Origin of the sequence: Exiguobacterium sp. RIT452, from assembly GCF_003598705.1 — a bacterium.
GTDB classification, from domain to species: Bacteria; Bacillota; Bacilli; order Exiguobacteriales; family Exiguobacteriaceae; genus Exiguobacterium_A; species Exiguobacterium_A undae.
Genome location: NZ_QXJB01000006.1, coordinates 114,771 through 164,468, shown reverse-complemented (window position 1 = coordinate 164,468; position 49,698 = coordinate 114,771). Strand labels below are relative to the sequence as shown.

Genomic DNA, 49,698 nt, shown 5'->3' with positions numbered 1-49,698 from the left:
ATTTATTTTTATTTATTCCGCAATAGCTCAGTGGTAGAGCAACCGGCTGTTAACCGGTAGGTCGTAGGTTCAAATCCTACTTGCGGAGCCAATGGCCCGTTGGTCAAGCGGTTAAGACACCGCCCTTTCACGGCGGTATCACGGGTTCGATTCCCGTACGGGTCACCATTTTTTATTTTTTGCCGGTGTAGCTCAGCTGGTAGAGCAACTGACTTGTAATCAGTAGGTCGCGGGTTCGACTCCTGTTGCCGGCACTGTTTTTTTCAATTGTATAGTTCCTAGACAAACTGGGGGGGTAGCGAAGTGGCTAAACGCGGCGGACTGTAAATCCGCTCCCTCGGGTTCGGCGGTTCGAATCCGCCCCCCCCCACCATGTCGAGCCATTAGCTCAGTTGGTAGAGCATCTGACTTTTAATCAGAGGGTCGCAGGTTCGAATCCTGCATGGCTCATATTTTGCGGAAGTAGTTCAGTGGTAGAATACGACCTTGCCAAGGTCGGGGTCGCGGGTTCGAATCCCGTCTTCCGCTTTTTATTTTTATGTTTTGGGGCCTTAGCTCAGCTGGGAGAGCGCCTGCCTTGCACGCAGGAGGTCAGCGGTTCGATCCCGCTAGGCTCCACCAATTTTGCTTAAAGATCTTAAGCGAGTTTCGTTCGACTTAAGTTTTTTTATACTTGAAATGCCTGCAATTAAAGTACGTACGCGAAAGCACTGTGAGAGCACTCACGGTGCTTTTTTGTCGTCTGTTCCTGTATAATCATGCGTCTTTATGTCGAGTTGAACCACTCTGTTGTTACCGCTTACAATTAAAGTAACTTACTGAGTAAAGGGGAACAGGTCGATGAACATTGCATATATCAGCGTACCGTATCGTTATGGTCAAGGAAAACCGGGGACAGAACAGGGACCGGCTGCTGTTGAAGAAGCAGGCTTGCTGGAAACACTTGCAGTACACGGACAAGAAGCAGCACGCTATGGGGAAGCGGCTGTCTTGTCAGAAGATGCTGTCCGGGAAGAAGATCCAAAGCTCAAACGGTTGGAAGGTGTCGTCCATACGACAAACGATTTACAATTAATCGTACGCGATGCGCTGACCGAGCAACGTTTCCCGTTACTCGTCGGAGGCGATCACAGCATGGCGATCGGAACGATTGCCGGTCTGCGTCAAGCTGTTCCGCGTCTCGGCGTCATCTGGTTTGATGCGCACGGTGATTTGAACACACCAGAAACATCACCGTCCGGCAACATTCACGGCATGCCGCTTGCTGTCGCGTTAGGGGAAGGGCATCAACGGTTGACCGAGATCGGCGGCAGTGCGGTCAAACTGCAGCCGGAGCACCTCGTCTTTATCGGTTTACGGGACGTGGACGCCGGGGAACAGGAACTGATCGATCGTCTCGGAATCCGGGTGTATGACATGGACGCGATTCGGACACGCGGCATGGACGCGATCATGGAAGAAGCAATTGCGTATTTAAAAGAGACGACCGACGCGTTTTATCTCAGCTTTGATATGGACGGTCTTGATCCAAGTCTTGTCCAAGGAACCGGGACACGCGTCGCGGACGGTATTCTATTGGAGGATGCGCAAACGGTCTTACGTCATTGTGCGGAGCAGGATGACTTCATCGCAGCCGAATTCGTTGAAGTCAATCCGCTGTTGGAAGAAGGAAACGGGACAGCAATCCTTGCGAATGACTTGATTGGAAACTTGCTCCAGTATATGCGGAACCATCGTTTAGTAAAATAATGGATGGAACTTGAACTCTTTTCGTCAGAGTTCAAGTTTTTTTTGTTACAATTCAAATTGAGATGAAACATTTGTTGGTCGACTCCGTATAAGAGATTGACCGCATAGAGCGGGGGGTATTCAAAGTGGAAGAAACAACACTACGCTTGATAGAGCGGGTGAAGCAGGGCGACCGTGATGCATTTGCGGCACTTGTTGATCTATATAAAGAAGGTGCCTTTTTAGTCGCCTTCCGTGTTTTACGTGATCGAATGGAAGCAGAGGATGCCACGCAAGAAGCCTTTATCCGTGTATTCACGAAAATTGAATCGTATAATGCCCAGTGGAAGTTCCGAACGTGGTTATACCGGATCGTGACGAACGTGTCGATTGACCGACTCCGTAAGAAACGTCCCGATTATTCCCTTGATGCTGAGATGTCAGGGACTGAAGGACTGACACTGTATTCCCAGCTCGAAAGCAAGGACCAGTTGCCGGAAGATCAAGTGATCGATTCCGAGCAACGACAAGATGTGGGGGAAGCCATTGCCGGTTTACCTGAAAAGTATCGGATTCCACTTGTCTTGAAATATATCGAAGATCTGTCGCTCAAAGAAATCAGTGAGCTGATTGATTTACCTGTCGCTACTGTCAAAACTAGAATTCATCGTGGACGCGAAGCCTTGAAAAAGCATTTTGCGAAGCGATGAGAAGGAGGCACTCATCATGACACGAGAGAAAGTGTATGAACGGATACAGGATTATTTAGATCAAAATCAACCTCCGGAAGACTTCAAACGACTTGAAGCGGAGTTACGGGAAGCAAATGCGATGGACGAGTTCGAAGAGTATCGGCTCCTCGATGCTGAGTTACGCACGCTTCCAGCACCCAAGCTTTCGGCGGATTTTACATCCCGCGTGCTGGCACAATTGCCCGAACAGGTGGACCAACCGAATGTAACTCCGCTCAGGAAATCCTCCCGTTTCGGCGGGAAGATGAAGCAGTATCCGTTACTTGCAGCCGCTTCGATCTTTATGTTGTTGTCCGTCGGCAGCCTTGGAGGATACTTGACACAGGAAGAACATGACTTGTCCTATACGAACGTACCCGGCATCGTGGCAGAAAACGGCGAAGTCGTCGTACCGGAAGGGGTCACGGTCGATCAAGACCTCTACGTTGAAGGTGGAAACGTCCGCATTGAAGGCAACGTCAACGGTGACGTGACGACAGTGGACGGAAAAGCGTATACAGCGAGTGCCGGAAACGTCACGGGCGAGATCAAACAGATCGATCAACTGTTTGAACGTGTCTGGTATGGAATTAAACGAATCTTCGAATGAGTCAGGTGGGACGAGTCTAACTCGTCCCTTTGTGCTATAATGAAAGCTGTTTAAATCAGATGAGATAGGGGGCACGGTTGGTGAATTACTTCAACTGGCAACCACTTCAATTTCAATTGTTGAAACTGGGAGAAAACGTACATTGGTACGATTATATTAATGATGTGATTGATATCGCGGTCGTGACATTCGTCATTTACCGTCTGATGATCATTGTCAAAGGTACAAAAGCAGTCCAATTGATCAAAGGGATTTCGGTCATTTTGATTAGCTGGTTCTTAAGCGGATTCTTCGGACTGAAGACGTTACAATTTCTGCTGAACCAAATCATTACGTACGGTCTGCTCGGGATTATCATCATTTTCCAGCCGGAATTACGCCGGGGACTGGAACACCTCGGACGGACAAGTAAATTTTTCTCACGGAGCGCGATCAGTGACGAGGACGAACAAGTCCGGATTGTCGATGCATTGGTCACGTCTGCACAGTACATGTCCAAACGCCGGATCGGGGCACTGGTCACGATCGAGCGGGAAACGGGACTCAGCGAATATGTCGAAACCGGCATTCCGCTTGGTTCTCAAATCACGAGTCAGTTATTGATCAACCTGTTTATTCCGAACACGCCCCTCCATGATGGAGCCGTCATCGTCCAACAAGGTAAACTTGCGGCAGCCGCTTGTTACTTACCGCTTTCTGAGAGTGCACATATCTCAAAAGATCTTGGAACACGTCACCGGGCAGCCATCGGTGTCAGCGAAGTGACGGATAGCGTGACGTTGGTCGTATCAGAAGAAACCGGTGGTGTTTCCCTTGCCATCAATGGTCGTCTGTACCGGGAGCTGGATGAAGCATCGCTCCGGACGAAGTTACTTGAAACGATTGTCAAAGCCGAACCGACGAATACTTCCTTCTTGAACTGGATGGGGGCGAAAAAATAATGTTCGAAAAATGGTTCAATGAACGCTGGTTTCTTCGCATCGTTGCCGTCTTGCTTGCCGTCATGTTGTATCTGATGGTGGCAGGAACCAATTCGACCGTCAAAAGTGATGCGGCGAGCCTGTTGCCGATCGCCGGTCAAGGCTCAGCAAAGTTTGACGTACCGGTATCCGTCAATTATGATGAAACGCAGTGGGTCGCCTATAATATTCCAGAAACCATCGAAACGACGGTTAAAGGACCATCCAGCAGTTTGACGATGCTCCGGCTCGTTAAAGACTTTGGTCTGTCGATTGACTTGACGGGTCTGGATCCCGGGTATCACCGGGTGCGACTGTCTGCCGACGGGTTCGGCAAAGATGTTGAAGTGACACCGAAACAAGAAACGATTGAAGTATTCCTGGATAAAAAGGTCACAAAAGAAGTGCCTGTTCAAGTGGCACTGTTGAATAAAAACAAAATCGCCGAAGGGTATGTCGTCGGCGAAGCACAGCCGACCCAACAAACGGTCTCTGTGACCGGCGGTGCGGAGAAGCTTCAAGCCATCACCGCAATCCAAGTCCCGATCGATGTAACCGGACGAGCGGAGACGTTTACGGAATCGTTTAATGTCAAAGCAACCGATGCGAACGGAAATGCGATCAGCGCGACCTATGACCCCGAGCAACTTGAGGTGACGGTGCCTGTCTACAAAGAAAGCAAAACCGTCCCGATTAATGTCGAAACAAAAGATGCCGTCAAAAAAGGGTATAAAGTCGTTAAAATCGTTCCGGTCATCACGGAAGCCCGGTTATACGGAACAAAAGAAGAATTGTCGCGCATCGGTTCCGTTTCGACGGAAGCGGTCTCCTTAAAAGGATTAACGAAGACGGTGGATCGAACCGTCAAGCTGATCGAACCGGATAATGTCACGGCGATGGAACCGACTTCGATTACGGTCAGTATCGTCGTCGAGAAGGAAAACGCCGAAGCAACGACAGAAACGGTGGAAGATCGGGCCGAAAAAACGATTTCCGGTATTCCGGTGACGTTGAACGGTTTTGATGAATCGAAGTATACGGTCGATTACGAACAAACGATTGATCTTGTTGTTCGCGGCAGTGAGGCGGATCTTGCCTCGATTGATGCAACGGATATCAAAGCGGTCATTGATGTGACCGGCTTAAAAGAAGGTACACACGGCTTACCGATTTCGTACCAGACGTCAAAAGCCTTTGACGTTCTCCGTCCGGATCATATGGACATCACGCTCAAAGCGGTGCCCCGGACCTCGGTTCAAGCCAATTAAATCAACTTTGTGAAATGAGGAAATAGTATATGGGTAAGTATTTTGGAACTGACGGCGTTCGCGGCGTCGCAAACGTAGAATTGACGCCTGAATTGGCATATCGTCTTGGTCGTACAGGCGGGTATGTCTTGACGAAACACGAAAGCACACGTCCAAAAGTCTTGATCGGCCGTGATACACGTGTTTCCGGACAAATGCTGGAGAACGCCCTGATTGCCGGACTCCTGTCAATCGGAGCGGAAGTCATGCGTCTTGGTGTCATTTCGACACCAGGTGTCGCGTACTTGACGAAAACAATGGATGCGACAGCGGGCGTCATGATTTCCGCGTCACACAATCCGGTCGAAGACAACGGAATCAAGTTCTTCGGTTCAGACGGCTTTAAGCTTGATGATGTGACAGAACTTGAAATCGAAGACCTGCTGGATCAGGTGGAAGATACATTACCACGTCCGTCCGGTAAAGAACTCGGCTTTGTCCACGATTATTATGAAGGCGCACAAAAATACCTGCATATGTTACGTCAGACTTCGGATGAAGATTTCTCAGGCATCCACGTCGCAATCGACGGCGCACACGGAGCAACATCAAGTCTTGCACCACGTCTGTTCGGTGACCTGGAAGCGGAAGTCTCGACGATCGGAACAACACCAAACGGTCTCAACATCAACGAAGGTGTCGGATCAACACACCCGGAACACCTCGCGGCATTCGTCCTTGAAAAGGGTGCACACGTCGGTCTGTCATTTGACGGTGACGGCGACCGCTTGATTGCGATCGATGAGAACGGTGAAATCGTCGACGGCGATAAAATCATGTTCATTTGCGGGAAGTACCTCAACGAAATCGGTCGCTTGAAGGACAACACGATCGTCGCGACGGTCATGAGTAACCTCGGTTTCCACAAGACGGTCGAAGAACACGGTATGACAGCGTTACAGACAGCGGTCGGTGACCGGTATGTCGTCGAAGAAATGCGCAAAAACAACTACACACTCGGCGGCGAACAGTCGGGTCACATCATCTTCATGGATTATTCAACGACAGGAGACGGGATGCTTTCCGGCGTTCAGCTCTTACAAATCATGAAGGCGACAGGCAAGAAGTTGTCGGAACTCGCAGCAGAAATGCCGGTTTTCCCGCAACGTCTCGTCAACATTCGCGTATCGGATAAAAATGGTGCGATGAACGGTCCGGCTGTTCAAGCCATCATTGCGGAAGTCGAAGCGGAAATGGCCGGCAACGGTCGGATCCTCGTCCGCGCGTCAGGGACAGAACCACTTGTCCGTGTCATGGCGGAAGCGCCGACGCAAGAAGCGTGTGACATGTACGTTGAGCGGATCGCGAACGTTGTCCGTGAAAACTACGCGTTACAAGAAAACTGAGTAAATCGGAGGGGCGGATGAATATCCGCTCCTTTTTTTGTTGGACGGATTGTCAGGGGGATTATGACAGCGTTCAAGCTGACTCTGTCGAAATGCTTGTTTTCACGTGCTTTTCTCAGGCGGAACGTAAGCTAGCTGTCGTCTCTCGACAACCGATCTTGCCTGTTCCTGGCGGAAGCGGAGCTTCCTTTTCCTGTAGAAGTCGCATGAAAAATGCATTTCTGTTTTACATGATAAAAAAGCATCATCAAACGAACACAAGACAAAAAGCAAAAACAGAGTAAAAATAAAAAAAGAGTTTTTTACAAAATCTAGGTATTAGAGGTATCGTTTAGAAAAATATCGGGAATAGTTACAAATACGTTACCTTTCTTGCTTTTTCTAAATAAAGTTCGTATGATTGTAAAGTCGGACAGAAACGGGGTCGGACAGAAATGAAAGCGCCAGGGCTGACTAGGTGATAGGCAGCTGACGAGGTGGAGGTTTATCGAATCATTCGGCGGATGCCTCCCGGTACCATGTCAGTACCGAAAACACATCTGAAATCGTTTAAGTGATTAGACGGACAAACAGATGCGTCATGACAACTCTCGACAAGAGCCGTTTCCTCTTCAGGGAAATACTTGTAAATGGGAGAGAATGTATTATGTGCGGTATCGTAGGTATGATCGGACAGGTTAACACAAAGGAAATTTTATTAAAGGGACTCGAAAAACTCGAGTACCGCGGTTATGATTCGGCCGGTCTTGCGTTCGTCAACGACGGCGTTCAAGTCCATAAAGAAGTCGGCCGGATTGCTGCGCTACGCGAAGTTGTTCCTGCAGAAGCAGACGGTCTTGTTGGAATCGGTCACACACGTTGGGCGACACACGGTGTCCCAAGTGTACCGAATGCCCACCCGCACCAAAGTGCTTCCTCACGTTTCACACTCGTGCATAACGGTGTCATCGAAAACGATGAGCAGTTAAAAGCAGAACTCAATGTTGATTTACTCAGCGACACGGATACAGAAGTCATCGTGCAAATGATTGAAAAGAACTTTGCTGCAACAAACGACGTCGTCGAAGCATTTCGTCAAACACTTCGTGTGCTTCACGGTTCGTATGCACTCGCTTTAATCGATGCCGAGAACCCGGATGTCTTGTACGTCGCAAAAAACAAATCACCACTTCTTGTTGGTCTCGGTGACGGTACGTTCAACGTTGTTGCGTCTGACGCAATGGCTATGCTTCAAGTAACGGATCAATTCGTTGAGTTGCATGACGGCGAAATGATCATCTTGACGCGTGACAGTGTCACAATCCAAGATTTAGACGGAAACGTCAAAGAGCGTGAGGCGTATACAGCAGAAATCGATGCATCAGATATCGAAAAAGGCACGTACGCGCACTATATGCTTAAAGAAATGGACGAGCAGCCGGCAGTTATCCGGAACATCGTTCAGAAATACCAAAACGAGTCAGGCGAAATCACACTCGATCAGTCAGTCCGTGATTTAGTCCTCGGACGTGACCGTGTCTACATCATCGGTTGCGGAACAAGCTACCATGCAGGATTGATCGGAAAACAATTGATCGAACAAATCGCGGGTATCCCGACAGAAGTCCACATCTCGTCTGAGTTCGGCTACAACATGCCGCTCTTGACTGAGAAACCATTGTTCCTCTTCCTTTCACAATCAGGTGAAACAGCAGACAGCCGTGCAGTTCTCGTCGAAGCGAAAAAACTCGGTCACCCGGCACTGACAATCACGAACGTTGCAGGATCAACGTTATCACGTGAAGCAAACGCAACGCTCTTGTTGCATGCAGGTCCTGAAATCGCCGTAGCGTCAACAAAAGCGTATACAGCACAAATCGCTGTTCTCGCAGTCCTTGCGTTTGACCTTGCTCAAGCAAAAGGTGTCGACGTGAACTTCGATCTCATGAAAGAACTCGGAAAAATCTCAAGCGCAATGGAGTCCGTCATGTCACAAAAAGAACGGTTCCAAGAGATCGCTTCAGAATACTTGTCTGAATCACGTAATGCGTTCTTCATCGGTCGTGGTCAAGATGCGTATGTCGGAATGGAAGGGGCTCTCAAGCTCAAAGAAATTTCGTATATCCAAGCAGAAGGTTACGCCGGCGGCGAATTGAAACACGGTCCAATCGCTTTGATCGAAGACAACACACCGGTCATCGCCCTCGTGACACAACCACACGTTCACCTCAACAACCGAGGCAACGTCAAGGAAGTCGTCGCACGTGGCGCGAACGCGTGTGTCATCGCAGCAGAAGGTCTCGAATTGCCGACGGATGCATTCGTCATCCCAGCAGTCGAGCCGCTCTTGTCACCACTCTTGTCTGTTTTACCGCTTCAGTTGATCTCGTACTATGCGGCACTCGGCCGTGATTGCGACGTCGACAAGCCACGTAACTTGGCGAAATCGGTAACAGTCGAATAATTGACTCATCTTATACCCTTTCAGGTGCAACCATCTGAAAGGGTATTTTTAATAGGTCAAAATATGTTAGAAAAGGGGGGGACGTCTCGTAATGATCAGTGTCGGATTGGTATATGATGAAACAAACCAAATCGAGAAGGAATTAAGCCGACTCCTTCACCATCTTGAACAGCAAGGGGCACGAATCCTGCACTCCCACGTTTCTTTAGACGAAGACGGGGAAAAGTGGGTGGAAAGTCATCAAAAAGAGGTGGATTGTGCCCTACTCACTCGTTATTACTACGGTGAAGTAGCAATCTGTCTAACGGCTTGCCATGAAATGAAAGAAATTCCGATTATGATCAGTATTCAAAAAGAACAGCAGTTTTTTGGTTTTGTTCTTTCCTTTAATGAAATGCGATTTGAAGAAGTCGGGATCGATCGACTAGAAGACATCGCGATTCAGTTCATGCAGCAACTGACCGATGTGACCCGCTTTCAATACGCTTTTTGTGATTACGATAGTGAAATCGAAATCCATCCAAAAGAAAAGAAACAAATAGATGCAGGATACGCCATCCTCTATTGGCATGGAGAAAAAGTGATGAAAAACAGTTGGAAAATTGATGGACTGACGACACGATAGAACAAAAGGAGTGAAGCAGATGAGTATCAAGGAAAACTGGGTTCAAGCCTTTCCGCAATCCTGTGCGGAAGATGTACAAGTCGTGACACGTCTCTTACCGCGCCGATGGTTCAGACCCACGATTTCGGGGACAATTGAAATTGCGTATTGGCAAGAAACGTTGATTTTACCGTCCCGCATGTACTTTGATGAAGTAACAGAAGAAAAAATCCACACCTTATCCCAATCCCAACGCTGGTTGCTGTACTGTATGTATACACGTCACCATGACGGCTATGTCCGGGAAAAATACGTCCGTCTGCTGGAAGACGAACAGGCAACTGCAGACTGGGTGTTGCTTTATCTGTTGGAACTGACCGGAGAATACGTCAAAGAAATTCTCCAACGAATCGAACCGATCGTACATAACTGGCCAGAGGTACGATTACGTTCCTTTGTTGAAGGAGAAGGACACGAAGTCTATCTTGAACGGATTGAGCAGCGAATCATCAGTTACTGGAATGCCTATTACCGCGAAACAAATGAGCAGCGTAAGGATTCGACCTATGTCGGTTTTCGGATTCTGTATTTCTTGCGAACGGGCATGTCATTGACTCTTTAAATAGCGTATGAATGACTTTTTACATAAGGAGGGCAGGTAGATGATCACAAAGTCAAAAAATCTTTATCTGAAAGGTCCCAAACCGGCAGTTTTGCTGCTGCACAGCTTCACTGGCAGTGCAAACGAGATGCGTGGACTCGCCCGATTTTTACATACAGCCGGTTATACGTGTTACGCCCCCAATTATGCCGGGCACGGGGAGTCGCCGGAACATTTATTTGCTTCAACAATTGATGAAATCTGGGACTCCGTCGAGGAAGCCGTATCTTTCTTACGACAGGAAGGACATGACAGCATTTATGTAATTGGTCAATCACTGGGTGGTGTAATGGCGCTCCGTCTTTCAAATAATCCGATTTGCCAGGGTTTAATTCTGCTGTCGACACCGGTTCTCGAACGAACGATTGAAGGACTCGAACACCGGTTGCTTCGGTATACGGAACGCTATTTTCAATTCGAAAATCGGACAAAAAAATGGATTACTGATTTCATTGCGGTACATTTTCCGCGACCGGAAAAAAAACTTGATCGCCCTGCAACAATTTATTCTGCAGACACAAATGTATCTTCCGGACGTCACACAACCTGTTGCTTTGTTTAAAGGGGCAATGGATGATGCAGTGTATCATGCCAGTATCGATTTGATCGAGGCACGGATTGCGAGTCGTGATCAAAAAAAAGTTTTATTATCGAACAGCAGACATTTGCTGACACTTGATCGGGATAAAAATCGTCTGTTCGAAGAGATTCTCGTATTCTTGAACACCCATCCGCTGCAGGAGAGGGCTTCCTTGAAACTGTCACCTGCTGTGCAGTAGGCTAGATAGGTAAGTTACATGAGAAAGGGGAATACATCATGAGAATTTTAGTAGTTGGGGCAAGTGGAACGATCGGGCAAGCCGTCATCGCACAATTAGGGGAGCGGCATGAAATCATCCAGGCCGGGCGGATGGGTGTGGATGTCCAAGTCGACATCACGTCGGAAGACAGTATCCGAGCGATGTATGAAACAGTCGGTCCGGTCGATGCCGTCGTCAGTGCGACCGGCGGGGCACATTTTGGACCGTTGACGGATTTGACACCGGCGTTAAACCAGATCGGAATCGACAGCAAACTAAAGGGTCAGGTCAATCTCGTCCTGCTTGGTTTGGAGACGGTTCGGGACGGGGGCAGCTTTACATTGACGACCGGTATCATGATGGACGATCCGATTCGGCAAGGCGCGTCCGCTGCTCTTGCGAACGGCGGGGTCAAAGCGTTTGTTCATGCCGCGGCGATTGAGATGCCACGGGGGATTCGGATCAACAGTGTCAGTCCAAACGTGTTGATTGAGTCACTCGAGAAGTATGGACCATTTTTCCGTGGTTTCGAAGCTGTTCCGGCATCGCGTGTCGCGACAGCATTTGAGAAAAGCGTCGAAGGGGCACAAACAGGACAAAACTACGAAGTTTATTGAATCCAACAAGACCGCTCACTCGGATCAAGTGGGCGGTCTTGTTGTCAGCTCATTAAGGATTGTAAATAAAAGATATTTGTCAGAACCAGCGAAATCAAGAAGCAGATAAAGAGATTATTAAAAAAAACATATCGTGTCATCTCACGGTTCATGATCATCTTGTCGAGAAATAGATTCACAGCCAAGACGATGGTGAAAGTTACAAAAAAGAGCGGTACTAATTCCATACATAACATCCTTTCTGTCGTCTTATTCAACGCATCCAGCCGATCAAAAGTTTCGTAAAGACTTGAAATTTCTTGTGAAAAACAGGATTTTCCAGTAGGGAAGGGAAAGAAGAAAAGTAAAGAAACCAAAAGGAGGGACATTCAGATGCGACAAGCGGTACTCGTCATCGATTTTCAACAGGATCTTGTCGAAGGGACACCCGAAGAATCCGGTGTGTATGCGAAGGAATCTGTCATCGGAGTCATCAATCAAGTGGTGCAAGAAGCACGTGATCATGATCATACGATTGTCTTCATCCGGGATCTTGATGTCGCGAACGGACAAGGGGAAGGGTTTGCGGTGCACTCCTCGATTCAGATTCCGGATCAGGCAGTCACGTTCGACAAAGCCGCCACTAATTCGTTTCACGGCACGCCGTTGCTCAGCCATCTGAAAGAGCAACAGGTCGGACATATCGTCATCCTCGGCTGTAAGACGGAACACTGTATCGATACGGCTGTCCGCAGTGCAACCGTCAACGGATTTGATGTGACACTCGTTGCTGACGGACATACGACGAACGGTTCCGATGTTTTATCAGCGGAGCAGATGATTGCCCATCACAATCAAGTCTTGCACGGACACTACAATGTCGAACATTTTGCGGTGGTCCGTCCCTCAACGGAGAAGTTGTTTGAACCCATCCACAATCACTATAGAACGTAAAAGGAGCGACCTCATGATTGAACTACGAAAAATGGAAGAAGCGGATTATCCCGCCTACGCGACGCTCGTCACGGATGAGCGGGTGATGCGCTATATCACAGAACATCCCTTAACCGAAACAGAAGCCAAACGGCGGTTCGCGTCGATCATCGAGCAACAGCGGCATGACCGTCTCGGATCATACCTCGTCTATCAGGACGCGACATGGATTGGCATCGGTCATGTCACGCGGGATACACGGCAACCGTTTGAAGCGGAACTCGGCTACATGTTATTGCCGGAACAGTGGGGTCACGGTTACGGATCATTGCTCGCCACACGGTTGCTCGAACTGGCAACGGAGCACGAATTGACCGTCGTCACGGCAACGATTGATCCGAATCATCTCGCGTCGCGAAAGATTTTGACGAATCTTGGATTCCACTCGACGTACGTTGGACCGATTAGCGGGCTGCCTGGTGAAATTCTTGAAAAACGATTGGGGGAATCTTCATGACGCGGGAAGAGTGGATTCAATCGTTTGATCTCGATGTAGCAGAGATTTTTCCCGTCACCGATTCATACAGTTCAGATGTCGACCGGTTAGTACTGCGTGACGGACGGACCGTCTTTTTAAAGCGTCCGTATACAGCAGATAAATGGTACCGGGAACACGGTTGGTTAACGTATTTAGCCAGTCGTGTTGCTGTGCCGAAGATTTTAATGGAGGCGCGACCAACCAAACAGACGACGGGTGCGTTTGTACTCGAAGCACTTGCCGGTTCCACGATTGAGAAAGTGACACCGGAATTGGTCTCGCAAATCGGCCGCCTTCACGCAACACTCCATACGTGTACGAGTGAGGCGTACGGCGATTTTGAGGAGAACGGCTTCACCGCCTTTACCTCCCAGGACTGGCGTGTCTTCCGGAATGCGAAGATGACCTCATTTGAGCCGGCGATTCAACAGGTGTTGTCACCTGCACTCTATCAAGCCGCCTTTACAGAATTGAAGCGGCGTGAACGTGAGTTACCGGAGCCCTCTCGACCTGTCGCCGTCCATTTGGACTTCCGGCTGGGTAACTTGCTCGCAGACGAGGGGAACCTCACTGGATTGATTGACTTTGAAACCTCACGTTTTGGAGCGACGGAAATTGATTTTACGAAACTTGACCGCGATGTTTTCCAGAGCGAATCCGGGTTACTTGACGCCTATCAAAAAGGGTATGGGCAAGTCAGGACACCGGAACCGATTGAAGTCTATTTGCCGTACTACCGTCTGTTTGAAGCACTGACGGGAATCGGCTGGTGTGTCCAGCGCGGACTGGACCGTCATCAGCTGTTTTTCGATAAAAATCTTGCCCGTGTACTAATCGAGTTGGAACGGACGAGCATATTCGAAGAACGTTAAAAGGCGTCGTTTGACGAGCGAACCGCTATACTTGTGGAAATGAAGCAAGTAGAGGGGGAAATTGGATGGAACAACAGAAACGGATTGGGATTATTGGTGGCGGGCTCGCCGGAATTTTCGCGGCACGTCAATTAGTGACGGAAGGATATGCGGTCGAGGTCATTGAAAAAAGCCAAAGTGTCGGGGGACGGATGGCGACGAGACGGATCGACCAGGGAACAGCGGATCATGGGGCTGTCTTCTTTACGGTAAGGACGGACGAGTTGGCGCAAGAAGTGGACGAATGGTTGGAACAGGGACTGATCCGGAAATGGTTCGGGGATGACTTTCCCCGCTACATTGCGGTCAACGGGATGAATCAGCTGGTTCAATCGATTGCCCATGGAATCCCGGTGCATCTAAATGAACAGGTCGAACGGATTGTGTCGGATGCACCCGGACTTCAAACCATCGCCTCTGAAGAAACACGGACGTATGATGCCATCCTGCTGACGGCACCGGTGCCGCAAGCTTATGACTTACTGGAAGCATCCCCGTTGACGTTAGTTGAATCCGATCACGCCCGTCTCGGGAAAGTGACGTTTGAGCCGACGTTCGTCGGTTTGTTCGAGATTCAGGAAACGCTCGAAATTGGTGAGGTCGGTCTACTTGATGAAGGTCTCGCAACCGGAATGTTGAAAATCGTCAACAATGCGCAAAAAGAAGTGTCGGCGACCCCGCTTCTGAGTGTCTATATGGCAGGAGACTGGAGTGAATCCTGGTATGACAAAGGGGAAGACGCGACGCTTGCGGAAATCGAACGGTTACTGCAGGAGCAACTCGGACCGGTCACGATCATCTCCCGCCAACTCAAACGTTGGCGGTATGCGCAGGCGCGCGACGTCTTCCGCACGCCTTACCTGAAGCTCGATCAACATCCGCTCTGGCTTGCGGGAGATGCCTTCCTCGATCCGAAAGATACGTCCGGACGGACACGGGTCGAGAGTGCCGTCATTTCCGGACTGCGTGTTGCAGCGGCAATGGATGCGCACTTCAAAGCGGTCGTAACAGAACAATAAGCCGTAAAAAAGGGTGATTTCCAACAATGGAAGTCGCCCTTTTAAGTATCACGATTTGGATTCGGGTGGAAAATGGCGCTTGCTCCAAGCAGCCATCTGATCGAGGATCGGAAGAAAGCTGTGTCCGGTGTCGGTTAAGGAGTATTCGACTTTCGGCGGGACTTCCCGGTAGACTTTCCGGTCGATCATTTCGTCCGCTTCCAGTTCCCGTAATTGTCGTGTCAAAATGCCTTTTGAAATCCCCGGCAACAGGTGTTCGAGTTCGTGAAATCGTTTTGTTCCGGTACTGAGATGCCAAAGCAACACGATTTTCCACTTGCCGGCGATGATGTTCTGGGCTCGGGTAACAGGGCACGCCGTCCGCTGGGAAAGAGGGGAGTCAGTTGTCGAAGCTTGATTCATCGGGAATTCCTCCTATAGTTCGGTTTGTATGACCTGGTATCGAAAAAGTGCCTACTCCTCATAGTGTATCACCTGTAATACAATTGGATACAGGTAGAAACTTATTAATAAAGGAGCTTACGTCTATGAAATTACTTGTAACCGGAGCAACCGGAAAATTAGGAACCAAAATTGTCGAGCATCTCTTAACGAAAATCGCAGCAGAAGATCTGATTGTCAGCGTCCGTGATCCGAAAAAAGCATCGGATTTAGCATCGCGCGGTGTTGAAGTGCGTCATGGTGATTTTGATAAACCGGGTACGCTGCAAGAAACGTTTGCGGGCGTCGACCGGCTCTTGCTCATCTCGACCGACGGCGAAGAAGCGACGCGGATCCGTCAACATACGGCAGCAGTTGAGGCAGCTAAAGCAGCCGGAGTCGGCTTGATTGCCTATACGAGTATCGCCAACGCGGAAGCGAGTCAAAATTTCCTAGCCCGGACGCATCAGGTGACGGAACAGTTAATCCGCGATACGGGAATTCCGTTTTTGTTCTTCCGGAATAACTGGTACCTGGAGAACGAACAGTCGACGATCGAGGCGGTCCAAGCCGGACAAGACTGGTTGACGAATGCCGGGAACGGCACAGTCGGTTGGGCATTACAGGAGGATTATGCGGAAGCGATTGCGACGGTCTTGGTTGATCCGAAGCCGACAAAATCAATTTATGAACTGTCAGGTCCTCTCCATACGCAACAAGAGATTGCAGAAGCACTCGGACAAGTCCTCGGTCGCCCGGTACAGGTGAAGCAAGTCGACAGCGCGACCTATACGGCAATTATGAAACAAGCGGGAGTCCCGGAATTTTTACTGCCGATGTTACAGGCGATTCAAGAAGGGATTGCGGCTGGAACGCTGGCGGTTGAGAGTCAGGATTTTGAACACATTCTCGGTCGACCACCGGTTTCTCTCGAAGACGGCTTACGACAACTTGTTCAAAGATAAGTTCACCTGAACGTTTCCTTCTGAAGGGCTTTGGGTAAATATCCCTTACGTACATAAAAACGAGGGGGATTATCATGAACATTAAAAAATACCGTGTGACACCAGGGGAATCAATCCGATTATCCGATTATCCGACGTCGGATGAAAACCGGATTGCAGAAGACGAGTTACTGGATCAGCACATTCCGAAAAGTGTCGAGGAATTAAAAGAATTGCATTGGCGTCTGCATGCCGAAGAAAAAAACGGAGTCCTCGTGATTTTACAGGCGATTGATGCCGGCGGAAAAGATGAAGCCATCAGCTATATCTTCTCGAATCTCAACGCCCAAGGGTTACGGACGCTTTCTGTCAAAAAACCGTCCGATACGGAGCAAAAGCATGACTATCTCTGGCGGATTCACGAAGGCTTGCCGGAAAAAGGCGAAGTCGGTATTTTAAACCGGTCGTATTACGAAGAGGTCATCGCACCACGGATTCATGATCTGCTCGAAGAAGAGGAAGTACCGGACGATCAAGATGTCTGGAAGATGCGTTACCGCCAAATCAATGACTTTGAGCGTTATCTCGTCGAGAACGGCTTCCGCGTCGTTAAGTTTCTGTTTAACGTCTCAAAAGACGAGCAGAAAAAACGATTGCTCGAAAGGATCAAAGATCCGAAGAAAAACTTTGAGTTTTCGTTCAGTGATGTGGAAGAACGGGAGCATTGGGATGAGTATCAAGACATCTTTGCCGAGCTCGTTTCGCACACGTCAACGGAACACGCGCCTTGGCATGTACTGCCGGCCGATGACGAATGGTTCACCCGTTACATCGTGACGGAAGTCATGAATGACGTCCTGCGTGAAATCGATCCGCAGTATCCGAAGCTGACGGACGAGGATCAGGAAAAACTCGATGAAGCGATTAAAAAATTAGAAAATGAATAAGTGTGCGAACTGACGCAGCAGTCAGTTTTCAGATGACAACGGGAGACAGACTTTAACATCTGTCTCCTTTGTTGTGCGGAAAAACGGCTTTCTTTTGCAGGATCGCTGTTATAATCAAAGGGAAGAATCGATCAAGTACTGGAGGAATCAGCATGAATGAATACCCGAACTGTCCGAACTGTGGCTCAGCGTATACATACGAAGACGGCAATGTATTGGTGTGTCCGGAATGTGCCCATGAATGGACGGCCGCCGATACAGCAGCGGCAGAAGAAGCCAACGTCATCCGGGATGCGAACGGTAATGTACTGAGCGACGGTGATACGATCACGGTCATCAAGGACTTAAAAGTGAAGGGCACGTCGCTTGTCGTCAAACAAGGGACACGCGTCAAAGGAATCCGTCTCGTCGACGGGGATCATGACATCGATTGCAAGATTGATGGACTTGGTGCGATGAAGTTGAAGTCGGAGTTCGTGAAGAAAATTTAAATCAAAAGACCACCGTCGAATTTTAAACGGTGGTCTTTTGATTTAGAGTCCCGGTAAAATTCCGGTGAAGAGACTCAGGATAAATACAGTTGCGAGTGCGGTCAGTCCTGCGATGAAACCTCCACCTGTCCATGCCAGCAAGGTTTGTGTGATCGTCAGCTTACCAAACCGGTTGACGACCCAAAAGCCCGAGTCATTTGGCAAGGAAAGTCCGATTCCGCCGGCACAAATCGCAAGACCAAGAAGAATCGGCGATACCCCAAGCTCCCCGACCATTGGCCCAAGGATACTTGACGTTGTAACGAGGGCGACGGTGGCGGACCCGAGTGACGCCCGTAAGATTTGTGAAAAGATGAAGGCAAGCAGGAGGACCGGAATGCTCCAGTCTTGCATGGTCGTAATCAAGTGATCACCGATGCCACTGTTGTTAATGACAGCTCCGAATGCGCCACCTGCTCCGGTAATCAAGATGATGATCCCGGCTGAACTGATGGCTTCTGAATACAAGCGGGTATTGGGAATCGAGATGTAAGGACGCAATAGGATGACAGCAGTAAATACACTGATTAACAAGGCAACATTTTTTTCACCGATGAATCCAAAGAAGCTGGCGATGGACGTGCCCGGAAAAAGTAACTGTGAGACCGTATTCAGTAAAATCAAGACAATCGGTAAAGCCAACATGAAGAAGCTCAGCCCTGTACCGATTTCTTTTTTCGGCAAATCGGCCGGATCAACGGAAAGCTCTTCGATGTCACCGGAATGTTTGATCCTTTTGCCGATGAACATGCCGTATAAGTAACCTCCGACTAATGTAGCCGGAATCGCAACGATGATACCGTACAAAATAAAGAAGCCGAGTTCGGATCCTGTATTTTCTGCGACGACCAGTGGTCCCGGTGTTGGGGCAATCATGTTGTGGGAGACAATCAAGCCAACACCAAGCGCAGTGACGAAACTGACGACGGAGATCCCTGTTTTTGAAGAGAGAGACCGGATCAAACCACTTAAAATAACGAAGGCTGCATCAAAAAAGACCGGAATCGAAACAGCGGTACCCGTTAAAGCGAGACCAGCGGACGATTTTTTAGTCCCGAAGACATTCAAGACAGCTTGAGCAATTTTTTCGACGGCTCCGGAAGCACCAAGAAACTGACCGAAGATGACGCCGAGTCCGATCAGGATGCCGACACCAGCCAAGGTATTCCCGAAGCCGGTCGTGACGACAGAAGCCACTTCTTTGACCGGCATGCCGATTGCTAAAGCCGTCAAGATGGAAATGGCAACAAGGGCAAGGAATGGCTCAATCTTAAGTTTCAGGATGGAAAAGAACAGTAAAGCGAGTGACAGAATAAAAATGACGACCAATAGATTACCCGTAACCATGAAAATCTCTCCTTCATGTCATGAATTCATATCAGGTGATCCAATCAGAAGATTGACCACCACGGATGTATCCGCTTACAAAATTATCAGGTGTGAAGTGTTTCAGCTACTTCCCTCAAGGTCGTCTTTGAACCGACGTTTCCCGGGAAGATGACATACGTCAGATTCGGGAATTTACTTTCTTCCCCTGTAATCCAGACAGGAATTCCTGGTTTGATTTGACCCGCAACGGTGGCACGTTTGACTTGAAGTCCGGTCGTGCCGATATCACTTGAGGTAATGCCGCCTTTGGCGATGATGTAACTGGGACGTACGTGTAATCGGCTAACGATACTGGTTACGGCATCAGAAATCTGAATCGAAAGCTTCAGTTCATTTTCCTGTTGGTTGTCCCCTAAATCGAGGCGTTCCCGTTTTGTATAGACGGCTACCGTCTGACCCGATTGAATCAATCGTTCCGTTGTTGTGATGATCCGCTTGATTTCTTCACGAAACTTATCGGGGAACAGAACAAGATGGACATTAAATTCAATGAAGTGGATAAAGGGACATGTCTTTAATTCCTCTAATTGTTCCGTCGTCTTTTTGACGTGAGAACCAATCATGATTAAACCACCGTGACCGTTGCCGGAAATCAATTCTTTTTTTGTCAGCAACGGACGATTGGTTACCCCGCCGATGACCTTTGTAAAAGCAGCAGCTGTTCGGAACATAAACCGTTTTCCGGCATTCATGGCGCGAATCAGTGCAATCGTCGCGACTTTGACATCCACATAATCCGTCGCGTTGATGATAATTTTATTAAAATCATGGACGTTCATGAGTTGATCGACCAACTGATCAAGATTCAGCTGTCGCAAATCCGCAAGAGATAAGGAAACGACATCGTCTGCCTGGAACACACCATTTGATTTTTCTTCGGCCCATTCGCCCAGATGTGACGCAGCGTAGCCGAACGTTCGATCCTTGGCGAACTCGGTTTGACCAGCGGGGACCAATGTCTCTTCTTCAAGAACATAATGGACATCTTCGATCGTGTAACGACCGCCTTCTTGGAAAAACGGCATGATGATTTCTCCATCATGGTAGCGATTTGACTGTTGTTCAAGCGTTTGTCGCAGAACCTCGGTTTCAAGAGGATAATGACCACGGAGTGTGGAATCGCCGCGACTGATTAAAATGAACGGCTGATGAAGTTGATCGGAAACCTGTTGAATGGTTGCCGCAATGTCTTCATGAACCTGTCGCGTTTCTTCACTTGTGAATCCCCGTGAATTCGTCAAAATGAAGAACATCGGCTGTTCTTCCTTAAAACCGGCTTCAATGCTTTCGGCTGTCCAATCCGTGTAGACGGAAACACCGTGGACGGTCTGAACACCTGTCGGATCATCGTCGAGAACGATAATCTTGTGTTTAAACTGTCGCAACTCTTCGAAAAGTAGGCCATCCACTACTTGTGCATCCGGGAGTGCCGGAAGATTGGCCAACGTTTCAGCGGCCGGTAATGTTCGAAATGTTGAAATCATCTGTTACACCTTCCTTACTTCAACATGTGCTAATTTTTCATAATATTGAATGATGCCGCCATGGTCATCCGCCGCTTTACCATCAATCTTCAAAGCATGAAAAATTTCGACAAGCTGACTGGAGAGCGGGAGCGGGACACCGATTTCATGAGCGGTTTCCATGACATTTGTCATATCTTTTAAATTGATGTCGATGCGTCCGCCGGCGACGAAGTTTCGTTCAAGAATCAAAGGGACTTTCGCATCGAGGACAGCACTGCCGGCAAGACCACCGCGGATGGCATGATACATTTTCTCAACATCGATTCCGGCTTTCGCGGCAAGCGTCAGAGCTTCTGACATGGCAGCGATGTTCAAATTAACGATGATTTGATTGGCGAGTTTGGCGGTTACACCGCTTCCGTTTTTCCCGACGAGTGTGACACTGGCACCGATGACATCAAGCAATGGCTTGACGGAATTGAAGATGTCTTCTTTTCCACCGACCATGATGGAGAGTGTTCCGTCGATTGCTTTTGGTTCACCGCCACTGACCGGGGCATCCAACATTTCAACACCACGCAGAGCGGCTTGATTCGCGATTTCAACAGAGGCAACGGGAGAGATGGAACTCATATCAATCAGGATGGTGCCGGGTGTAGCAGTGTGCAAAATACCGTTTTCTCCGAGTACAACCTGCTCGACGTGATGCGAAGCCGGCAACATCGTAATGATGACATCACATGTCGCCCCCATGTCAGCAGGTGTTCCTGAAGTTGCGCCTGCCTCGATTAATGCCTGTACACTGTCCGCGTTCAAATCATTGACGGTCACATTATAGCCTGCCTGCAATATATTCAATGCCATAGGTTTCCCCATGATGCCTAAGCCGATAAATCCAATACGAGTTGTCATATCATCAAAACTCCTTTTTAGATAAAAGATAGCGCTTTCATAAGCCTTTAATCGAAGTGTACACACTTTGTTCAATTTTGTATACAATTTATTTTAAAATGTATACAAAATAAGTTCCTTTTCTATTTCCAGTATTAAACTTATACTTTGATATAAGAGGAAAAACGAATGTAGGAGACGATTCTAGTGGGGAAAAAAACAACGCAATTGGCATATGTACAAGCATATGAATATATACGCGACCGCATATTAAGCGGAGAGCTGGAGCGTGGGACAAAATTAGTGGAAGAACGATTGGCGGAAGAAATGGGCATCAGTCGGACGCCGGTTCGGGACTCGATTCGAAAGTTAGAGCAGGAAGGTTTGATTAAACAAAAACGGGTGGTAAATCCAACAGATATGGATTTACGTGATCTTTTTCAAGTTCGGATGCTACTTGAAGGATTTGCCGCGAGCCATTGCGCGACATACATGAAGGACGAGGATTTGCAAAAACTAAAACGTTGTGTCGAAATTGGACGAACCGGAGAACTCGAAGAGGTGATGGCAGCGAACAAAGAATTCCATGATCTTATCGTCGGTGCGACAAATAATCCCGTCATGATTGACATCATCGACCGTATGCAGTCGATCATCTACTTGTTCCGCAAAACGGTGGTCCTTCATAAAAGACCGTTGTTGATTGAAGAACACGATGATATTTATCAAGCCATTTTGCAACATCAGCCGGAAGAAGCGGAACGATTGATGAAGGCGCATTTACAACTGGATTTAGAATTTTGTTTGAACTGGATGAAAGGATAAACGACGGGAAACGTCGTTTATCCTTTTTTTATAGAGTGGATTCTTCTCTTCAGGACAAATGTCCTTTATCATTCAGGGAGGCTTCGTTTAAATGGAAGTATGAAAATCAAGAAGAGGAGGGACAACGATGCGTGGCATTCTTTTTGCAATCAGCGGCGGTTTTTTTCTGACACTCCAAAGTGTCGCCAATGCCCGAATCAGCAACAGCATCGGGACGTGGCAAGCAGCGACCTTGACCCAGATGACCGGTTTTGTCGTCGCTTTATTGATTACGTTGATCCTGCGTGACCGGACGTTCCGGCAGATGAAAGAGGTTAAGCTGCTTTATTTATCCGGAGGAGCATTGGCCGCTGCCGTCTTATTCAGTAACATGACAGCCGTTCATTTGATGGGTGTGACGTTGACGATCTCTTTATTCCTGATTGCCCAGCTCGGCTTGGCACTGGTGATTGATTGGAACGGATGGTTCGGAATGATCAAGCGGCGGTTGCAGCTGCCGCAAGTAATCGGCATTTTAATGATGATCGGCGGCGTGCTGATCTTGAAATGGTAAGGGGGAAAGAACGTGGAACAAGCACAACTGGATGAGTATTTGGCGCGGTTTCAATTGACGGAAGTGTTTGCCGGCGGGTTGCGGGAGCATTTACAACCGGTCGCTTTTCAAGCGGGGGACTGGCTGTGTCGTCAAGGCGACGCGGCGGACCGGATGTACTTGTTGCTCGAGGGGAAGCTGAAGATTACCCATATGTCAGCGACCGGAAAACGGCTCGTCTTATCGTTTAAACATCCGTTTGATCTGGTCGGCGATATCGAATACGTCCGCCGGACCCCGTTGATGAATACGGTCGAAGCGGTCACGCCGGTCGAAGCGGTCAGCATTTCCTATGCGGCACTAGAACAAAATGGAGCCGATAATCCGGCACTGCTCCGCTTTTTACTCGAGACGATTACGATGAAGTTTGAGCTGAAGTCGCATTCGATGAGCTTTAATCTGCTGTATCCGGTTGAGGTCCGGCTCGCCAGTTATCTCTTGTCGATGACACCGGAAACACCGACCTTACCGGTCAGTGATCTGGTTGATGCGGCGGATCTGATCGGAACAAGTTACCGTCACCTGAATCGTGTCCTGCGGCAGTTCAGTCAGGACGGCTTGATTGAGCGGACGAACCGGACGATTACGATCGTGGACCGGGACGGCTTGACGGAACGGGTCGGCGAAAGTATCTATGAGTGAGGAGGAAAGAAGATGACACTTGGAATAGTTCTGGCTTTATTCGGCGGAATGATGGTCTGTATTCAGAACACCTTTAATGCCAAGGTCAAGGAACGGGTCGGCGCATGGGCGACGACGACGCTTGTCCTCGGACTCGGATTTCTGGCCTCGCTGACGATCGGACTGCTTGTTGAAGGCGGCGGTCTTTTCTCAATGAGTGGAATGGAACCATGGTTTTGGTTCAGCGGCATCATCGGAGTCGGCGTCGTTTTGTGCGTAACGCAAGGGGTACAACAGCTCGGACCGAGTTATGCGATTTCAATCGTCATGGTCTCACAAATCCTGTTTGCCTTGCTGTGGGATACGCTCGGGTGGTTTGGTCTCGATCAAGTGGCATTTACGTGGACGAAGGCCGTGGGCGTTGTCCTGATTGGCGGCGGTGTTTTATTATTCCAACTCGGCGGCAAGTTAACCGAACGACGGATGTTACGAAAAGGAGCCTGACAGATGAACTACACGACATTGTTATTTGATATCGATCATACATTACTCGATTTTGATGCGACGGAACGCGCGGCCTTGCGACAACTGTTTGAAGAGGAACAGCTCGAATGGACGGCCGAACGGGAAGCCCGTTACCGGACAATCAACCGTTCCTTATGGCAGGCACTTGAACGGGGAGAGGTAACACGGCAGGAAGTGATTACGTCACGTTTTGTGGCGTTTTTTGCCGAGCAGGGCCGGACGGTCGACGGCAGTCGGATGGATACGCGTTACCGTGCGTACTTGAGTCAAGGGACGGAATTGATTGCAGGAGCGATCGAGTTGCTCGACGCGCTCAAAGGGAAGTATCAGCTGTATGTCGTGACGAACGGTGTCGCGGCGACACAACATGCACGACTCAAGGGATCTGGTCTGGCGCCTTATTTTGACGGGATTTTTGTCTCGGAAGAAACCGGCTATCAAAAACCGATGCCCGCCTTTTTTGATTACGTATTTGACCGGATCCCGGATGTGACGCGCAATCAGACGTTGATCATCGGCGACTCGTTGACGGCAGACATACAGGGCGGCATCTCGGCAGGAATTGCGACATGTTGGTTTAATCCCGGTCATGCCGCGGCTTCGGCGGAACTGACGCCGACTTATACGATTGAGCGACTCGACCAGCTTGTGACGCTGCTCGGGACAAAAGAGGTAGATTGGACAACTTCAAAATAAAATCGAAGTAATGAGATTGATTTAACATCTTTGTGATACCATCCGATAGTAATTAAAAGATCACGAAAGGGGGCGATCATGGTGAACATGACGCAAACAAAACAGGAAACGGGGCACGACGTGTAACCCGCTTTTCTTAAAAAAACGGGGGAATGGATATGCAGATTGTATTACGCCCAGTCACGAACGAGAACTGGGAAGCCTGCTGTGCGCTTGAATTAACGGCGGAACAACAGGAATTTTTAGAACCGAACGTCTACTCGATTGCGCAGGCTGGTTTCGAACCGACGCTCGTCATGCGGGCGATTTATGCAGGGGATGAGTTGGTCGGGTTTTTAATGTACAATTCGGAACGGGAAGAACTGGACGGCTACTGGATTTACCGACTGATGGTCGACCAACGCCACCAAGGGTCAGGAATCGGCCGGAAAGCGATGCGGTTGTTGCTCGGGGAGATGCAACAGCTTCCGGAAGCGACGTGCATCGCCGTCGGTTACCGTCCGGACAATCAAGCAGCGCATCGTCTGTATGAACGACTCGGATTTATCGATCACGGGGACCGGTTCGGAAAAGAGATGGCAGTCCGGTACACGTTTTAAGGAGTAAGACCTTAGCCTCGCTAAGGTCTTTTTTGATGGAATGGATATTTTTTGAAACTTTTTGAACGACCGAGTGCTCTAATCAGTAAAAGGAGGGGACGGAATTGGACTTACGAACGGAGCACACGGAGCTTGTCCGGCGTGCCATTAAGCAAGACGAGGCAGCATTTGAACAATTGATTCTTCTACATAGTGAACAGCTCTACCGGACGGCCTACGTCTATGTCAAAAACGAGCAGGATGCGCTCGACGTCGTTCAGGAAACGGTCTACAAAGCCTTCATTTCCATCGGACAGGTCAAAGAACCCAAATATTTCGTAACCTGGTTGACGAAAATTCTGATTCGGAACTGTTACCGTGTCCTGAACCAACAGACTACGGTAGCGGATCTCATTGAACAGATTCCGGTGAAGGAATCTTCGCGGGAAGAACATCTGGACTTGATTGACGCGTTGTCGCACCTGCGAAAAGAATACCGGGATGTTTTGGTACTCTTTTATTTTCACGATGTCCCGATGAAGGAGATTGCTTCTTTTATCGGCATCACCCTGAATACGGTCAAGACATATCTCAAACGGGGACGGGCCGAATTGAAGAAACAGTTGGGAGGACTTGATTATGTCGAAGCACGATCTTCAAAATGACTATAACCAGATTCCTGTGCCGCAGGCCGCCTTACAGGAGCGGATTCGTCAAGGAATGGAGCAGGGAAAGCGGGAGCAACAAATCAAACGGCCGAAACGCCTGCGACGCCTGGTTGTTTCGACGGGACTGGCGGCGTCACTGTTGATCACATCGACATTCGTCATCCCGTCCTTTGCGACGGCAATGGCAAAAGTTCCATTACTCGGTCAGATGTACCGACCGTTCCTCGAACAGGAAAACACCGGCACCGCCATTAGTCAGAAACAACTCGCAACGAAAATCGATCAAGTCGCAAGTGACAACGGGATCGACATCCAAGTCATCGATGCCTACTACGACGGCGTGACAATCGGCATGAATTTGACAGCGACCGGCGTCCCGGATGTGAAAGCGGAAGCGCGGTCAGGATTATATGAACTGTTCAAAGGGGATAAACGGTTTGAAGGGACGGAGACCATGGAACTGGTTCAGTTCAAACAGGTCAAAGGTGTCTGGCAAGGACGAATTGAATATATGTTCGGTGAAACCAAATTAAAAGATACAATCCAGATTCCGGTCGTGTTGACAGATGTATTCGGCGTCAAAGGAAATTGGTCGTTTAACGTCCCGGTCAAACGGCTTCCGGCCGTCGAACAAGTCTACGGGACAACGGTCAAAAATTCAATCTATCAAACGGAAGTCACATTGGATAAGTTGATTCAGGGCAAAGGGAGCACGTCGTTCGACTACACAACACGTTCACCGGAAAAAGAATGGGCCCGTGTCGAGATGACATTGCTCGATTCATCCGGTAAGGAAATCATTCACAACTGGACAAAGTCGACTCAGTCCGTCAAACGGACGAAATCTGGAACGGCAGCCATCGAGCAGTCGCGGTTAATCCTCGGGAACTATGTGATTCCAAAAGGGAGCTATCTGTTGCAACCGTCCCTATCCATCGATATCAACACACAACCGATTCCGTTAACCGAGCCGTTGCCGTACCGTCAACAGTCGGAAACGCATCCGCTCGAAATGACCATCACGTCAATTGAGACAACACCCGAGCATGTCGTAATCGAATTTTCGAGAAATTCCCGCTCATTACAAGTCTATGTGAAACCAGAAATCCGAGATTCCATGTATTTGTTGAAAGGAACAGAACCGCCGGACGGTCGGGAAATCAAGCCGAAAGTCACGGTTCTCGATGCGGGTAAACAAACATTCCGAGCGACGTTCCGCTTGCCGGAACCATCTGAACACACGCGGGAAGAATATTATCTCGAAACCGGCTACAGCAATACCGTCATCAATACACCACTTGAATTACAACCAATCCCGTTTACGGTTAACTAACAGGAAAACCGGACCGGACGTCGAACTCCAAACGGATGACGATTGAACAAGGAGTTGGAGATGATGAATTTACGAGCAATGACCGCAGCCGATTATCCGGAAGTCGGCCGGATTTACAAACAGGGGATACAGACGCAGAATGCGACGTTTCGAACGGAAGTACCGCCGTTTGACTACTGGGATGCCCATCATCACATACACAGCCGGATTGTAGCGGAAGAAGACGGGAAGGTGCTCGGATGGGTCGCCATCAGTCCATTTTCGTCGATTCCCGCCTATCAGGGGGTGGCGGAAGTCAGTCTTTATATTGACGAAGACGCACGTGGTAAAGGCATCGGTACCGCATTGATGCATGCTGTCATTGAAGCGAGTGAAGCGGCGGGCATCTGGACGTTGCACTCACAAATCTTCCCGGAAAACACTGCGAGTTTAAAGCTGCACCAACGGTTTGGTTTCCGGGAAGTCGGCCGGCGGGAACGGATTGGACAATTGGCCGGCGTCTGGCGGGATACGATTTTACTGGAGCGGAGAAGTCAGATGTAAAAGCAGATGAGAGGAAAAAGGGAAGACGGATGTCACATCCGTCTTCCCTTTTTGTGTGGTGAGGGCTGTTTTAACATCATCAGTTCTTTTTGGTCAGAACAAAGGCAAAAATCTGTTCACCTTTTTTCATCGTGATGTTCTCAGGACCATGAATATCGTTAAATGGATTCGACGAGAGGTTTCCGCTTGCGGACAACTGACGGAGGAACAGGACATTGTAATCTTCCAGCGTGAACTCACTTGACGGATTTTGTGTGTTGACGGCATCCGGTTTTATTTTTAAAGCTTCGTGTGAACGCAGGCTCACACCATTCAAATTAGCACCAAACCGAGTATATTTGGCCGAAGAAGATTGTACGATCCGCAACGTCGAGTCATATGTCTTAGCGGGGATTTCCATTGAAAAGAGTGTCCGCTCTTTATGATTTAGTAAGTATTCGACACCTTTCAGGAGATACGGTTTCTTGAGTTTGCCTTTTAAATGAAATGCAGCGATGTCCTGATCGTTGATTTGCGCAAAGGCTTGTTCACCGGCTTTTAACTTGAGCGGTGTGACCGTTAGTGTTTCATTTTTGGGAGCAAGGCAGCCACTGAGGGAAAAAGCGGATAATAAACAGACGATCCAAAATTTTCTCATGGAAAAAACATCCTTTCTTAAAGGATTACGGTAACAAACAAAAAACGTCTTGTCGAGAAAGACAAGACGCGGATGTCATTACTTGTGATTCGATAAGACGATCCCGAAAATCCGTTCACCCTTTTTAAGCGGTACGTCAGCTGGACGCATGATTTCGTTTAAATTAAAGCCGCGAATCCCGTTCTTTTTCGTCATGTGATAGACCATCAGCAAATTATACGGAGTAGAGGCAGAGGTGCTTGAACGGAAATCAGCTCCCCGAATCATGTAATCATCAAGCTGTTTAAAGGTATGGTCTCCTTGGACTGTCGTGTCATCAACGTCGATGCCGAGGTGGATCTTATCGTCGGAGAAAGATTGGGCAAAGCGGACTTGCGTGTCATAGCTTTTGGGTTCAAGCTCGAGTGTAAAGAGAGACCGCTCTTTTTTGTTCGGAAGATATTCGACCCCTTTGAGCCAATGGGTGGATGTTAATGTACCCTGTAATTTGACGCTGCCGATCTGTTGATTGCCAAGCGCCGCAAATTTTTCTTCGCCCTCGGTGATGGAGACGGGAGAAATCGTCAGACTCGATGTGTAGTCAGCCGATGCTGCTTTTTTTGGAACGGATTCTTGTGCCTGTTCTTGATTACATCCGGTCAAGACAAGCGCCGCAAGTGGTATGTAAAGCCATTTCTTCATGAAAAACGCCTCATTTCATCTTATTTTGGTAACATTATCCATAATTAATCGTATCGCTTTTGGGGGATGATTTCAATGGAGAACGGGAAAAGACCGACAGCAGGTATTTTCAGGAGGGATAAAGATGGATGATTTTTTTGGAGAAGGTCTTGAGACCAATGAGCAGAAACGAAAACGAAAACTCGAAGAAGTGTTTGACCAATCGTTTGAGTCGGAACGCCGCGACTTTAACCAGTCACTTGAACAGGAAGTGACCGTCGCCTTGATCGGGGACGTCAATGCGGGCAAATCCTCGACGCTGAATGCGATCCTTGGTCGGGAAGTGGCGACCGTTGGAGCAAAGCCGGGGGAGACGACGCGGATTGATCAAATCCGGCAACATCCGGAAGATAAGGTCGTCTTCGTCGATACGCCGGGACTGAACGATGCGAACAGCTTAAACTCGGACACGACATGGAAGTTTTACCAAAGTGCAGATGTCATCCTCTACTTCTTAAACGCCGCCGGAACCGTCTTATCGGAAACGGAAACAAAAAACTTCAAGAAGATTTATGCCCACAATAAAAATATCGTCATCGTCGTCACGAAAATCGATGCGACGAATGACCTCGCGACGATTCTGTCGCATATCGAATCGAAATTACCGGGCCCCAAAGTCGTGCCGGTCTCCGCGATGGATGGGACGAACATTGACCGTTTGCGGCGTGAGGTGCTCGACATCCTAAAAAAGTTCAACAAGGATAATCTGTTTGTTCGCGAGATCGATCCGGCGTTGCGGGGGAAAATCGCGAACAACTGGATCGTCGGAGCAGGGACCGCGGCAGGAGCGATTGGAGCCGTTCCGTTTCCGGGAGCCGACATCATTCCGTTGACGTCGATTCAAATCGGGCTGATGCTGAAACTGTCGAACTTGTACGAGCGGAATCTTTCGAAGGAAAGTGCAAAGGAGTTGCTGGTCGTGACGATTGTCGGCAACTCCGGAAAAACGGCGTTCCGGCAACTGGCGAAGATGGTCCCGGGATACGGTGCCGTCATCGGAGCCGGCGTCGCCTCGACGGCGACACTTGCACTCGGATACGGGACGAAGTATGCTTACGAAAATAAATTGGAACTGACGCCGGAAAGCTTGATGGGCTTCATCAAAAAGTTCCGCAAGAAATCAGACGGAGCAAAATAACGGACAGATTTTCACCTCCCTGCTATGCTAGGACGAAAGCAGGGAGGGGAAGTCATGTCAACACTATTAGAAGAAATCCGCGCGTATCAAGAACAGTTTCGTCAAAAAGCGCCGCAGGAAAAACAACGGTTGATGGCACAAGCGACAAATGAGTTAGCCGCATCAGACGGCGCCAAAGGATTGACTGTCGGAGATGAGGCACCCCGCTTCACATTGCCGAATGCATCCGGTCAGTCGGTGTCGTTAGAGGAGTTGCTGCAAGACGGTCCCGTCATCGTGACGTTTTATCGCGGCGGCTGGTGCCCGTATTGTAATCTGGAGCTCCGGGCCTACCAACGGGAATTAGAAAAAATTGAGGCAAAAGGAGCAACGCTTGTGGCGATCAGTCCGGAAACACCGGATCATTCGCTCTCGACGCAGGAAAAAAACGACCTGGCCTTTCAAGTGTTGAGTGATGTCGATAACGTCGTCGCCCGTCAGTTCGACCTTGTGTTCGATATGCCCGACTATTTAATTGACGTGTACAAGGCATCCGGTCTTGACGTTGCCGGTCATAATGGCAATGAGGACTGGCAGTTGCCAAAACCAGCAACGTTCATCATTCAGCCGACCGGTAAAGTTTCATTTGCGGACGTCCCGGCTGATTATACAAAACGGACAGATCCGCTGACGATCATCGAAGCGTTGTAAAAATCGCATGAAACAAGAACGAAATCCCGTCTATCATCGAGGCGGGATTTTTTGTCGTAGTGTGCCATTCTTTTGTTGATAAATGTATATAAATGGGTATAGAAAGGTAACGAATTGAAGAAATGGAGGTGGGCGTTACTCCTTTTTCAATCAAGGAGTTCGCTGTGTCTATGTATAAAATCGAGCCAGTATTCAAAGAACGGATTTGGGGTGGTCGTCGTCTTGAAGAGTTGTTTCATTTCGATTTACCGGCAGGATCAATCGGAGAATGCTGGACGGTTTCGGCACATCCGAGCGGACGAACTCCTTTAGCGGACGGTCCTTATCAAGGACAGACGCTCGATCAATTGTGGCAGACCCACCGGACAAGTTTATTTGGTCCATACGCATTGGAGGCTTTTCCTTTACACGTTAAGCTGCTCGATTCTTCCTCGTATTTGTCCGTCCAAGTCCATCCGAATGATGAGGATGCGAAACGGTTGGAAGGCGAACCGTACGGAAAAAATGAATGTTGGTATATCCTCGAGGCCGAGGAAGGAGCGGAAGTCATTGTTGGTCACCATCTGTCTTGTCGCGAAGAACTCGTGACGTGTGCAGAGCGGAAGGAGTGGGATGCCTGCCTTCGTCATCAATCTGTCCAAAAAGGGGATTTCATTTACATTCCGAGTGGAACGATTCATGCCCTTGGACCGGGAATCGTGTTGCTCGAAATTCAACAAATGAGTGACCGGACGTATCGACTGTATGATTATGACCGTCTCGACGCCGATGGAAACCACCGTGAGTTGCACCTCGAAAAAGCAATCGCCGTTACGACGATTCCGGATGAACCGTTGACCATCCGACCGATTCGAGAGACGACGGCTTCCGGAACAAAAACGACCTTGTTGGAAGTCCCTTTCTTCACGGTCATCCATCATGACATCAAGGGGACGGAGTACTGCTTATCCGACAGCCCGACGTTTCGATTGCTGACCGTCGTGTCAGGTCAAGGTGAAGTATGTGCAGCTGACGGTTCCGAACAACGCCAGTTACAAAAAGGCGATCAGTATTTCATTCCCTGTTCGGCAGGGGAATACCGGATCTCCGGACAGCTGGCGTGCGTGACCAGTGAGGTGTTTCCAAGTTAAAAGCACGTATCGCCTTTGCGATACGTGCCACCGTTAATTCGAACCGAGTGAAATCGGAAGCGGATAGTTGTCTTCCTCCGTCCAGTCGATGGAGTATTTGATTTCGATCATGATCAAGTCACTCAATGTCTTTAATGTATGCGGCACCTCGCGTGGAATGTGGACGACGGAAGTCGGACCGAGCAATTGATGTTTCCCATCGATGATTGCTTCGGCTTGTCCTTGAAGAATGCTCCACGTCGAGTCTGTCTGAGCATGGTAATGATGGCTGATCTGATGGTTGGCTTGGATATGCAGCCGGCGTGTCACGGCATACCGCCCGTCGTCCAATTGTTGTTGATGAAGAATCGTCGCATACCCCCAGCGTTTCCATTCAAATTGCGGAGGCAGTTCTTGATCAACAAGATAATCTTTAAGATGGGGCGTTTCCTCTTTTGACGAAACGAGGACACCATCGGGACTGACCGAAACGATTAAGTCAGTCAAGCCGATTCCGAGGACAGGGACTTGTAATTCATTGACGATATGCGTATTGGTGGAATGGATCAACCGCGCATTTCCATGAATGGAACTTGGCATTTCTTCCGTCAGGGTATTCCACGTCCCGAGATCTTTCCAGTATCCATCATACCGATGAACGAACAGGTGGGTTGTTTTCTCGACGACGGCATAATCAAACGATGTTTTCTCAAGCGAATCATACGCCGTTCGTAATGCCTGATACGTCACAGGCACCTGTTGCTCGTTCAGGCGTTCCGTCAAGAAGTCGAGCCGGCAGGCGAAGACCCCGCAATTCCACAACGCCCCTTGATCAATCAACTCGACTGCAGTCTCCAAGGAGGGTTTTTCACGAAATTGTTGGACCGGAGACATCGTGCTTGTCGATTCAGGAATGATATAGCCGTATTTAGAAGTTGGATGAAGCGGTTCGACTCCCATTAAATGAAGCGCGTCAGGGTGGGCCTGGACGGCCGCATCGAGCGCAGAAAACCGCTGGAAAAAGGAAGCGTCGACGTAAGGATCAACCGGCATGACGATGATCGTTTCCGTTGGATCAATCCGTTCTGCCAGATAACTCGTTGCGAGCATGATGGCCGGGAACGTATCCCGCCGAGACGGTTCATGGATGACGGACACCTTGGTGCCGAGTTGATGTTCAATCGCATCGAGTTGGGCTTCCGTCGTCGTGATGACGGTCCGGTCCGCTAAACCGCTCGCTTCTAGCTGTTGAAACACCCGTTCCATCATTGATTGTTTGTGTCCATCGGCATCTTCAAGAATGCGCAGGAACTGTTTGGAATTCAAATCGTTCGACAGCGGCCAAAGTCGTTTTCCGGATCCACCTGATAATAAGAGAATATACATCATCCAACACCCTTTCTGAACTGGAGGTTTTAAAGATGGCACTGTACTTATTAGTTGATGCGCACGAGCCGACAAGAAAGATTTTGCAACGGAAGTTACTGGAACAGAATCAAGAAGTAGCAGAAGCCGCATCGGCAGAAGAAGCTTTATCGGTCCTCGAAGTACAAGACGTGGATGTCATCGTGACCGAATTACGCTTGCCGCAACTCGATGGTGTTGAACTGCTGAAAAAGGTCACGCGCTTGTACCCGTTGACCAAACAAATTGTTCTGACGGATTACATGCAATTGCATACGTTGCTAGCTGCCGTCAATTCGGGCAACATCAGCCGCTTGATGACGAAACCGTTGAAAGTTGATGAAACGATTCTTCGGATCATGAAAAAAATCGGAGCAGAAGTGGTGGAGACGAAACACCGGAAAAACAATATCGGTGTCATGTTTAACGGGATTTTAACCAATGCGAATCGTCCCTATTGTTTATTTTTTGAGGATGGAACAATCGTTGGTCGCCGTGCACTGGAAATTCCGAATCAAGAAGCGCCGGATGATGAAATGAACGGCTTGCATCGTTTTGAGTTTCCGACGCAATTCGGAACCTATATCTTGTACCAATCAATGAATGGAACGGTCATGAAACACGTTTGAAGACAAGCGACTCGACTCCGATAAAGCTGAGGCGGATGTACATGTAGATCACGCCGGCAGCGAGAAGCGGATGACGCACGTATTTTTTGAGATTCGTTTTATGATACAAAACAGGTCGGAAAAAGTACCAGCGTTGCAACGCCTTTGCCAGTCCGCCGTCTTCGTTTTGAAGCGTCGTCGGCATGACGTCAAAGTAATAGCGTTTCTTTTGGAGCAGGTCGGTCAGTTCGACCTGTTTTTCATTGTGCCGGACGAAGGTGAAGGTCGCCCGCCGGATTTGTCCTCCTTGTTCCAGGTAACGGATGGTGGGTTGGGTTTCCTCAAAACTGATTTGTGTCGGATCAATTTCACCCGAAGTCACATAGGCGTCGAGCCGCCAAAAACGGGCGGCTTCGATCGAATTGGCATCAAGCTGATCGGTCGGAATGTTAAACAGGTTCCGTTCGAACACTTTGACCTGGCTGAAAAAATTCGAATGGTCGCTGTATGCCTGTTCCGGGATGACAAGTGCTCCGATATCCGGATGGGCTTCGAGGTACAACAGACAACTCTTCAAGAGGTCATCCGACAGCACCATATCCGAATCGATGATGTACAGATACTCGACGTCGAGTGCTTTTAGACGATCGATGGCTGTTTTTCGCGCAATCCCGCGTTCGCCATGCGGCAACGCGATGACCTCAAAGCGTTCATCGTGTTGTGTTAACCGTCTGATCGTCTCGACCGTTTGATCAGTCGATCCATCGTCGGCAATGATACAACGAAAAGGTGAAGCTTGGGCTTGGAGAGAACGAATTGTTTCTTCGATAATGGCTTCATTTTGATACGTCGACATCGCGATTCCAATCATACATACTCCTCCTTCACATCAGGTAGTGGAAGTTCGTTCTGGAGCCAATTTCGAAAATGTTGACCGGTGTTATCCCAGTGCAGTGTCTGGGCGAAGCGATAGGCAGCATAACGAATCGTGTCGTATTGTTCGGTGTCTTGAATGCAGGAACGCATTTCGGAAGCGAGCGCACCGGGCGACTGGGCGACGGTCATATAACCCGCCATCCCGTATTGGACGGCATCTCGTAAACCGGGAGCGTCATAGACGATCGTCGGTGTGCCGACAGCGGCCGCTTCGCTGACCGTTAATCCCCAGCCTTCACGTTTGGAAGGGAAGAGGAGGGCGGTCGCCCGACTCATCCGTTCAAGCTTTTCCTCTGCGCTGACAAAACCGAAGTACGTAATGTCTCCCCGAATTTCTTCCGGGACAAGCGGGTCCAGCTGCTGTTGGATATAGCGCTCATCTTTTTTGCCGATGACCCAAAACTTCGCTGTCGGAAATTCTTGTTTTAGGATGACGAAGGCCTGAATGGCATCGTCGATTCCTTTATAAGCAGACATCCGTCCGACGTATAAAAAGGTCGGGACCGGCTCTTTCGGCTGCCAGGCGTCTTCTTTCCAAGGAACAAAATCGAGTCCTTCGGGCAGAATCGTGATCTGTTGTTTGGAAAAGCCGATGGAGCGTAAGTCATCCGCCGTCGACTGACTGACCGTCAAGGCGCGTCCGTGACGATACAACTGGAGCCGGGGCGTCTCGGTCTGTTCGCCGAGCCAGGCATACGGACGCTTGACGTTGATCTGCCAGATTTCACGCGTGAACTGATGAATGAACAAAGCACGCTTGGCGCGCGGGACGTAAAACGGCGTGAAGAACTGATGGGTGTTGACCTGATCGACGACGAGATCGATCGATGAAGCATGTTTGTAATAGTAAGAAGCCGCGTAGGGAATGACGGTTGCGAGTGTACCGTGGCGGACATACGTGATGCCGTCCAAAAATTCGACGTCATGTCCCCCTTCAAAGGCGGGGGAAATGTGCGTGATCGCATAATCATCCGCGACACGGCGAAGCATTTCGTGTGTAAAGACCTCGGCACCGCCGGCCTTCGGGTGTTTGATGTCACGCCACGATAAAAATAAGAGATGGGGTTTCATAAATGCTCCTCCTTTTTCGCAATCAATCGCTGTTTCGGCAAAATGAATCTCAGGACAAAGGCACTTCCTAACAAGACGACCGCTTGTCCGGTCAACCAAATTTCAACCGTTTGGCGGACGAACATAAGTGAGAGGACCAATAAGATGAGAATCCCCCAGAACCACTTCAGATAGCTTGTCCGGTGCAGCGAAAATTGGACAAGTGCTTCGTACTGGATCAGCGTGATGCCGGCGTAGACGAGCACCATGTATTTGACATACTGTCCGGCTAAGTCATAACCGGATCCGAATAACCAGGGAATGAGATACGGGACCACCGTGACGTAAAAGAGGACGGCACAGGCAAGACCACTCAATAGAAACAGGTACAACTTACGTTCCCAAATGTGAAAGGACTGTTGGTGATTAAGGCTGCTGAGGCGCGGTAAAAGAAGCTGCGATAAGGAAAGGGCGACAAACAACAACAACTGACCGAACCGTAAGGCGACGGAATAGTCGCCGGCAAATGTCGGGAAAAACCGTGTCACGAGCAGGCTGTCGAGTGTAAAGAAGAGGGTCATGACGACTTGCGTGTGAATCATATGCGTCAAACCGTGCCACCGGGTTGGACCGGTACTCTCTGGGAATGATGTCTGAAGCAGGCTGACAAGGTAAGCCATTAGCATCCCGATCAAGATAAAGGCTAAGGAAAGCGTCACGTTCGTGTACTGAAGCAAGAGCCAGGTGGCCATCACTTTTGTTAACGATTCAACATAATACGAAAGGTTCAGGGCGTAAAAACGTTCTTGCGCTTGAATGACACCACGCCTGAAAGATAATAAGATATGGAAGAAGACTGTAAGCACAACAAGAAGAAGGTTTATTCTGGTAAAAGGTAGAAGGATAGGTAAGACATACAGTAAGATAAGTAAAATGACTCCGACGACAGCCAACAACCGGTTTCGTAAAACACGATAATGATTCGTTAAATGTTGACTGAGATCGCGTGTGACCGTCCACTGCAAGGCACTTCCGATGATCAGGAGCAGACCCAGTAAAGCGAGATAACCGTTTAAAAATCCATAGTCGACACTCGATAATTGACGGGCTAACAACAAGTGATAGGCATAGTTGACGATGTTCAATAAAATATCGAGAACCGGAAAAATCAAAATTACCGCATGACGGTTCAGAAAACCAGTCATCGGAACACCTCCCATCAATCAGTTTGAATGATACGGAAAGGATGAATCAGTATGAATCAAGGTCATATCGCAGTCTTTACGGACCACGGACGGAACATTCCTTACGAAACCCTGATTTCCTATTATCCTGTACTCTTTTATACACAACCTGGTAAATGTCCTGCTTCATTTGAACAAATTGCCATTACAGAAGTGCAGAGTGCGGAAGGTAAACATGATATCAAGTTGTATGTCGTCGACTATCAGACGCGTGAAGACGAGTTGAAAATCGTGAATCAAATCCGCAGTATCCGCTCGCGCGCCAAAATTCTGCTGATCAAAGATGTCGTGCGGATGAAAGGTGATTTCCCCTACGAAGCAGTAAAAGGGGACGGCATTTTACGCACCTTTTCCTACCGGGCGGGCTACCCGAATGAACTGTTTGCGGAAATCCAACATATCATCCATCCTGAATATCCCATTTTAAAAGACACTATAGCCTTTATATTACCAATATTTAACGAAGAGAAACGTTTTATGCATGTAAAACAATTTTTAGAAGCCTTGGCAGAGCTGATCAGTGAAGATTACATTCATGCCTCGATCAACTTCTTTGATGACGCCTCTTCCGACCGTTCAAAGGCGCTGTTACATGACTATCGGTCCATCGTCATGGAAGCGACGGATACATTGTTTACAGTCGGATATCTGGAAGTCCATCAGGTGGAACGGAATACTCGGAAAGCGGGACTTTTCATCGAAGGGATGAAAAATATCTCGAGTGATTATTACGTGTTCGTCGATGCTGACAATTCGTTTAAGACAGAAGACATCGCCCGTCTGCTGACGATTGCCCAAAACGATTATTATGATATCGTCATCGGAACGAAGGACCTGACGATCGAAGACCGCGGTCTTGTCCGGCGTCTGCTCAGTTTTGCCAAACGGAATCTGACACGGACCTTTTTACCAAAAGGGGTGACGGATTCACAAACCGGTCTAAAAATCATCAATCGTCGTGTCGTCCCACGGATTCTGCCGTATTTAAACGTCGAGAGTGGTCTGGCGATTGATTTGGAATTGATGTATGCCGCGAAAAAAGAACGGTTGCGTGTGTTCCAACAGCCTGTGACCTGTATCGAGCGGGAAGGATCACACGTCAATCTGGTCAAGGACTCGATTGCTTTTTTAAAGACGATGGTTGCTTTGTATCGACGCCATCGTTAAATACCCTGTACCGGCTCGTTATGCAACGGGTCGGTACAGGGTATTTGTCATGTCTTCGATTTTTTAGGGCGACGAATCGCTGACAACAGTTTCGCACGGAACCGTTGACGAACCGCCACGAACCGGTGACCCGTCATCCACCAGATCAGCAGTCCGCTCAAGGGGAATGCGAGCAGCAGGACCGTCAGTCCGACGTAATAGACAGGACGTAAGACGACGGTGACATCGGCCGTTGATTGAGTCGAGCGGTACAGTTGGCTGACGCCGTTCAGCGCGATGTTGCCCCGCATCGGTTCGACGCCGTCCCGTAACTCAAAGAGCGGTGTCGGCGAATCATTGACTGTAAAACGACCAAGGGGCGCATCACTTGTGATGTGTCGATTCATCAAGGATGGAGTGATGCCGAGTTTCTCGGCCGGTGTTTTGGCAAACAGCGGTTTTCCGGTCTGCTCTGCCATCACGAACTGATCAACGAGGATCAGTTGATCGTAAGGGAGAAACTCCAGATTTTTAAGCTGTAAGCTGCCTGCCTTTTTTTCATTGCCGCGTGTCCAGATATGGAGCTGCATCCGGACCGTTTTTTTCGGAGGAATGATCATCTGTTCGTAATGATTCCAGCGGCTCTTTTTGTCTTCCTCGACTTCATTGATGAAATCAGTCCCGATGACACGGTCTTTTTCATCCAGATAAAAAACTTTCAAGTGGCGTTGCCGGACATTTTTACTGACCGCATCAAACTGCAGCAAGTATTCATGATTCGGACGTGCCTTAATTTTTTGAGAGGCGAAGATATACCAGTCACACGAACAAGTTGCTTCATATTCCATGCGATACGTACCGTCTTTTTCGCTCCCGCTGAACATATCGTCCGTGATCGAGACACATGTCGCACAATTGGCGGCTGCTTCCGGTTCCGTAAGCGGCTTGTCGGTGACGATTTCATTCGGATCAAATTGATGCAGATCGTCCATCGTAACGAGTGACGGAACGGCACTCGCATACACCAGTTCAATCTCATAACGACCGCCCGTCAACGGGATGTCTTCCAGCGTAATCTGATGAAGTGCCGAGTAGACATCCGGCAAGGATTCGAGTTGATACGGAAAATCCCGGTGCAACGGATCGAAGGTCACGGTTTCTTGACCAATCGCTTGTTTTCGGATGTCTGCCGTCTTAAAATCCTGCGCCGTCAAGACACGCCGATAGATCGTCTCTTTTCCATCCCGCAGCAAGACGGTCAGACGGCCTCTTGGATTCGTTGGTCGTGTCGCCTTCAGTTGGATGTCGTAAGTGCCGTCTTCACGTACATCAATCGTTCGACGCAACGCACCGTTTTGAGCAGCCACACCCTTTCCGAAACTGAATCCGGGATAGTTGCGTTCGGATTGAAGATGTCCCTCGTAATCAAAGGCGGTTTCTGCTTCGAGCACCATCAACGTTTTGGTGATGGCGAGCTTCTCATCCAGTCGTTCCTGAACTTTCGTCCATTCTTCTTTCGGAATCAAGACGATATTTTGAACGGCATTAAAGCCGGCCGTATTCGTGATGCGGAGTGTCGAACTGCTGTTTTCTGCGATGAGGTTTCCAAGAGGCACCCAAACGAGTTTTGCCCCTGCCGCTTGCTTCGTCTTGACCGAGAATGTTTGGTCGTTGAATTCAAAGTCAAGCTGGCCGCCGTTTTGGTTCAATAAGACACGTGCGTAACCGGCATAACGACCGCGGGCAGTCTCTTTTGTCATCTCAATCGTGTTCGGTACCATGTAGTCCTCGAAACTGAAAATCTTGATGTCGTGGACCCACCAATACGTTTTCCGCTCCGGACGCTGAAAACTCAGCAAATCAATCCGCATCGTCTTGGCGTCTTTCGGGGTGACATATTCGCCTTGCAGATGGATCGCGTCAAGGTCACCGGAATCGCGTGGGGCGACGACATACGTCTGATTCAGCTCACGCTCCTGTGCATCATAAAACCGGACTTTGACATGCAACCGGTCGACGCCACGACCGGACGCCGTGATATCAAACCGGTACGCATTGTTCGGTAAGGCGTCCAGCTTGCCGGATTTTGCGACTTGCCAAATATATTTCGGATCGCCTTCTGCGACTTCTGCGTGCAGGACAGGCAGATTGTTTTCTTTTGATAAGGGATTCGGCGACAAGTCGACGATGTCCGGATTATCCGCTTTGAAAAACGTCTCGTCCTCAAGCATCGAGTTGAACGACGCGACTTGTTTTGTCTTCAACTGATCAAGTTGATAGACGGGAGCATCTATCTTGGCCGAGGCGAAAGACAAACCGATCCCATCCCCGAAGTCGAGATCAAACGACGGATTTGCGATGCCCTGTGTCCGTAAATACCAGCGCCAATCACTGTTTGCCAAAAAGGTTTTGCCCCAGTTCAGGAATGAGTTGGCGGAGTCGATTGCCTCAAACGGTTTCCAATAGTACTGTTCCGGAACCTGGCTCAGCAAAACATCGTTTTCTTCCGCCATTTCGATGATGTCATCTTGTTTCAACCAGGATAACCCGTCCTGATGAGCTTGCGTCGCATATAAAATCGACTGGGGACCGAGGGCGTAGTCGTCCAATGTGGAGAATGTAACCGACCGTTCAAGTCCGTACGGTGTCAAAATCAGTTGCGGAACGGTCCGAGTGTCGAGTGGTTCGATTAAATCGAATAACGTAAACAGACCCACTTGTTTCGTCGCCAATAGATCACGTTGGGTTGCGAGAATCTTTTTGTTGAAGGCTTGCCGCTCCTTCATGCCCGTATATTCCGTCCGGTACGCGAACTGTTGCAGACCAAACGCCTGTGCAATTTGTCCGGCTTGATCGGAGCGACCCGTATCGAGCAAATATTGCATGAACGTCATCATGTAGCGAACCGTTTGGGTGGTACCTTCGTGGTGAAAGACGGTGTTTGCCTGCGAACCGTAGACGTGGACATCGCCGGTTGCTTTGGTTTCGCCGTCCGGATGCGGATTTTTATTCCAGGTCGGTGTCGCGACCCCCGTACTCGGTTGTGTCATTTCATCCGCAATCGGAAACTGAAGCCATTTTCCGTCAATCAGTTCTTGAACGGCGGTATATTCTTTCGGCATTTTCACCGGATGATAAAAACCTTCCATGTAGACGGCGCGGTACGGCCAGAAAAACAACCCGAGAGCGATGACCGTCGTCCCGATGGCAAGCAGGCGGTAAACCGGAAGCGGCAACGTTTTGGAAGGGCGGTTGAACACGGTCGCGAGGCTGGAAGCGAGCAACAAACTATAGCTCACCATCAGCAATCCGACTAACTTGTTAGGGTCCCGAAACATGGCGCCGATCAGCGGCGTCTTCGTGACGAACAAGACAAAGAGGTCGGCGACCTGCTCGTGCGTCCCTGTCGAAAACACAATCAACGGGATGCTGAGCCCGGTAAAGAATAACAGGATCGGCTGACGATAGGAGACGAATGCACCAAGCGAAATTAATAACAGAATAACACCGCCGCCTAACCAGAAACTGAGTGGTAACGTCGTCAGATCAAACATCGGCCACCAGTAGCTCGTTAAATAAAATACATTCGTCCATGAAGAATGACGACTGAACAACATCAACGTATCGGAGACATTGATGTTATGTTGCGAAGCTTGTGATCCGGTCAAGATGGAACCGACATACATGAAAAACCAGTATGAATTAAACAACAGGAAAACAAGCGAAAAGGCAATCGTGGAGCGGACATAAAAACCGATCAACGGTTGAATGATTTGCTCCTTCCGACGTGTCCAGAAAGTCTTCGCAAAAATCAGGGCGACCATGATCCCCATGTAGATCAAGGAGAAGAAAAAGTAATGGATGCCGGCCGCCATGAAAGCAAAGACAACGGACAGTCCGGTAATGTCGATCCATGTCCGGCGCGACAGTCGGTCGGATAAGGAGAAGTTCGGATTCAGCTGTTCGCGGAACTTGGGATCAAATATATTAAAAAACAACAATAAGGCAAGTGGAAAGACGGAGTAGCCACATAAGAGATAGATGTGCTGGATCCGCGTGATGACCCATGGATTCAAGGCATAAAACAAAGCGGCGAGACCAAAGGCGACGAGTGATAAAAAAGAAAAGTGAGGTGAGACGTAGACCGAATGCAACCGTTTCGTCAAAGCGAACATCGAAACAGCGGACACGATCAACAAGCCAAAAATAAACGACTTGATCAGAATCGGACCGGACGCACCAAACAGCAGACTGAGCAGATAAAAAGGAAAGATGTAAATCAGACGGGCGACGTTCAACAAGGTCGTCGTACTCCACCGGTTGTTCCAGGCGCCAAAAATTTCTTCGAGATACCGATTGGACGAGAGACCAAATGACATATCACTGAAGACGACCATTCCCGGTTTCAGCAGGGGGGCGCCGTACAGAACAATCAAAACGAGAACGCCGGTTAACACGAGAGCATCTTTGCGGTAGGTTCGACCAAATCTGCGGGCAGCATCGAGTAGTGATTGTAATGAGGTCTGCATCAAAGAACTCCTCTCTCAAAAAAAAGGTCAATTCTTTTACTATTCGGGATGTACCGGGGTGATTCCTAGAACAGCTTCACTTAATTTTAACAAAAATGACAACAGACTCCTCCGTCTGAAGGAGGAGCCTGCATGGGTTACATTACCGTTCGATGTGATTGGTCAATTCATCAACCAATTGTTCCAAGGAACTTGTCATCTGACCGAGTGACTGGGTCATCGTTTCAAATTCGTGTTGTACGGTCGTTTGCCGTTCGAGTGAGACGGCGGTCGATTCAATGCCATGGCGGACTTCAAGCGAGGCGGTTCGGGTCGTCTCCATCCGCTGTTCGATATCAAGCATCTGGACCCCGACCCCTTGACGGGCTGTTTGAATCGAGCTGATGCTTTGTTCGACCTCCTGGACCAGTTGCGTGATGTCAGCAAACGTCTGCCGGACACGCTTGGTCATCTGCTGGTTTTCCGACAGTGTCGTCGTATAACTGGCTGCCGTTTCCTTGATTTGATCGGTATCGGCAATCAATGCCTGTAAAACTTCCGTCACTTCATTGGCATAACTGCGGGACTGGACCGCGAGGTGACCAACTTCCGTCGCGACGACGGCGAATCCACGCCCGGCGTCACCGGCACGTGCGGCTTCGATGGCAGCATTTAACGCCAGTAAGTTGGTCTGGCCGGCAATCGCTTCCAGACTGGCAAGGATTTTTTGGATTTTATCCGATCGGCTGGCCATTGCTGTAACAGAAGTATGCAGACCGTTCGTCGATTCGACCATCGCTTCCACCCGGCGGTCCATCAGATGCATTTCTTCGTTTCCGGTCAAAGCGGTTTTCGTCATATTTTCCGTCGTCGTGGCCGTCCGCGCCATTTTCGCCTGAATCGTTGCGATGGCGGCATTAATCTGATGCAACTGATCCGTTCCTTGTTGCATCGATTGGTGTTGACCGTCTGCAGAGTGAACGATTGGCGCAATGGCGGTCGCGATTTGATTGGTCGCTTCGACCGATTGGACAGCGGCCTGTTGTAAATGCATCGTATTGGTCTTCAAACTACCGACCAGGGATTCAATCTGTTGACTGACATTCGTGATCAGCGTCGTTGCGTCCGCTTCACGGCGTGACGCCGCTTGACGTTCCTTATTCTGAACACTGATTTGAATGATGAGCGCAGCACTCGTCAAAATCAGGAAGACGGCATGAATCATCAGAATGCTGAACGGATAACCGGTCGTCCCGCAAATCAACGCCGGTGCAAAAAAGAAGCCGGCAAAATGTTGAACGGCAAACAGAACGGTACTGACAAGAATCAAATCAATCCGACGGAAGTAGGCAATCAAGGCCAACACCATAAAAATCGAGAAATGGTATTCGACAAGTCCGTTTCCGCCAGCGATAATCGACATACTGGAAAAAGTTAAGGTCAGCGTTAATAGAAGCGGTACGTGTTTACTGCGCGGGTGCATCCGGTACAGGACAGCGGCAGCAAGCAAACAGAACACCGGTAACAAAGCAATCCAAGTCAGCATGATTGGTGAGGCGGCACTGACGTTTCCACGGATGATTTGATATCCGTCCGCAAATGCTGTGAAGCGGTGTAAACCATGAATGATCAATGACAAGACGACGACAAAAAGGCTGATTCCAAGCATAAGTTGATTTCGACGTTTCATAAAATAAAATTCCCCCATTTTTTAGTTAAAAGTGAAACAAATCACGAGTAAACATGCTAAACGTATACCACTATCGGTCGAGGAATTCAGATTGTTTAGCTTCAAGATACTTAAAATAAAATTAAATGTTAAAATCTGATTTTACGGCTAAACGACTACGATATGGGGTATAGAAATGCATTGAGACTTGTAGGAGGAACGCGCATGAAATGGAAGGGCAGAGAAAGAAGTTCGAACGTTGAAGACCGGCGGGGGATGGGTGGAAAAGGAGTTGCCGGAATCGGCGGTGGACTCGGAATCATCATTCTGATTGTCGTGACCTTGATGGGAGGCAATCCGGCTGATCTGTTAGGGGGATTAACAGAATCAGAAAACGGGAGTCAGACGGAATACCAGGAAACGGCTGAAGAAAAAGAAGCGGCTGATTTCGTTTCCGTTGTCTTGGCGGACACGGAAAAAGTCTGGACAAAAGAGTTTAAGCAGGACGGCATGACCTATCAAGAACCGACACTTGTCCTCTACACGGATCAAGTCAGTTCCGCGTGTGGAGAAGCCGGGAAGTCTGTCGGGCCTTTTTATTGTCCGGGGGATCAGAAATTATACATTGATTTAAGTTTTTATGACGAGTTACAAACGAAATACGGGGCACCGGGTGATTTTGCGATGGCGTACGTCATCGCCCATGAAGTCGGGCACCATGTCCAGACCTTGCTCGGAACATCAGACGAAATCATGCCGCTTCGTCAAAAGATGAGCGAAGAGAAATTTAACAAGTATCTCGTTCGTTTTGAACTGCAGGCGGATTATTATGCGGGCGTCTGGGCGCATCACGCGCAAGGACAAAATCTGCTGGAAGAAGGCGATTTGGAAGAGGCACTTGGTGCCGCGAATGCCGTCGGCGACGATACGTTACAGGAGAAAGGACAAGGCTATGTCGTGCCGGAAAGCTTTACGCACGGGACGTCTGCGCAGCGGGAACGCTGGTTCCAAAAAGGATTTGACAACGGAACGATTGAAGGCGGCGACACCTTCAAAGCGAAGAACTTATAAGCATGAGCAACAGGCACCACTTCATAACGAAGTGATGCCTGTTTTAGATTAATCGTTGTATTGGTTGAACATCGTAGTATCGTCCGGGACATTAGCGAGGTAGACGATTTTTCCGTCTGCATCCAGTCGGGCGATATCCGTTCCGTCTTGCGTGAAGACCGATCCGTCCGCCCGCTTACCACAAACGGCCCATCGTGTTTCAAGCGTATCGCCTGTTTCGGAAGGCAACCATCCCGCATACATGTGCTTGATGTCCTGGTTGGCGGTAAAGACCATCCGGACAAACTGTTTCCAGGCGTCGATCCCGTGTTGTTCCTGTCCGTTTAAGACGAACGTGATCTCATCCGAGAACAGGGAAACAAGATCGGTGAAGGCTTGTTCATCGGTCCGGGAAGCATCAAATAAATCAAAATAGCGGTCGAGTGTCGTTGTAGTCATTAGTCATTCTCCTTTTAATTGCGAATCATTTTTTCTTCGATTAAACTCTGTAGCTTCGTCAAGTGATCGGGCGGACAATTTAAATAAATTTCACGGCGGATCGAATCGATCGTTTCGCGTTTGAGCGTCGATTGCCACGACTGTTCGGCTTCCGCCATCAAGTCGGACAATAAGCAGATGTTTTGGTTTTGGATACCCATCAAATCTTCAAAGACTCCGCTTGACGCATACAAAGATTGTTTGCCTTCAATCGCTTCGTAGACATCAAACACACGAATTTGTTCCGGCGAAGCTTTCAGACGGAACCCGCCTTTGGCTCCGGGAACGGACATCAGCAGATCCGCATGAACAAGCTTGCGGAGCAGTTTTTGAAAATAGGTCGGGGAAGCACCGAGTTGTTGGCTGATGAATTCGCCCGGCAGGACCCCTTTATCCGGTAAAAACGTCAATAAGAGCATGGCGTAGATGGATTGCTCAACACCGGTTTTCATTTGCACAAGACATTCTCCTCTTTGTATAACGTGGATAACTATTGTCCACGATACAATCAGATCAATGGATTGTCCAGTAAAATGTCTCTCACAAAACCGTCACACCTTTTCGGCAGCATACCCGTGGCATCAACAGAATGGATTCGGTATACTGAATGTACGATATGTGAAAATATTCACTAAAAGTCGTTCACACTTTGTGAAAGGGCGTTTGATTATGAATCCACTTAAAGGAATCATCACGATTCCGCGTTCAATTTTAATACAACTGATGCTGGCAGCCGTCTTAATGGGTGTTGCCGTCATCGGCCAATCCTATTTGATCGTCATCATCGTTGATCGGATTTTTCTGCAAGAAGATCCGTTTTCGGCAGTCATTCCGTTGCTTGGTGTCCTGTTGTTGATGCTTGTCCTGCGTGTCGGCGTCACGTACTGGAACGGACGTCTCGGGACGAATCTTGCGGCACGGGTCAAACAGGATTTACGCCAGGCACTTGTCGCGAAATATACGAAAAACTCCGTTGAATCGATGCTCGAAGGACAATCCGGAAAAAAGGTCAGTGTCCTGCTGGATTCGGTCGATGAGATGGACAGTTATTACAGTCAGTACATGCCGAAAGTCATCCAGACGTCGATCGTCCCGCTGATGGTGCTGATCGCAGCCTTCAGCTATGACTGGGTCACGGGACTCGTCATGATGATTACAGCCCCGTTCATTCCATTGTTTTACATCGTCATCGGAATCATGACCCAAAATCGGGCCGATACGCAGCTGGAGAAAATGAATGCCTTCTCCGGAACATTCCTGGATACGTTACAGGGACTGACGACGTTGAAATTATTTGGTCGGGCGAAGGCCCAACAGGACGTCATCGAACGGAGCAGCCTCGACTTTCGGGATGCGACGTTGACGGTGCTGAAACTTGCCTTCTTGTCATCATTGATGCTCGAATTCATCTCGATGCTCAGTATGGGAATGATTGCGCTTGAAGTCAGCTTACGTTTGATTCTGTTCCAAAGCATCACCTTTGTCCCGGCCTTTTTGATGTTGGTATTGGCGCCGGAATACTATCTGGCGTTAAAGGAAATGGGCGCAGCGTTCCATACAGGACGGGGCAGTGTCGCGGCCGCGAAACAAATTGCGGCGGAACTGACGGAAGATGACCGGAGCGTCGTCTTCGGACAGACGGAACTGCCGGCAGCCCGTCCACCACGGATCGAATTAAAGGACGTCGCTTTTTCGTACCGCGATGCCCGGTTTGCGATGACCGAACTGAATCTTGCAATCGAACCGTATCAGAAGGTCGCGTTGATCGGTCGCAGCGGTGCCGGCAAATCGACGGTCCTTCAGTTGCTCGCGGGTCTCGCCGATCCGCAGGACGGACAACTGTTACTTGACGGTCAACCCCGTCAGATGATCACCGAAGCAAGCTGGTTCCGCCAACTGAGCTATATCTCCCAGCATCCGTATTTGTATGCCGGGACACTTGCGGAGAATATCGCGATTGGTGAATTACGCGAGGCATCCCGTTCAGCGATTGAACAGGCCGCATCTGATGCCGGGCTGACGGAACTGATCGGACAGTTGCCGAACGGACTCGATACGGTGATCGGGGAAGGCGGACGCGGATTATCCGGCGGAGAAAAACAGCGCGTTGCCTTGGCGCGTGCGTTCTTAAAACGACCAAACATCATCTTGTTTGATGAACCGACGACCGGTCTTGACGTCAAGACGGAACGGTTGTTGCAGGAAGCAATCACGGTTTTAGGACGTGAAGCGACCGTCATCACGGTCGCCCACCGGTTGCATACGATTGAACAATCGGATCAAATCGTCATTCTGGAAGCAGGACGGATTGTCGACCGAGGAACACATGAAGAGTTGATGGGACGTGAATCGGAGTATGCGATGATGCGTGCCGTTCAACGAGGGGAGGAGACACGATGAAAGAGTTGATGGGGATTTTTCGCTTGATGTTGCACCAAAAACGAGACATCGTCTTCTCGATTTTCTTCGGTGTTCTGGCCGGAGTCACAGCGGTCGGGTTGTTTGCGGCAAGTGGATTTTTAATCTCGAAAGCAGCACTGTTGCCACCGATCCAGACACTGGCTGTCTTGATTGCCTTACAGAAACTGTCCAGCTTGACGCGGGCGGCGAGTCGTTACGCCGAACGCTATTATTCGCACCGGGCGACGTTTACGATTCTCAGTGATTTACGAACGACGTTTTATAAACGACTTGAACCGCTCGCACCAGGCATCTTTGCCAAGTACCGGAGCGGCGACTTGCTCGCACGAATCGTCGGCGACGTCGAAAGTCTGCAAAATACGTTTTTACGTGTTGTTTATCCACCGATCATCTTAGTGCTCGTTTTTCTTTGTACGATCTTTTTTGTCAGCTTCTTTTCGCTCAGTGTTGCGCTTGTCCTCGTAATCGGTCTTTTGTTGACTGGATTCATCATTCCCGGCTGGTTTGCCTACCGGGAACAACGTTTTGCGCGGTCCGTTCGGGCACGGCGCGGGGAACTGTCGACGGAAGTGACGGAACTCTTCCAAGGATACCGGGACTTAAAGATTTACCAACAACTCGGGAACAAGGAAGCAGAACTGAATGCTGTCGCAGCGCGGTACGTCGCGGAAGAAAAACGGAACGGGCTGCACGCCGTCTCGAATCTTGCATGGAAC

The 49,698-nt window shown here is 49.1% G+C and carries 50 protein-coding genes and 7 tRNA genes (1 of these 57 cut by a window edge); 43 read left to right on the top strand and 14 right to left on the bottom strand.

Annotation, left to right across the window (positions count from 1 at the left end):
• Positions 1-16 precede the first annotated feature (16 nt).
• The 23 genes from D3D03_RS13510 (at position 17) to D3D03_RS13395 (ending at position 15,186) form a co-directional block, all read left to right on the top strand.
• Positions 17-91: transfer RNA gene (locus D3D03_RS13510), tRNA-Asn, on the top strand.
• 2 nt (positions 92-93) lie between these two features.
• A tRNA-Glu gene (locus D3D03_RS13505) sits at positions 94-168 on the top strand.
• 13 nt (positions 169-181) lie between these two features.
• Positions 182-254: transfer RNA gene (locus D3D03_RS13500), tRNA-Thr, on the top strand.
• A gap of 35 nt (positions 255-289) precedes the next feature.
• Positions 290-373, top strand: a tRNA-Tyr gene (locus tag D3D03_RS13495).
• 4 nt (positions 374-377) lie between these two features.
• Positions 378-450, top strand: a tRNA-Lys gene (locus tag D3D03_RS13490).
• Between the two features lie 6 nt (positions 451-456).
• Positions 457-528 (top strand) — tRNA-Gly (locus D3D03_RS13485).
• Positions 529-545: 17 nt separating this feature from the next.
• Positions 546-621: transfer RNA gene (locus tag D3D03_RS13480), tRNA-Ala, on the top strand.
• Between the two features lie 219 nt (positions 622-840).
• On the top strand, positions 841-1,749 hold the full coding sequence (gene rocF, locus D3D03_RS13475; protein ID WP_119923845.1) for an arginase: 909 nt from the start codon (positions 841-843) through the stop codon (positions 1,747-1,749).
• A 125-nt stretch (positions 1,750-1,874) separates the two neighbouring features.
• Positions 1,875-2,438, top strand: coding sequence for an RNA polymerase sigma factor SigW (gene sigW, locus D3D03_RS13470; protein WP_026834285.1), 564 nt, complete (start codon positions 1,875-1,877; stop codon positions 2,436-2,438).
• Between the two features lie 16 nt (positions 2,439-2,454).
• Positions 2,455-3,069 carry an anti-sigma factor gene (locus D3D03_RS13465; protein WP_026834284.1) on the top strand — a complete coding sequence of 205 codons (615 nt, stop codon included), beginning with the start codon at positions 2,455-2,457 and terminating at the stop codon, positions 3,067-3,069.
• A gap of 80 nt (positions 3,070-3,149) precedes the next feature.
• Positions 3,150-4,010 carry a diadenylate cyclase CdaA gene (gene cdaA, locus D3D03_RS13460; protein ID WP_119923844.1) on the top strand — a complete coding sequence of 287 codons (861 nt, stop codon included), beginning with the start codon at positions 3,150-3,152 and terminating at the stop codon, positions 4,008-4,010.
• Positions 4,010-5,296 (top strand): CdaR family protein, encoded by a 1,287-nt coding sequence (locus D3D03_RS13455; RefSeq protein WP_026834282.1) that lies wholly within the window; start codon positions 4,010-4,012, stop codon positions 5,294-5,296. The genes cdaA and D3D03_RS13455 overlap by 1 nt, the downstream gene beginning before the upstream one ends.
• A 29-nt stretch (positions 5,297-5,325) precedes the next feature.
• Positions 5,326-6,681 (top strand): phosphoglucosamine mutase, encoded by a 1,356-nt coding sequence (glmM, locus tag D3D03_RS13450; RefSeq protein WP_119923843.1) that lies wholly within the window; start codon positions 5,326-5,328, stop codon positions 6,679-6,681.
• A gap of 646 nt (positions 6,682-7,327) precedes the next feature.
• Positions 7,328-9,124, top strand: coding sequence for a glutamine--fructose-6-phosphate transaminase (isomerizing) (gene glmS, locus D3D03_RS13445; RefSeq protein WP_119923842.1), 1,797 nt, complete (start codon positions 7,328-7,330; stop codon positions 9,122-9,124).
• A gap of 91 nt (positions 9,125-9,215) precedes the next feature.
• The gene (locus D3D03_RS13440) at positions 9,216-9,749 is read left to right on the top strand and encodes an Imm64 family immunity protein (protein ID WP_119923841.1); all 534 of its coding nucleotides are present in this window, start codon (positions 9,216-9,218) and stop codon (positions 9,747-9,749) included.
• A 19-nt stretch (positions 9,750-9,768) separates the two neighbouring features.
• Positions 9,769-10,350 (top strand): hypothetical protein, encoded by a 582-nt coding sequence (locus D3D03_RS13435; RefSeq protein WP_119923840.1) that lies wholly within the window; start codon positions 9,769-9,771, stop codon positions 10,348-10,350.
• Positions 10,351-10,390: 40 nt separating this feature from the next.
• Complete coding sequence (locus tag D3D03_RS13430; RefSeq protein ID WP_119923839.1) at positions 10,391-10,951, top strand: alpha/beta hydrolase; 561 nt, start codon at positions 10,391-10,393, stop codon at positions 10,949-10,951.
• Between the two features lie 7 nt (positions 10,952-10,958).
• Positions 10,959-11,168: a hypothetical protein gene (locus D3D03_RS13425; protein ID WP_119923838.1), complete on the top strand. Its 210-nt coding sequence runs from the start codon at positions 10,959-10,961 to the stop codon at positions 11,166-11,168.
• Positions 11,169-11,206: 38 nt separating this feature from the next.
• Complete coding sequence (locus tag D3D03_RS13420) at positions 11,207-11,806, top strand: short chain dehydrogenase (RefSeq protein ID WP_119923837.1); 600 nt, start codon at positions 11,207-11,209, stop codon at positions 11,804-11,806.
• Between the two features lie 372 nt (positions 11,807-12,178).
• The gene (locus D3D03_RS13410) at positions 12,179-12,739 is read left to right on the top strand and encodes an isochorismatase family protein (RefSeq protein WP_119923835.1); all 561 of its coding nucleotides are present in this window, start codon (positions 12,179-12,181) and stop codon (positions 12,737-12,739) included.
• A gap of 13 nt (positions 12,740-12,752) precedes the next feature.
• Entirely contained in the window at positions 12,753-13,235 is a 483-nt protein-coding gene (locus D3D03_RS13405; protein ID WP_233550712.1) for a GNAT family N-acetyltransferase, read from the top strand.
• Positions 13,232-14,128 (top strand): phosphotransferase enzyme family protein, encoded by an 897-nt coding sequence (locus D3D03_RS13400; RefSeq protein WP_119923834.1) that lies wholly within the window; start codon positions 13,232-13,234, stop codon positions 14,126-14,128. The genes D3D03_RS13405 and D3D03_RS13400 overlap by 4 nt, the downstream gene beginning before the upstream one ends.
• Before the next feature lie 65 nt (positions 14,129-14,193).
• Complete coding sequence (locus tag D3D03_RS13395; protein WP_026834272.1) at positions 14,194-15,186, top strand: NAD(P)/FAD-dependent oxidoreductase; 993 nt, start codon at positions 14,194-14,196, stop codon at positions 15,184-15,186.
• Positions 15,187-15,234: 48 nt separating this feature from the next.
• Here D3D03_RS13395 and D3D03_RS13390 read toward each other — a convergent pair whose 3' ends face one another.
• Entirely contained in the window at positions 15,235-15,588 is a 354-nt protein-coding gene (locus D3D03_RS13390; protein WP_119923833.1) for a winged helix-turn-helix transcriptional regulator, read from the bottom strand.
• Positions 15,589-15,713: 125 nt separating this feature from the next.
• On the opposite strand from D3D03_RS13390, the gene D3D03_RS13385 reads away from it, so the two are divergent.
• The 3 genes from D3D03_RS13385 to D3D03_RS13375 all read left to right on the top strand — a co-directional run bounded on the left by D3D03_RS13385 (position 15,714) and on the right by D3D03_RS13375 (position 17,988).
• Positions 15,714-16,571 (top strand): SDR family oxidoreductase, encoded by an 858-nt coding sequence (locus tag D3D03_RS13385; RefSeq protein WP_119923832.1) that lies wholly within the window; start codon positions 15,714-15,716, stop codon positions 16,569-16,571.
• Between the two features lie 74 nt (positions 16,572-16,645).
• Positions 16,646-17,497 (top strand): PPK2 family polyphosphate kinase, encoded by an 852-nt coding sequence (locus D3D03_RS13380; protein WP_026834269.1) that lies wholly within the window; start codon positions 16,646-16,648, stop codon positions 17,495-17,497.
• 152 nt (positions 17,498-17,649) lie between these two features.
• Positions 17,650-17,988: a zinc ribbon domain-containing protein YjdM gene (locus D3D03_RS13375; RefSeq protein ID WP_119923831.1), complete on the top strand. Its 339-nt coding sequence runs from the start codon at positions 17,650-17,652 to the stop codon at positions 17,986-17,988.
• A 42-nt stretch (positions 17,989-18,030) separates the two neighbouring features.
• On the opposite strand, the gene D3D03_RS13370 is transcribed toward D3D03_RS13375, so the two are convergent.
• The 3 genes from D3D03_RS13370 to garR form a co-directional block, all read right to left on the bottom strand.
• The gene (locus D3D03_RS13370) at positions 18,031-19,374 is read right to left on the bottom strand and encodes a GntP family permease (protein WP_119923830.1); all 1,344 of its coding nucleotides are present in this window, start codon (positions 19,372-19,374) and stop codon (positions 18,031-18,033) included.
• Positions 19,375-19,460: 86 nt separating this feature from the next.
• Positions 19,461-20,900, bottom strand: coding sequence for a four-carbon acid sugar kinase family protein (locus D3D03_RS13365; RefSeq protein WP_119923829.1), 1,440 nt, complete (start codon positions 20,898-20,900; stop codon positions 19,461-19,463).
• A 3-nt stretch (positions 20,901-20,903) separates the two neighbouring features.
• Positions 20,904-21,794: a 2-hydroxy-3-oxopropionate reductase gene (gene garR, locus D3D03_RS13360; protein ID WP_028107222.1), complete on the bottom strand. Its 891-nt coding sequence runs from the start codon at positions 21,792-21,794 to the stop codon at positions 20,904-20,906.
• A gap of 186 nt (positions 21,795-21,980) precedes the next feature.
• On the opposite strand from garR, the gene D3D03_RS13355 reads away from it, so the two are divergent.
• The 9 genes from D3D03_RS13355 (at position 21,981) to D3D03_RS13315 (ending at position 28,154) form a co-directional block, all read left to right on the top strand.
• Positions 21,981-22,598, top strand: coding sequence for a GntR family transcriptional regulator (locus tag D3D03_RS13355; protein WP_028107221.1), 618 nt, complete (start codon positions 21,981-21,983; stop codon positions 22,596-22,598).
• Between the two features lie 127 nt (positions 22,599-22,725).
• Positions 22,726-23,151, top strand: a complete 426-nt coding sequence (locus D3D03_RS13350; protein WP_026829591.1) for a DMT family transporter — start codon at positions 22,726-22,728, stop codon at positions 23,149-23,151.
• 12 nt (positions 23,152-23,163) lie between these two features.
• Positions 23,164-23,832, top strand: coding sequence for a Crp/Fnr family transcriptional regulator (locus tag D3D03_RS13345; protein WP_119923828.1), 669 nt, complete (start codon positions 23,164-23,166; stop codon positions 23,830-23,832).
• 12 nt (positions 23,833-23,844) lie between these two features.
• Positions 23,845-24,315 (top strand): DMT family transporter, encoded by a 471-nt coding sequence (locus D3D03_RS13340; RefSeq protein ID WP_119923827.1) that lies wholly within the window; start codon positions 23,845-23,847, stop codon positions 24,313-24,315.
• Positions 24,316-24,318: 3 nt separating this feature from the next.
• Complete coding sequence (locus D3D03_RS13335; RefSeq protein WP_119923826.1) at positions 24,319-25,032, top strand: YjjG family noncanonical pyrimidine nucleotidase; 714 nt, start codon at positions 24,319-24,321, stop codon at positions 25,030-25,032.
• Between the two features lie 158 nt (positions 25,033-25,190).
• Positions 25,191-25,631 carry a GNAT family N-acetyltransferase gene (locus tag D3D03_RS13330; protein ID WP_119923825.1) on the top strand — a complete coding sequence of 147 codons (441 nt, stop codon included), beginning with the start codon at positions 25,191-25,193 and terminating at the stop codon, positions 25,629-25,631.
• Between the two features lie 104 nt (positions 25,632-25,735).
• Entirely contained in the window at positions 25,736-26,275 is a 540-nt protein-coding gene (locus tag D3D03_RS13325; protein WP_119923824.1) for a sigma-70 family RNA polymerase sigma factor, read from the top strand.
• Entirely contained in the window at positions 26,250-27,611 is a 1,362-nt protein-coding gene (locus tag D3D03_RS13320) for a DUF4179 domain-containing protein (protein ID WP_119923823.1), read from the top strand. Before D3D03_RS13325 ends, D3D03_RS13320 begins: the two co-directional genes overlap by 26 nt.
• A gap of 63 nt (positions 27,612-27,674) precedes the next feature.
• Positions 27,675-28,154, top strand: a complete 480-nt coding sequence (locus D3D03_RS13315) for a GNAT family N-acetyltransferase (RefSeq protein WP_119923822.1) — start codon at positions 27,675-27,677, stop codon at positions 28,152-28,154.
• Between the two features lie 79 nt (positions 28,155-28,233).
• Here D3D03_RS13315 and D3D03_RS13310 read toward each other — a convergent pair whose 3' ends face one another.
• Both D3D03_RS13310 and D3D03_RS13305 read right to left on the bottom strand, forming a co-directional pair.
• Positions 28,234-28,791, bottom strand: coding sequence for a hypothetical protein (locus D3D03_RS13310; protein ID WP_119923821.1), 558 nt, complete (start codon positions 28,789-28,791; stop codon positions 28,234-28,236).
• Between the two features lie 78 nt (positions 28,792-28,869).
• Positions 28,870-29,472, bottom strand: a complete 603-nt coding sequence (locus D3D03_RS13305) for a hypothetical protein (RefSeq protein WP_119923820.1) — start codon at positions 29,470-29,472, stop codon at positions 28,870-28,872.
• Between the two features lie 124 nt (positions 29,473-29,596).
• On the opposite strand from D3D03_RS13305, the gene D3D03_RS13300 reads away from it, so the two are divergent.
• The 3 genes from D3D03_RS13300 to D3D03_RS13290 all read left to right on the top strand — a co-directional run bounded on the left by D3D03_RS13300 (position 29,597) and on the right by D3D03_RS13290 (position 32,469).
• Entirely contained in the window at positions 29,597-30,649 is a 1,053-nt protein-coding gene (locus D3D03_RS13300) for a YcjF family protein (protein ID WP_119923819.1), read from the top strand.
• Positions 30,650-30,703: 54 nt separating this feature from the next.
• Positions 30,704-31,339, top strand: coding sequence for a peroxiredoxin-like family protein (locus D3D03_RS13295; RefSeq protein WP_119923818.1), 636 nt, complete (start codon positions 30,704-30,706; stop codon positions 31,337-31,339).
• A gap of 170 nt (positions 31,340-31,509) precedes the next feature.
• On the top strand, positions 31,510-32,469 hold the full coding sequence (locus D3D03_RS13290) for a type I phosphomannose isomerase catalytic subunit (RefSeq protein ID WP_158583701.1): 960 nt from the start codon (positions 31,510-31,512) through the stop codon (positions 32,467-32,469).
• Positions 32,470-32,502: 33 nt separating this feature from the next.
• On the opposite strand, the gene D3D03_RS13285 is transcribed toward D3D03_RS13290, so the two are convergent.
• On the bottom strand, positions 32,503-33,834 hold the full coding sequence (locus D3D03_RS13285; RefSeq protein WP_158583700.1) for a sugar phosphate nucleotidyltransferase: 1,332 nt from the start codon (positions 33,832-33,834) through the stop codon (positions 32,503-32,505).
• Between the two features lie 35 nt (positions 33,835-33,869).
• Between D3D03_RS13285 and D3D03_RS13280 the strand changes: the two genes are divergently transcribed.
• Positions 33,870-34,481 carry a response regulator gene (locus tag D3D03_RS13280; RefSeq protein ID WP_119923848.1) on the top strand — a complete coding sequence of 204 codons (612 nt, stop codon included), beginning with the start codon at positions 33,870-33,872 and terminating at the stop codon, positions 34,479-34,481.
• Here the strand turns inward: D3D03_RS13280 and D3D03_RS13275 are convergent.
• From D3D03_RS13275 to D3D03_RS13265, 3 genes are read right to left on the bottom strand one after another with little or no spacing between them, the layout of a single operon-like run.
• Positions 34,465-35,331 (bottom strand): glycosyltransferase family 2 protein, encoded by an 867-nt coding sequence (locus D3D03_RS13275; protein WP_026834249.1) that lies wholly within the window; start codon positions 35,329-35,331, stop codon positions 34,465-34,467. The two genes, D3D03_RS13280 and D3D03_RS13275, sit on opposite strands and share 17 nt — an antisense overlap.
• The gene (locus tag D3D03_RS13270; protein WP_119923815.1) at positions 35,328-36,467 is read right to left on the bottom strand and encodes a glycosyltransferase family 4 protein; all 1,140 of its coding nucleotides are present in this window, start codon (positions 36,465-36,467) and stop codon (positions 35,328-35,330) included. Before D3D03_RS13270 ends, D3D03_RS13275 begins: the two co-directional genes overlap by 4 nt.
• The gene (locus D3D03_RS13265) at positions 36,464-37,651 is read right to left on the bottom strand and encodes an MATE family efflux transporter (RefSeq protein ID WP_026834247.1); all 1,188 of its coding nucleotides are present in this window, start codon (positions 37,649-37,651) and stop codon (positions 36,464-36,466) included. Before D3D03_RS13265 ends, D3D03_RS13270 begins: the two co-directional genes overlap by 4 nt.
• Before the next feature lie 51 nt (positions 37,652-37,702).
• Here D3D03_RS13265 and D3D03_RS13260 point away from each other — a divergent pair, with 51 nt between their 5' ends.
• Complete coding sequence (locus tag D3D03_RS13260; protein ID WP_119923814.1) at positions 37,703-38,857, top strand: glycosyltransferase; 1,155 nt, start codon at positions 37,703-37,705, stop codon at positions 38,855-38,857.
• 47 nt (positions 38,858-38,904) lie between these two features.
• Here D3D03_RS13260 and D3D03_RS13255 read toward each other — a convergent pair whose 3' ends face one another.
• Together D3D03_RS13255 and D3D03_RS13250 are read right to left on the bottom strand one after the other, a co-directional pair.
• A complete protein-coding gene (locus D3D03_RS13255; RefSeq protein ID WP_119923813.1) occupies positions 38,905-43,365 on the bottom strand; it encodes an MFS transporter in 4,461 nt (1,486 codons plus the stop codon).
• Between the two features lie 142 nt (positions 43,366-43,507).
• Positions 43,508-45,034: a methyl-accepting chemotaxis protein gene (locus D3D03_RS13250; protein ID WP_158583699.1), complete on the bottom strand. Its 1,527-nt coding sequence runs from the start codon at positions 45,032-45,034 to the stop codon at positions 43,508-43,510.
• 204 nt (positions 45,035-45,238) lie between these two features.
• Between D3D03_RS13250 and ypfJ the strand changes: the two genes are divergently transcribed.
• Entirely contained in the window at positions 45,239-46,084 is an 846-nt protein-coding gene (ypfJ, locus tag D3D03_RS13245) for a KPN_02809 family neutral zinc metallopeptidase (RefSeq protein ID WP_119923811.1), read from the top strand.
• A gap of 48 nt (positions 46,085-46,132) precedes the next feature.
• On the opposite strand, the gene D3D03_RS13240 is transcribed toward ypfJ, so the two are convergent.
• Together D3D03_RS13240 and D3D03_RS13235 are read right to left on the bottom strand one after the other, a co-directional pair.
• Positions 46,133-46,522 (bottom strand): nuclear transport factor 2 family protein, encoded by a 390-nt coding sequence (locus tag D3D03_RS13240; RefSeq protein ID WP_119923810.1) that lies wholly within the window; start codon positions 46,520-46,522, stop codon positions 46,133-46,135.
• A gap of 14 nt (positions 46,523-46,536) precedes the next feature.
• The gene (locus tag D3D03_RS13235) at positions 46,537-47,019 is read right to left on the bottom strand and encodes an RrF2 family transcriptional regulator (protein WP_028107202.1); all 483 of its coding nucleotides are present in this window, start codon (positions 47,017-47,019) and stop codon (positions 46,537-46,539) included.
• A gap of 211 nt (positions 47,020-47,230) precedes the next feature.
• Between D3D03_RS13235 and cydD the strand changes: the two genes are divergently transcribed.
• Together cydD and cydC are read left to right on the top strand one after the other, a co-directional pair.
• Positions 47,231-48,961, top strand: coding sequence for a thiol reductant ABC exporter subunit CydD (gene cydD, locus D3D03_RS13230; protein WP_119923809.1), 1,731 nt, complete (start codon positions 47,231-47,233; stop codon positions 48,959-48,961).
• Positions 48,958-49,698, top strand: the beginning of a protein-coding gene (gene cydC / locus D3D03_RS13225) for a thiol reductant ABC exporter subunit CydC (RefSeq protein WP_119923808.1). 978 nt of this gene lie beyond the right edge of the window; the window shows 741 of its 1,719 coding nt (coding positions 1-741); its start codon is at positions 48,958-48,960; the stop codon falls past the right edge of the window. The genes cydD and cydC overlap by 4 nt, the downstream gene beginning before the upstream one ends.

What these genes read in the sequence shown, in the direction of transcription:
- rocF (WP_119923845.1), top strand. Translation starts at nt 841, where the DNA reads ATGAACATTGCATATATCAGCGTACCGTATCGTTATGGTCAAGGAAAA.
- D3D03_RS13465 (WP_026834284.1), top strand. Translation starts at nt 2,455, where the DNA reads ATGACACGAGAGAAAGTGTATGAACGGATACAGGATTATTTAGATCAA.
- D3D03_RS13455 (WP_026834282.1), top strand. Translation starts at nt 4,010, where the DNA reads ATGTTCGAAAAATGGTTCAATGAACGCTGGTTTCTTCGCATCGTTGCC.
- glmM (WP_119923843.1), top strand. Translation starts at nt 5,326, where the DNA reads ATGGGTAAGTATTTTGGAACTGACGGCGTTCGCGGCGTCGCAAACGTA.
- glmS (WP_119923842.1), top strand. Translation starts at nt 7,328, where the DNA reads ATGTGCGGTATCGTAGGTATGATCGGACAGGTTAACACAAAGGAAATT.
- D3D03_RS13440 (WP_119923841.1), top strand. Translation starts at nt 9,216, where the DNA reads ATGATCAGTGTCGGATTGGTATATGATGAAACAAACCAAATCGAGAAG.
- D3D03_RS13435 (WP_119923840.1), top strand. Translation starts at nt 9,769, where the DNA reads ATGAGTATCAAGGAAAACTGGGTTCAAGCCTTTCCGCAATCCTGTGCG.
- D3D03_RS13430 (WP_119923839.1), top strand. Translation starts at nt 10,391, where the DNA reads ATGATCACAAAGTCAAAAAATCTTTATCTGAAAGGTCCCAAACCGGCA.
- D3D03_RS13425 (WP_119923838.1), top strand. Translation starts at nt 10,959, where the DNA reads ATGGATGATGCAGTGTATCATGCCAGTATCGATTTGATCGAGGCACGG.
- D3D03_RS13420 (WP_119923837.1), top strand. Translation starts at nt 11,207, where the DNA reads ATGAGAATTTTAGTAGTTGGGGCAAGTGGAACGATCGGGCAAGCCGTC.
- D3D03_RS13410 (WP_119923835.1), top strand. Translation starts at nt 12,179, where the DNA reads ATGCGACAAGCGGTACTCGTCATCGATTTTCAACAGGATCTTGTCGAA.
- D3D03_RS13405 (WP_233550712.1), top strand. Translation starts at nt 12,753, where the DNA reads ATGATTGAACTACGAAAAATGGAAGAAGCGGATTATCCCGCCTACGCG.
- D3D03_RS13400 (WP_119923834.1), top strand. Translation starts at nt 13,232, where the DNA reads ATGACGCGGGAAGAGTGGATTCAATCGTTTGATCTCGATGTAGCAGAG.
- D3D03_RS13395 (WP_026834272.1), top strand. Translation starts at nt 14,194, where the DNA reads ATGGAACAACAGAAACGGATTGGGATTATTGGTGGCGGGCTCGCCGGA.
- D3D03_RS13390 (WP_119923833.1), bottom strand. Translation starts at nt 15,588, where the DNA reads ATGAATCAAGCTTCGACAACTGACTCCCCTCTTTCCCAGCGGACGGCG.
- D3D03_RS13385 (WP_119923832.1), top strand. Translation starts at nt 15,714, where the DNA reads ATGAAATTACTTGTAACCGGAGCAACCGGAAAATTAGGAACCAAAATT.
- D3D03_RS13380 (WP_026834269.1), top strand. Translation starts at nt 16,646, where the DNA reads ATGAACATTAAAAAATACCGTGTGACACCAGGGGAATCAATCCGATTA.
- D3D03_RS13375 (WP_119923831.1), top strand. Translation starts at nt 17,650, where the DNA reads ATGAATGAATACCCGAACTGTCCGAACTGTGGCTCAGCGTATACATAC.
- D3D03_RS13370 (WP_119923830.1), bottom strand. Translation starts at nt 19,374, where the DNA reads ATGGTTACGGGTAATCTATTGGTCGTCATTTTTATTCTGTCACTCGCT.
- D3D03_RS13365 (WP_119923829.1), bottom strand. Translation starts at nt 20,900, where the DNA reads ATGATTTCAACATTTCGAACATTACCGGCCGCTGAAACGTTGGCCAAT.
- garR (WP_028107222.1), bottom strand. Translation starts at nt 21,794, where the DNA reads ATGACAACTCGTATTGGATTTATCGGCTTAGGCATCATGGGGAAACCT.
- D3D03_RS13350 (WP_026829591.1), top strand. Translation starts at nt 22,726, where the DNA reads ATGCGTGGCATTCTTTTTGCAATCAGCGGCGGTTTTTTTCTGACACTC.
- D3D03_RS13340 (WP_119923827.1), top strand. Translation starts at nt 23,845, where the DNA reads ATGACACTTGGAATAGTTCTGGCTTTATTCGGCGGAATGATGGTCTGT.
- D3D03_RS13335 (WP_119923826.1), top strand. Translation starts at nt 24,319, where the DNA reads ATGAACTACACGACATTGTTATTTGATATCGATCATACATTACTCGAT.
- D3D03_RS13330 (WP_119923825.1), top strand. Translation starts at nt 25,191, where the DNA reads ATGCAGATTGTATTACGCCCAGTCACGAACGAGAACTGGGAAGCCTGC.
- D3D03_RS13320 (WP_119923823.1), top strand. Translation starts at nt 26,250, where the DNA reads ATGTCGAAGCACGATCTTCAAAATGACTATAACCAGATTCCTGTGCCG.
- D3D03_RS13315 (WP_119923822.1), top strand. Translation starts at nt 27,675, where the DNA reads ATGAATTTACGAGCAATGACCGCAGCCGATTATCCGGAAGTCGGCCGG.
- D3D03_RS13310 (WP_119923821.1), bottom strand. Translation starts at nt 28,791, where the DNA reads ATGAGAAAATTTTGGATCGTCTGTTTATTATCCGCTTTTTCCCTCAGT.
- D3D03_RS13305 (WP_119923820.1), bottom strand. Translation starts at nt 29,472, where the DNA reads ATGAAGAAATGGCTTTACATACCACTTGCGGCGCTTGTCTTGACCGGA.
- D3D03_RS13300 (WP_119923819.1), top strand. Translation starts at nt 29,597, where the DNA reads ATGGATGATTTTTTTGGAGAAGGTCTTGAGACCAATGAGCAGAAACGA.
- D3D03_RS13295 (WP_119923818.1), top strand. Translation starts at nt 30,704, where the DNA reads ATGTCAACACTATTAGAAGAAATCCGCGCGTATCAAGAACAGTTTCGT.
- D3D03_RS13290 (WP_158583701.1), top strand. Translation starts at nt 31,510, where the DNA reads ATGTATAAAATCGAGCCAGTATTCAAAGAACGGATTTGGGGTGGTCGT.
- D3D03_RS13285 (WP_158583700.1), bottom strand. Translation starts at nt 33,834, where the DNA reads ATGTATATTCTCTTATTATCAGGTGGATCCGGAAAACGACTTTGGCCG.
- D3D03_RS13280 (WP_119923848.1), top strand. Translation starts at nt 33,870, where the DNA reads ATGGCACTGTACTTATTAGTTGATGCGCACGAGCCGACAAGAAAGATT.
- D3D03_RS13275 (WP_026834249.1), bottom strand. Translation starts at nt 35,331, where the DNA reads ATGATTGGAATCGCGATGTCGACGTATCAAAATGAAGCCATTATCGAA.
- D3D03_RS13270 (WP_119923815.1), bottom strand. Translation starts at nt 36,467, where the DNA reads ATGAAACCCCATCTCTTATTTTTATCGTGGCGTGACATCAAACACCCG.
- D3D03_RS13265 (WP_026834247.1), bottom strand. Translation starts at nt 37,651, where the DNA reads ATGACTGGTTTTCTGAACCGTCATGCGGTAATTTTGATTTTTCCGGTT.
- D3D03_RS13260 (WP_119923814.1), top strand. Translation starts at nt 37,703, where the DNA reads ATGAATCAAGGTCATATCGCAGTCTTTACGGACCACGGACGGAACATT.
- D3D03_RS13255 (WP_119923813.1), bottom strand. Translation starts at nt 43,365, where the DNA reads ATGCAGACCTCATTACAATCACTACTCGATGCTGCCCGCAGATTTGGT.
- D3D03_RS13250 (WP_158583699.1), bottom strand. Translation starts at nt 45,034, where the DNA reads ATGAAACGTCGAAATCAACTTATGCTTGGAATCAGCCTTTTTGTCGTC.
- ypfJ (WP_119923811.1), top strand. Translation starts at nt 45,239, where the DNA reads ATGAAATGGAAGGGCAGAGAAAGAAGTTCGAACGTTGAAGACCGGCGG.
- D3D03_RS13240 (WP_119923810.1), bottom strand. Translation starts at nt 46,522, where the DNA reads ATGACTACAACGACACTCGACCGCTATTTTGATTTATTTGATGCTTCC.
- cydD (WP_119923809.1), top strand. Translation starts at nt 47,231, where the DNA reads ATGAATCCACTTAAAGGAATCATCACGATTCCGCGTTCAATTTTAATA.